47 protein-coding genes and 1 tRNA gene are annotated in these 48,784 nt (G+C 65.6%); 27 read left to right on the top strand and 21 right to left on the bottom strand.

The genetic code is table 11. The features are described from left to right. Positions 1–214: 214 nt before the first annotated feature. Entirely contained in the window at positions 215–478 is a 264-nt protein-coding gene (locus tag F9K20_RS18225; protein WP_291005218.1) for a Pycsar system effector family protein, read from the bottom strand. 232 nt (positions 479–710) lie between these two features. On the opposite strand from F9K20_RS18225, the gene F9K20_RS18220 reads away from it, so the two are divergent. Further along, on the top strand, positions 711–857 hold the full coding sequence (locus F9K20_RS18220) for a hypothetical protein (protein ID WP_291005216.1): 147 nt from the start codon (positions 711–713) through the stop codon (positions 855–857). A 387-nt stretch (positions 858–1,244) separates the two neighbouring features. Here F9K20_RS18220 and F9K20_RS18215 read toward each other — a convergent pair whose 3' ends face one another. The 3 genes from F9K20_RS18215 to F9K20_RS18205 form a co-directional block, all read right to left on the bottom strand. Next, positions 1,245–1,523: a hypothetical protein gene (locus F9K20_RS18215; RefSeq protein WP_291005214.1), complete on the bottom strand. Its 279-nt coding sequence runs from the start codon at positions 1,521–1,523 to the stop codon at positions 1,245–1,247. Between the two features lie 80 nt (positions 1,524–1,603). Further along, the gene (locus F9K20_RS18210; protein ID WP_291005211.1) at positions 1,604–1,876 is read right to left on the bottom strand and encodes a hypothetical protein; all 273 of its coding nucleotides are present in this window, start codon (positions 1,874–1,876) and stop codon (positions 1,604–1,606) included. After that, positions 1,825–2,709 carry an ATP-binding protein gene (locus F9K20_RS18205; RefSeq protein WP_291005208.1) on the bottom strand — a complete coding sequence of 295 codons (885 nt, stop codon included), beginning with the start codon at positions 2,707–2,709 and terminating at the stop codon, positions 1,825–1,827. Before F9K20_RS18205 ends, F9K20_RS18210 begins: the two co-directional genes overlap by 52 nt. 257 nt (positions 2,710–2,966) lie before the next feature. Between F9K20_RS18205 and F9K20_RS18200 the strand changes: the two genes are divergently transcribed. The 4 genes from F9K20_RS18200 to F9K20_RS18185 all read left to right on the top strand — a co-directional run bounded on the left by F9K20_RS18200 (position 2,967) and on the right by F9K20_RS18185 (position 4,995). After that, positions 2,967–3,710 carry a hypothetical protein gene (locus F9K20_RS18200; RefSeq protein ID WP_291005205.1) on the top strand — a complete coding sequence of 248 codons (744 nt, stop codon included), beginning with the start codon at positions 2,967–2,969 and terminating at the stop codon, positions 3,708–3,710. Positions 3,711–3,764: 54 nt separating this feature from the next. After that, positions 3,765–4,112, top strand: coding sequence for a helix-turn-helix domain-containing protein (locus tag F9K20_RS18195; protein WP_291005202.1), 348 nt, complete (start codon positions 3,765–3,767; stop codon positions 4,110–4,112). A 320-nt stretch (positions 4,113–4,432) separates the two neighbouring features. Beyond that, positions 4,433–4,678, top strand: a complete 246-nt coding sequence (locus tag F9K20_RS18190) for a hypothetical protein (protein WP_291005199.1) — start codon at positions 4,433–4,435, stop codon at positions 4,676–4,678. Then, positions 4,675–4,995, top strand: a complete 321-nt coding sequence (locus F9K20_RS18185) for a type II toxin-antitoxin system RelE/ParE family toxin (protein ID WP_291005196.1) — start codon at positions 4,675–4,677, stop codon at positions 4,993–4,995. Before F9K20_RS18190 ends, F9K20_RS18185 begins: the two co-directional genes overlap by 4 nt. A 94-nt stretch (positions 4,996–5,089) precedes the next feature. Here the strand turns inward: F9K20_RS18185 and F9K20_RS18180 are convergent. After that, a tRNA-Thr gene (locus F9K20_RS18180) sits at positions 5,090–5,165 on the bottom strand. A 413-nt stretch (positions 5,166–5,578) separates the two neighbouring features. Between F9K20_RS18180 and F9K20_RS18175 the strand changes: the two genes are divergently transcribed. Together F9K20_RS18175 and F9K20_RS18170 are read left to right on the top strand one after the other, a co-directional pair. Continuing rightward, entirely contained in the window at positions 5,579–6,982 is a 1,404-nt protein-coding gene (locus F9K20_RS18175) for an ATP-binding protein (RefSeq protein ID WP_291005193.1), read from the top strand. Next, entirely contained in the window at positions 6,979–7,629 is a 651-nt protein-coding gene (locus F9K20_RS18170; protein ID WP_291005228.1) for a response regulator transcription factor, read from the top strand. The genes F9K20_RS18175 and F9K20_RS18170 overlap by 4 nt, the downstream gene beginning before the upstream one ends. A 9-nt stretch (positions 7,630–7,638) precedes the next feature. On the opposite strand, the gene F9K20_RS18165 is transcribed toward F9K20_RS18170, so the two are convergent. The 3 genes from F9K20_RS18165 to F9K20_RS18155 all read right to left on the bottom strand — a co-directional run bounded on the left by F9K20_RS18165 (position 7,639) and on the right by F9K20_RS18155 (position 9,177). Then, positions 7,639–8,013, bottom strand: coding sequence for a hypothetical protein (locus F9K20_RS18165; protein ID WP_291005190.1), 375 nt, complete (start codon positions 8,011–8,013; stop codon positions 7,639–7,641). Positions 8,014–8,210: 197 nt separating this feature from the next. Continuing rightward, the gene (locus tag F9K20_RS18160; protein ID WP_291005187.1) at positions 8,211–8,828 is read right to left on the bottom strand and encodes a response regulator transcription factor; all 618 of its coding nucleotides are present in this window, start codon (positions 8,826–8,828) and stop codon (positions 8,211–8,213) included. A 109-nt stretch (positions 8,829–8,937) separates the two neighbouring features. Beyond that, the gene (locus F9K20_RS18155; RefSeq protein WP_291005184.1) at positions 8,938–9,177 is read right to left on the bottom strand and encodes a hypothetical protein; all 240 of its coding nucleotides are present in this window, start codon (positions 9,175–9,177) and stop codon (positions 8,938–8,940) included. Between F9K20_RS18155 and F9K20_RS18150 the strand changes: the two genes are divergently transcribed. Continuing rightward, positions 9,145–10,536 carry a histidine kinase gene (locus tag F9K20_RS18150; protein ID WP_291005180.1) on the top strand — a complete coding sequence of 464 codons (1,392 nt, stop codon included), beginning with the start codon at positions 9,145–9,147 and terminating at the stop codon, positions 10,534–10,536. The two genes, F9K20_RS18155 and F9K20_RS18150, sit on opposite strands and share 33 nt — an antisense overlap. A gap of 114 nt (positions 10,537–10,650) precedes the next feature. Beyond that, positions 10,651–13,014 carry a TonB-dependent receptor gene (locus tag F9K20_RS18145; protein ID WP_291005177.1) on the top strand — a complete coding sequence of 788 codons (2,364 nt, stop codon included), beginning with the start codon at positions 10,651–10,653 and terminating at the stop codon, positions 13,012–13,014. Positions 13,015–13,216: 202 nt separating this feature from the next. Here F9K20_RS18145 and F9K20_RS18140 read toward each other — a convergent pair whose 3' ends face one another. The 7 genes from F9K20_RS18140 to hemC all read right to left on the bottom strand — a co-directional run bounded on the left by F9K20_RS18140 (position 13,217) and on the right by hemC (position 23,904). Beyond that, positions 13,217–14,182: a PQQ-dependent catabolism-associated beta-propeller protein gene (locus F9K20_RS18140; RefSeq protein WP_291005174.1), complete on the bottom strand. Its 966-nt coding sequence runs from the start codon at positions 14,180–14,182 to the stop codon at positions 13,217–13,219. A 125-nt stretch (positions 14,183–14,307) separates the two neighbouring features. Continuing rightward, positions 14,308–16,095, bottom strand: a complete 1,788-nt coding sequence (locus F9K20_RS18135; protein ID WP_291005172.1) for a quinoprotein dehydrogenase-associated putative ABC transporter substrate-binding protein — start codon at positions 16,093–16,095, stop codon at positions 14,308–14,310. A gap of 88 nt (positions 16,096–16,183) precedes the next feature. Then, positions 16,184–18,025 carry a PQQ-dependent dehydrogenase, methanol/ethanol family gene (locus F9K20_RS18130; RefSeq protein ID WP_291005169.1) on the bottom strand — a complete coding sequence of 614 codons (1,842 nt, stop codon included), beginning with the start codon at positions 18,023–18,025 and terminating at the stop codon, positions 16,184–16,186. 669 nt (positions 18,026–18,694) lie between these two features. Beyond that, positions 18,695–20,431, bottom strand: a complete 1,737-nt coding sequence (locus F9K20_RS18125; protein ID WP_291005167.1) for a heme biosynthesis HemY N-terminal domain-containing protein — start codon at positions 20,429–20,431, stop codon at positions 18,695–18,697. A 13-nt stretch (positions 20,432–20,444) separates the two neighbouring features. Next, complete coding sequence (locus tag F9K20_RS18120; protein WP_291005164.1) at positions 20,445–22,157, bottom strand: hypothetical protein; 1,713 nt, start codon at positions 22,155–22,157, stop codon at positions 20,445–20,447. Between the two features lie 83 nt (positions 22,158–22,240). After that, a complete protein-coding gene (locus F9K20_RS18115) occupies positions 22,241–22,978 on the bottom strand; it encodes a uroporphyrinogen-III synthase (RefSeq protein WP_291005161.1) in 738 nt (245 codons plus the stop codon). Then, the gene (gene hemC, locus F9K20_RS18110) at positions 22,978–23,904 is read right to left on the bottom strand and encodes a hydroxymethylbilane synthase (protein WP_291005158.1); all 927 of its coding nucleotides are present in this window, start codon (positions 23,902–23,904) and stop codon (positions 22,978–22,980) included. The genes F9K20_RS18115 and hemC overlap by 1 nt, the downstream gene beginning before the upstream one ends. Before the next feature lie 279 nt (positions 23,905–24,183). Here hemC and tsaD point away from each other — a divergent pair, with 279 nt between their 5' ends. Together tsaD and F9K20_RS18100 are read left to right on the top strand one after the other, a co-directional pair. After that, complete coding sequence (tsaD, locus tag F9K20_RS18105; RefSeq protein WP_291005155.1) at positions 24,184–25,287, top strand: tRNA (adenosine(37)-N6)-threonylcarbamoyltransferase complex transferase subunit TsaD; 1,104 nt, start codon at positions 24,184–24,186, stop codon at positions 25,285–25,287. 52 nt (positions 25,288–25,339) lie between these two features. Continuing rightward, positions 25,340–26,335, top strand: coding sequence for an NAD(P)H-dependent glycerol-3-phosphate dehydrogenase (locus F9K20_RS18100; protein ID WP_291005152.1), 996 nt, complete (start codon positions 25,340–25,342; stop codon positions 26,333–26,335). Positions 26,336–26,341: 6 nt separating this feature from the next. Here F9K20_RS18100 and F9K20_RS18095 read toward each other — a convergent pair whose 3' ends face one another. Next, positions 26,342–28,141, bottom strand: a complete 1,800-nt coding sequence (locus F9K20_RS18095; protein WP_291005149.1) for a hypothetical protein — start codon at positions 28,139–28,141, stop codon at positions 26,342–26,344. 207 nt (positions 28,142–28,348) lie between these two features. Here F9K20_RS18095 and F9K20_RS18090 point away from each other — a divergent pair, with 207 nt between their 5' ends. The 10 genes from F9K20_RS18090 to F9K20_RS18045 all read left to right on the top strand — a co-directional run bounded on the left by F9K20_RS18090 (position 28,349) and on the right by F9K20_RS18045 (position 37,703). After that, positions 28,349–29,854: an NAD(P)/FAD-dependent oxidoreductase gene (locus F9K20_RS18090; protein ID WP_291005147.1), complete on the top strand. Its 1,506-nt coding sequence runs from the start codon at positions 28,349–28,351 to the stop codon at positions 29,852–29,854. A gap of 8 nt (positions 29,855–29,862) precedes the next feature. Continuing rightward, a complete protein-coding gene (locus tag F9K20_RS18085) occupies positions 29,863–30,294 on the top strand; it encodes a GtrA family protein (RefSeq protein WP_291005146.1) in 432 nt (143 codons plus the stop codon). 54 nt (positions 30,295–30,348) lie between these two features. Next, positions 30,349–30,792 (top strand): EVE domain-containing protein, encoded by a 444-nt coding sequence (locus F9K20_RS18080; RefSeq protein WP_291005144.1) that lies wholly within the window; start codon positions 30,349–30,351, stop codon positions 30,790–30,792. Further along, positions 30,789–31,469: a methyltransferase gene (locus F9K20_RS18075; protein WP_291005141.1), complete on the top strand. Its 681-nt coding sequence runs from the start codon at positions 30,789–30,791 to the stop codon at positions 31,467–31,469. The genes F9K20_RS18080 and F9K20_RS18075 overlap by 4 nt, the downstream gene beginning before the upstream one ends. Positions 31,470–31,542: 73 nt before the next feature. Then, positions 31,543–31,962, top strand: coding sequence for a DUF1761 domain-containing protein (locus F9K20_RS18070; RefSeq protein ID WP_291005139.1), 420 nt, complete (start codon positions 31,543–31,545; stop codon positions 31,960–31,962). A gap of 99 nt (positions 31,963–32,061) precedes the next feature. Beyond that, positions 32,062–34,014 carry an acetate--CoA ligase gene (acs, locus tag F9K20_RS18065; protein WP_291005136.1) on the top strand — a complete coding sequence of 651 codons (1,953 nt, stop codon included), beginning with the start codon at positions 32,062–32,064 and terminating at the stop codon, positions 34,012–34,014. Positions 34,015–34,103: 89 nt separating this feature from the next. Then, positions 34,104–34,268, top strand: a complete 165-nt coding sequence (locus F9K20_RS18060; protein ID WP_291005134.1) for a hypothetical protein — start codon at positions 34,104–34,106, stop codon at positions 34,266–34,268. 195 nt (positions 34,269–34,463) lie between these two features. Continuing rightward, positions 34,464–35,312, top strand: coding sequence for an alpha/beta fold hydrolase (locus F9K20_RS18055; protein ID WP_291005132.1), 849 nt, complete (start codon positions 34,464–34,466; stop codon positions 35,310–35,312). Positions 35,313–35,463: 151 nt separating this feature from the next. After that, entirely contained in the window at positions 35,464–36,810 is a 1,347-nt protein-coding gene (locus F9K20_RS18050; protein WP_291005130.1) for an FAD-binding oxidoreductase, read from the top strand. Continuing rightward, complete coding sequence (locus F9K20_RS18045) at positions 36,807–37,703, top strand: SDR family oxidoreductase (protein WP_291005128.1); 897 nt, start codon at positions 36,807–36,809, stop codon at positions 37,701–37,703. Before F9K20_RS18050 ends, F9K20_RS18045 begins: the two co-directional genes overlap by 4 nt. Here F9K20_RS18045 and F9K20_RS18040 read toward each other — a convergent pair. Beyond that, on the bottom strand, positions 37,687–38,397 hold the full coding sequence (locus tag F9K20_RS18040) for an extensin family protein (RefSeq protein WP_291005125.1): 711 nt from the start codon (positions 38,395–38,397) through the stop codon (positions 37,687–37,689). The two genes, F9K20_RS18045 and F9K20_RS18040, sit on opposite strands and share 17 nt — an antisense overlap. 526 nt (positions 38,398–38,923) lie before the next feature. Continuing rightward, positions 38,924–39,124, bottom strand: a complete 201-nt coding sequence (locus F9K20_RS18035; RefSeq protein ID WP_291005122.1) for a DUF1674 domain-containing protein — start codon at positions 39,122–39,124, stop codon at positions 38,924–38,926. An 84-nt stretch (positions 39,125–39,208) separates the two neighbouring features. Between F9K20_RS18035 and htpX the strand changes: the two genes are divergently transcribed. From htpX to F9K20_RS18005, 6 genes are all read left to right on the top strand, one after another. Next, positions 39,209–40,156, top strand: a complete 948-nt coding sequence (gene htpX, locus F9K20_RS18030; protein WP_291005119.1) for a zinc metalloprotease HtpX — start codon at positions 39,209–39,211, stop codon at positions 40,154–40,156. Positions 40,157–40,234: 78 nt separating this feature from the next. Further along, complete coding sequence (rsmB, locus tag F9K20_RS18025; RefSeq protein ID WP_291005225.1) at positions 40,235–41,557, top strand: 16S rRNA (cytosine(967)-C(5))-methyltransferase RsmB; 1,323 nt, start codon at positions 40,235–40,237, stop codon at positions 41,555–41,557. A gap of 145 nt (positions 41,558–41,702) precedes the next feature. Continuing rightward, positions 41,703–43,421 (top strand): heparinase II/III family protein, encoded by a 1,719-nt coding sequence (locus F9K20_RS18020; protein ID WP_291005116.1) that lies wholly within the window; start codon positions 41,703–41,705, stop codon positions 43,419–43,421. Then, entirely contained in the window at positions 43,418–45,004 is a 1,587-nt protein-coding gene (gene purH, locus F9K20_RS18015) for a bifunctional phosphoribosylaminoimidazolecarboxamide formyltransferase/IMP cyclohydrolase (RefSeq protein WP_291005113.1), read from the top strand. The genes F9K20_RS18020 and purH overlap by 4 nt, the downstream gene beginning before the upstream one ends. A 2-nt stretch (positions 45,005–45,006) precedes the next feature. After that, positions 45,007–45,516 carry a GNAT family N-acetyltransferase gene (locus F9K20_RS18010; protein ID WP_291005110.1) on the top strand — a complete coding sequence of 170 codons (510 nt, stop codon included), beginning with the start codon at positions 45,007–45,009 and terminating at the stop codon, positions 45,514–45,516. Between the two features lie 91 nt (positions 45,517–45,607). Next, the gene (locus tag F9K20_RS18005; protein ID WP_291005107.1) at positions 45,608–45,943 is read left to right on the top strand and encodes a hypothetical protein; all 336 of its coding nucleotides are present in this window, start codon (positions 45,608–45,610) and stop codon (positions 45,941–45,943) included. Positions 45,944–45,955: 12 nt separating this feature from the next. Here the strand turns inward: F9K20_RS18005 and F9K20_RS18000 are convergent, their stop codons facing one another. The 3 genes from F9K20_RS18000 to F9K20_RS17990 all read right to left on the bottom strand — a co-directional run. Then, the gene (locus F9K20_RS18000) at positions 45,956–46,459 is read right to left on the bottom strand and encodes a hypothetical protein (RefSeq protein WP_291005105.1); all 504 of its coding nucleotides are present in this window, start codon (positions 46,457–46,459) and stop codon (positions 45,956–45,958) included. Between the two features lie 101 nt (positions 46,460–46,560). Further along, entirely contained in the window at positions 46,561–47,949 is a 1,389-nt protein-coding gene (locus tag F9K20_RS17995; RefSeq protein ID WP_291005102.1) for an MFS transporter, read from the bottom strand. Positions 47,950–48,043: 94 nt separating this feature from the next. After that, positions 48,044–48,784, bottom strand: a 741-nt coding sequence (locus F9K20_RS17990) for a TPM domain-containing protein (protein ID WP_367238401.1), incomplete at its 5' end; no start/stop codon positions are given.

Genomic DNA, 48,784 nt, shown 5'->3' with positions numbered 1-48,784 from the left:
GAATGGCGCTTCAACCACCGCTTCGATCTCGCCGCCATGATCCCCGCCCTCGGCTGCGCCGCCCTCGCCACCCGGCCACAGCCCTACTGGTGGCTCAAGATGGCGGACTATGGTGCGTAATCAGGAGACCAGATAACGTACAACATCAAAGTGACGGACGTCGATACCGGAAGCGTGCTCGCACCGAATGCACAGGTTCCGCTAAGCCATCACGTCAACAGACCTGCCCCAGCATATCGTCGACAAGCCGGTCGAGGTCGCAGCTGCGCATCTCTTTGAGGTAGTTCGCCTCCGTCCGCTTCGCGATCTCTTTGAAATACACGAGCGAATTGTTGCCGCCCTTCAGCTGCGGAAAACTTGCCTGGTACAGGAACCAAATGCTCACACCCAAAGCGAGCACGGCAAGCCCAGAAAAGACCGCCAGATACCACACCGTGGCGTCCTTCGCGGTGGCATTGACGGCGAGCAACGCCAGCATCGCCACGTCTACCGCGAACAGTGCTGATATCTTCGTCTCGGCACGCGGGAAAAATTGAGCACCCGGTCAAGCTGCGCCGACGCCGTTTCGAGAAGTCTTTCTTTTTCCATTTGAGCAGTATAAGCGCGGCCCCCCAAACGACGAAGAACGAATGGCATTATTCACAGGCAGGTCCCCGTCGCCCCCACTCGCCGCTCGTTGCGCGCTTCCGATCTGCGCGTACAATTCCCTCATGGCAAAAAAGACTTCGCTCGACGACATCGCGGGCGATGGAAAGATGCTCGCCGAGCACGGCAAGGAAATCCGCGACCTTATCCGCGAGCGTCGCCCACGTCGTGAAGCACATGGCAACAAAGGACGACATTGCGAATCCACGTAATCTTCGCCGACAGGACGTTCGATGCGCTTCCGATGACATCCGCAAGCTCGGCCCCAGGCAGTGCCTGAAGCGCGGTGACCTTGATCGGCTCAAGCCCGACTACCGGTTGCAGCTCGCCGAGCAAGGGTTCGTCGTCGTCCATCAATCGATGGGCACTTTACTCCCCCGACCACCCCTGACGGCTCGCGACAGGTCACGGCCGCGCGCGACAGACCGCGACCAATCGCGACGTACTGCGGCCGCAAGCGTTGGCGATCGGAAGCTCTTCGTCGGGCGCAGGCTGCCGACTCAAGCTGTGGGATCGACCTTTCTGCTTTAAGGGATTGGGATACGACCACGCTCTTCATCCCCCCAGGATTCCAGTTCAGCGCGGATCGGCAGCTCAACTTAGCTCTTATCACTATCTCGCGAGAGCTCACGCAATAGCCATTGCAGTTCACTCTCTGCCTGGCTGACAAGCTCCGCGTAGGTCAGCATTCGAATGGTGCCACCGTCAGGAACTTGCGGCATCTCCTTTATGCGCTTCCCACCGATCACAATAATGTCGACTGGGCTGATATACGAAAGCAACAGCCCCCTGTAGTCCTCCGCCTGAGCATTGTCCGCCCAGTTGATCGTCTCATGCCAAGGCGGCAGCGACCGCTGCAATATCTCCCGGCTTAGCATCGATAAGAGCCTTGGTGACAACCCAGTAGTCATCCTGCTCAAGGCCCGTAAGCATGAACTCGATGGCTTCTTCCGCGCGCTCATTCGTTGCCGAAGTACAAGTTTACGATCCGAAGCATTTGTTGCTTCGCGTATTCCCTCTTGTGCTCGGGCAGTTCCCTCACTCGAGCCCAGTACTTCTTCATGAACCGGGCATGCGCCGCAGACATTTCCTGCTGATAGACGGCCTTCAGTTGTTCCTTCAGCAATGTCCCTGCGGCGTCGAATACAGCCTGCACGCGACGTTCGCTTTCGTTGAGATCTATCCAGCCGGTGCGGGCCGCTTCGTCTTCAAGCTCGTCCGCATACAGCACGCCAGACAGATGTTGCAACAAGTGCGGGGCACGGTTTCGTCCTGTTCCAAATTGAAGAACCTAGGCCCGCCAACGATTTTGCCTTTCACCTTGATCACGATGCCCTGCATAGCTTTCGGCAACTTTTTCTCAGACACAACGAACTCTGCCTGCACCCCTCCTACGCCGGGAACCGAGAGTGTCTCCACAGCCTTATGGCCGGCGACTTGAAGATGATCCAGGCGGCTGCCGTTCGCCTTGATTGTGAACCGTTCCTCTCGGGCGTAGTCAGGGGCCAACGCGTGTCGAAGCGATTCAGGTGTCGGAAAATTGAGGCTCTGCGCTAGGTGAGTAAGGGTAATTGTCGTTCCTGTTTCTTCAGCGTCGCATGCGGCCGTCTCGATCGGTACCTCTATGCGCGCGATGTCGCCCGGCGTTTCCTCAAGCGCCTTTCGATCAATGCGGAACCTGGCTGCTGCGCCTTTCTGCTTCGTTTCAATTGCCATCACCTCAGCAACAATGATGCCTGCGAACTTGCCGACGCCCTTCCGGCCCTTCACCTCACGGCTCAACGGTGGCGGCGTGCGAGTCCCGCGATCCTTACGGCGATCACGCGCGATGCGCAGATAGTCCTCCCGGACCTGTTTTTCATTCATTCCCTCGCCGTTGTCGGCGATGACAATCTTCGCGTCCGGAGCCATCGCCGTGGGAAGTTGCACCTCAACCGTCACAGCATTTGCGTCCCATGCGTTGTCGACCAGCTCCTTGAGTGCGAGTTCAACGGTGCGGTAGCTTTCGCCCAAGAGGACTGCCAGTCGCGGGCTTACGCCGAAATTCGCCATCTTGCGCCGCATTGAAAACCTCCTAGGAAGCCCCTCTGTTATGACCGCTCCTGAAAGTGGTCTGCTCGCAGAACAATAACCGACAGTACGCTGTTGGAAATCAAAACGTATGATCTTTGCCCTTTCCTCATCTCGAAAAGGAGGCTTCAAACTTCCGGTCTGCGGTCCACAGCAAGCCTTCTATCTGCCCGCAGAGGTCTCCGCCATCCACGCCTTTGCTCATGGGGATAACGACGCGCCTGATCGGCCTCGGTTGCTAAAATGCGGACATGCCAACCGATGAGACCCGTCGCGATGCGTCGCCGCCTGTCGCGACCGGCCGCGACAGCCGCTTCTCGCTGAGCATCGAAGACGCCGCCGATGCGTATGCCCGAGCCGGACATCCGCGTACCCTGCGCTCGATCCAACGCTACTGCGCCAACGGCCACTTGGAATCCATCAAGGTGGCCACGACGCTCGGCGACAAATACTTCATCGACGCCACCTCGCTCACGCGTCACATCGCGCAAATCGACGAGCTGGCGCTCCTCGATGCCCGGACGACAGGTCGCGACCTGTCGCGACAAGTCGCGACTGATGTCGCCGCGCCAATCATGGACGACAGGCCACGACAAGCAGCGACCGGCAGCGACGTGTTGGCGCCGGTCACAGCCATCGACGCGCCCTCGCAACCGCGAACTCCGAGCGACACGCCGCGACCGGTCGCGACAGAAGAACCGGCCGTGTCGCCGCCTGTCGCAGCCAGCCCGACGGACACAGAGGATGTCGCGCGCCTGAAAAGGGAAGTGGAACAGAAGACGACGGAGATCGCGTTTCTGCGCGAACAATCCCAGGATGAGCGCGAGTTCCTGCGCGAGCAGATCGACCGCAAGGATCGCACCATCGACGCCCTGATCGAGCGCGACCGCGAAACCAACTTCCTCGTGCGCGGCCTGCAGGAGATGCTGACGCCTCTGCTGGGTGGCCCGCGCCGTCCGGAACCTGATCGCGGCGCCGATCACCGCGTCGACTAGTAGTGTTGATAACCGCAGGACCCGTCGCCCGCGGCGCTATACTGCTTTCAAGGTATGAACCATATCGGCGATCGACTCGCGAACATCCAGCGCAACATCGAGCTTGTCGGTGCCGACCCGGTAACGCGCCACGGCTTCACGCAAGTTCCCAATTTCATTCTGACCAACAAGGCTCTCTCCGTTGGTGCGAAGCTCGCCTATGCCATGCTGCTGAAGTACGCCTGGCAGGATGACTACTGCTTTCCTGGTCAGTTGAAACTCGCCGCCGACATGGGGGCAGGGGAGCGCAGCGTGCGCACCTATCTCAACGAACTCGAGACGGCAGGGTTTCTCGAAGTGAAGCAGCAGGGCCTCGGCAAGACGAACCTCTACCGGCTGCACCTGACCGTGAAGGGCAAATGACGTTGCCGCGCCTGACCGGCAAATTTTGCCGGTCTGGACCGGCAGTATCGGCCGCTCTGCACCGGCAGTATCGGCCGGTCACTCAATATAAGAATACGCATTTACAAATACACATATCAAAAATATTCGGTCAGGAAATGCGATCTATATATATAGGGAAACAGAAATCCCAAGGAAGTCAAGGGTGGCTTTATTCTAGGGCTTAGTTTAGCCATTTTGTGACGTCATGTCGTAAATCAAAAATTGTGCGACATTTGATTGTGCCTTCGTTCGTGGAGCTCGCCCATTGCGCGTGCTATACTTTTTTTATGAGCACCACAGTGCAGTTGACGCCGGCGCAGGAAGCTTGGCTTGAAGCCCAAGTGGCGGCCGGCCGCCTACCATCGATCGACGATGCCGTGCGCAGCGCCGTCGCCGACCTGATGACGATTGCCAACGATGATCTGGCTTGGGCCAAGCCGTACGTTGACCAGGCGCGCGCCTCGGTGGCACGCGGTGACGTGACCAACGGCGAACTCGTACTTGCCCGTCTTCGGGAGCGGATCGCACACCTTAAGTCAACATGACACGGCTCCTCGTTGCCGCCGAGGCCGAGGGCGATATCGATGACATTCTCGATTATCTCGAGCGCGAGGCAGGTCGCGCCACAGCCGCTGCATACGCCGAACGCTTCGCGGCGGAAATCCAGCGCATTGCCGACTTCCCTGGCCACGCAACCTCCGGGCCGGCGTTAGGTGGCGAAACGCGCGTGGGGCTCGTCTATCCCTATCTACTTATCTACGACTACAGCGCCGCCGATGAGGAGGCGACACTGCTGCGCGTTTTGCACGGCAAGCGCGACATCACCGAGCAACTGATCCGACGCAAGCCCAAGCCCCGTTAGTCGCTCGATGGGAGCCCGCGCGTCGCCGCGCACAGTGGTCATTAGTCGTTGCCTAGGGCATGCCTCAATCACCCGCTATTTCAAGCTAAGTGCTTGGTGCCGCAAGAGGGATTCGAACCCCCGACCCCGTCATTACGAATGACGTGCTCTACCGACTGAGCTATTGCGGCTTTCTTTTGCTGTGCCAAGACCTTAGGTGGTCCAGGCCGCGTGGGCAAGAGCAGCCATACGCCATGGCCGCGCTGCCCTGAGGCAGCCGTAGGAGCGAGCGGAATAGACCAAGTTCGGCGCCCGTTCAAGATGCGCCAAACGTTCGGGGGACCACTGGGAGCCACCTCGAAGCCGCCAGGCCCCGGCCTTCCTGCAGAAGAATCGCCAAGCCGGGTCACGCGCAACATGGGAATGCGCGGCAGCGATGCGCGGGAAATTGTGGATCCGCCGGGGACGTGGATTCACCTGCCCGAGGACGCGCGCGACGCGTAAGCAGGTTGCGTGGACTGCATCGCCACGGGCTCGTATCGCTACGAATTTCAGACACATGCATCGCCAGTGGTGGAACGACCTGCCGGTCCGGTGGCAGTTGATGATCTCGATATCGATCATCAGCCTTGTCGCGGTGCTTCTCTCCGTGGTGCTCGCCGTCTTCGATTCCCGCAGCCGCGTGGAGGCAGAGGTGAACTCGTCGATGGAGTTCGCCCGCCAGCTCGTCAACGACATGGTCAAGCGTTTGGCCAACGGAGGGCAGATCAGCGACCTGCGCAAGACGATGCCGGAGCAGCTCAAGTACGTGCGCCATGCACGCATCCTGGCCACTGACAACCAAGGCAACCTGGTGCAGATCGCGCCCGACGAGCGTGCCGAGCGCAGCCTCTTCGTGCATCCCGAGCGGGCGCCGCGATGGTTTGCCGATCTCGTCGGCCCGAACGTCGGCACGCGCGAAATGCGCGTCATGCTGGGACCCAACCGAATGGGCACCATCCTCATCGTCGGCGAGCCGCGCGATGAGCTCGGCGAGGTGTGGGAGGAGGTCTCGCGGCGGGCCGTGATCTGGCTCGGCATCACGGCGATGATGCTGGTACTCCTATACGTCGTGCTGGGACGGCTGCTCAATCCGTTGGTCGGTCTGGCAAGCGGCATGCAGGAGCTGGAGGACGGCAACTATGGAACGCGGCTGGCGGAGCCGCGCGTGCGCGAGCTGGCGGTCATCGCCTCGCGCTTCAACACCCTGGCGGAGGCCTTGGAGAAGGCGCGCGCCGAGAACAGCCGCCTCTACAAGAACGTCATCGATCTGCAGGAGGACGAGCGGCGTCAGATTGCCAACGAGCTGCACGACGAGGCGGGGCCCTGCCTGTTCGGCATAACGGCCAACGTTTCTTCGGTCGGGCGCCTCGCCGAGCAGGTGCCGGCGGTGCAGGGCGTGCCGATCAAGCAGCGCGTGGAGGAGATCCATACCATCACCGAGCGGCTGAAGACTATAAACCGCGACCTGCTGCGGCGCCTGCGGCCGATCGAGCTCGGACGCATCCCCCTCGAAGAATTGATCGGCAGCCTCGTTGCCGGATTTGGCCGTCGGCATCCGGATGTGACGTTCAGCGTTGCCATTGGTTCCCTTGCGCAGAGTTATGGCGAAGCCGTAGACCTGACGCTGTTCCGCTGCGTGCAGGAGGCGCTGACCAATGCCATGCGGCATGGTGGGGCCACGCGCATGAATATCGACATGCGCGAGGAGCAGGGCGCTTCGAATGGGGTGGGTCGGGCGACGCGCAAGCTGCGTCTCACGATTCACGACAACGGCGCCGGCTTCGCTCCCGGCGCTTCCATGGGAATCGGCATGACCGCCATGCGCGAGCGGGTTGGCGGACTAGGGGGCTCGGCCAGTATCGAAAGCGTGCCGGGCCAAGGCACAACCGTTTCGGTGCTTGTGCCACTCAAGCCGCGCAAGAGCGAGCATGCCGCCGAAGCCGAAGCGATTGAAGGCCACGTCTGATGAAAGTGCTGGTTATCGACGATCATCCGATCGTCATTCAGGGTTGCCGCCGCCTCCTCGAGGACATGGGCGTCGAGGAGATCTTCGTTGCCGCCAGCCTGTCGGAAGGCTTCCGCATCTATCGGCAGAAGCGCCCCGATGTGATCATCGTGGATCTGTCCATGCAGTCGGGCGCGCTCGGCGGCTTGTCGTTCATCCGCCGCCTGCGCGTGCACGACGAGCGCACTCCGGTGCTGGTCCTCAGCATGCACTCCGACCGTATGATCGTCAGCCGCGCGCTGGAGGTCGGCGCCAACGGCTACCTCTTGAAGGACACCTCCTCGGAGGAGTTCGTGAAAGCGTTCCGCCGGGTGCGCGATGGGCTGCCCTATCTCAACCACGAGCTTGCCTCGCAGATCGCCTTCATGGAGGCGCGCGGCGACCGCAATCCCTTGAGCCGCATGACGCTGCGCGAGCTGCAGACGCTGTCGCTCATCGCCGAGGGCAAGCCCTATATCTCCATCGCCGAGGAGCTGCACGTCAGCTACAAGACCGTGGTCAATACTAGCGCGCAGCTCAAGGCCAAGCTCGGCGTGCGCACGCTCCCCGAGCTGATGCGCATCGCCATCCAGCATCTGCCGGCCAACGCCAGCAAGACCGGAATTTAACGCCGGCTGCTAGACCGGCAGCTGCTCTCTCGAGACGCAGCCCCAGCCGGCCAGCAGCCAGCCCTTGCGGTTCTGCTCCAGCCACTTCAGCGCCTCGTTGATATCGGTGTTGTGGCACACCTCGCCGGGCGGCGGCACGAGGTAATGGGTGATCCAGTGCTCCCGGTGCGCGCGATCGCAGTCACCTTCGCGGCAGTACTCGAACTTCAGGACTTGGCCCGGCATGCCGTCGGGTATCCTGATGATGCGTTGGCGGCAGTCATCGCCTGCGCCCATGCATTGCACGACCACATTGGCGCTATCGCCCGAGTGGACGGCGGCAGGCGCCAAGGCGATAAGGGCTAGGGCGAGGAGTGGAGCAGATCGGCGGCGGGTTCGGGCCATGTGGCACCCTTTCAAGCTGAAGCTCAGCCCATCGATTGTGGGCCAGTTCCACCCGGGTGTTCCCGACGATCTTTTCTAATTGCTGAAATGCTATGTCCGAGTCGTGGAAGACTCAAGGATGAAAAAGCGGCAATTTGCGCTCAAATCCGCGCCAGCCACCGAGGGGCCGCTGGTCGTGAATGCAATCTCGCGGATATTCAGACGATCTTCTGCTCGACGGCGATGCGAATGAGCTGCATTGGCGTGCGCGCGCTGAACTTGGTGCGTAGCGAGGCGCAGGTCATGGCCACGGTCTTGTAGGAGACGTTGATGAGGGCGGCGATCTCCGACATGCTCTTGCCCTTGGCGAGCAATCGCAGGACTTCCCTCTCACGTGCCGTGAGCGAGGCGCCGGCCTCGCCGGCACCCACGCGCAAAAAGGCGATCTTCTGGGCCATTTCCGGCGCTAGCGCATGGCCTCCGCGATAGACGGCGCGGATCGCGCTCAAGAAATCTTGCGGGTCGTCGCTCTTGCTGAAGTAGCCGCGCGCACCGCACTCGATCGCCTGGGCGGCGAACATTGAATCGTCGTTCATGCTGAACATCAGGATGCGCGTTCCTGGGTCGCGCGCCACCAGGCGCCGCGCCAGCTCGAAGCCCGAGACGTCGGGCAAGTTGATGTCGATGACCGTCACGTCCGGGTGCTGGGTGGAATGCATCTCCTGGGCGCTGCCCGCATCGCGCGCCTCGAGCATTTCCATGTCGTCGGCCTCGGCCAGAAGCGCCCGGCACCCTGACAGGACGATTGGGTGATCGTCGACGACTAAGACCTTCACGGATTGGCTCGTTTCAGCTTTTGGCATAGAACTATATAACATACCAGGTACGCCCGTTGAAACCGGGAATTTTGTCCGCGCCCGGGCGCTGGAAGGCCATTCGCAGGAGCTATGAATGTCCATTCGTTTTCGGCTCAATGCCCTGTTCATGGCGCTGTTGTCGCTGGCGTTGATTTCCTTCGTGCTGGTGATGTTCGTCAGCGCCGGGCCGCGCATCCATGCGGAAAACGACAGCATCATGCGGCTCGCCACGGAGTTCGTCGAAACGACGATTGAGAGCCTGCAGGGCACCACCGACCCTGGCGAGCGCCTCGAGGTGCTGCTCGATGGCCTCAAGGATCTCCGCCATGTGCGGATCTACCGCGCGGGAGACCGCGAGGCGGCCATCGAGGCCCAGGCCCCGATCGCGGGCGAGGCGCCGGCCTGGCTCAGCCAGCTCGCCGAGCCGGCCGCGGGCGTGGAAATTCCCGTTCGGGTCAACGGACAGGATTTTGGCAACCTCGTCATCGCGCCGCGTGCCGACCACGAGGCGGCCGAGATCTGGGAATCGATCGAAACCATCACGGTTGTCGGCGGCGCACTAGCCGTCGCCACGGTGTTGCTCATGAGCTTGTTGATCGGACATCTCTTGAAGCCGATCCGCACCGTCGGCGACGCGCTGCTGACGCTCGACTCCGGGCGCTACGACGTCGTGGTGCCCGAAGCGGGACCGCCGGAAATCGCCGACATCTGTCGCAAGTTGAACCGCCTCGCAGCGACGCTCGCGGGAACGATCTCCGAGAACCGCCGCCTCGCCGAGCGCATCATCTGCGTGCAGGACGAGGAGCGTAAGGACCTCGCCCGCGAGCTGCACGACGAGCTCGGCCCCTACCTGTTCGCCATTCGGGCGGCGGTCACGGCGCTGAAGGCGGAATTGCAGCGTGGCGGCACCGATCGAGCCAAGCTGCTGAGCACCTGCGACACGATCGTCGAGCGCATGGAGACGATCCAGCGCATGAACCGCGGCGTGCTGCAGAAGCTGCGGCCGATGGGGCTTTCAGAGTTCGGCCTCAAGGCAAAGCTCAAGTCGCTCGTCGCCCTCATGCAGGAGAACCACCTCGACGTAGCGATAAGCCTCGATGTCGATGACGCGCTCCCGGCCTGCGACGAGACGAGCAATCTCACCATCTACCGCGTCGTGCAGGAAGGCGTGACCAACGCCTTTAAACACGCCGATGCGAGCGTCATCGACATCGGCGTGGCACCCAGCGGCAAGCATTTCGGCGCCCATCGCCATCAAGGATGCGTCGCGTCCGGTGATCCGCGTGCGCGTCTCCGACGATGGCAAGGGGCTGCCCGATGCGCTGAAGCCCAGCTACGGCATCGCCGGCATGTCGGAGCGCGTGCGGGCGACGGGCGGCGAGATCAGGTTGACGAACCGTCCCGGCGGAGGCGTGACGCTGGAAGCGTGGATTCCGGTATCTGCTCCCCACGTGCAAGCCGAGGCTTCCGCGCAACAGTCAACTTCGCAGGGCTGAATTTCCATCCAACGTGCGCAACTTCACCTGCGCATTGCCACGCGTGGCAATGCGCAGGTGGGGCGCGGCAATTCTTTTCTCAAACTCTGAGATTCAGCCGGCCCTTTTGCCGCGGTAGCTCTTGCATACGGGAGCCAAGGGGATGGGATTTTCAGAAATCATTCCCGCGTTTCTTGCTCCCGCAGCGTTGAGTAGCCGCCGTTTCCCTGCGGTTTCGGCGGTCGGGGGGAGTAAGAGTAATGCGTCGAGTTCGCGTCACAGCTGCGTCTGCAGCAGCTATGTTTGCCGTTTTGTCCGTTTCCGCCATGGCTCAGGAGCCCCCGACACCGGCTCCACCCGCCGATCAGCTGCCACCCGTCGACGTCATCCAGAAGCAGCCGACGCCGGCGCCTGCCGCCAAGAAGAAATCCGCGGCCAAGAAGAAGCAGGTTTCCCCCACTCCGCAGCCGCCCGCCGCCGTCGCCGCGCCCGCGCCGACGGGCATCACGCGAGATGCCGGCGGCCGCCCTGTCACCAGTGCGGCGCCCGTAACCTCGCCCGTGACGCCCGAGAGCATCTTGCCGAGCAACCTCGAGGGCTTCAGCAGCGCCGCATCTCGCGTGACAAAGGCGCAGCTCGACGAACAGCGGCCGGCCGATACGCACGAGGCCTTCAAGCGCGTGCCGGGCGTCGTCGTCACCAACGACGACGGCTTCGCCCGCCATATCGGCATCGGCATGCGCGGCTCGCCCTTCCGCCGCGGCCGCAAGGTCCTCATTCTCGAGGACGGCCAATCCATCAACATGAGCAGCTACATCGATCCGTCGACGCATTACACGCCGCCGTTAGACCGTGTTGAGAGCATTGAAGTGCTGCGCGGCACGGTGATCAGCCACGGACCGCTGAATAATCACGGCGTCGTCAACTTCCAGAACCTCAATCCGTTCGGTCCCGAGGAAACGGTGATTTCGGCCGCCATCGGCACGACCGAGCATAGCCTCAAGGACTGGAACAACACGCGCCATTTCCACACCAGACAGCATGCCGGCAACGTCGGTGCAGTCTTCTCCTACTCGGGGGCGGAAGCCGCCGGTGCATGGGACAACGAGGTGCTGCGCTACAACGACTTTTATGGCGCTCTGGGATGGAAGGGCGTCGACCAGGATCTTGTCGTGTCTGCCGTCTACTACCGGCAGCGCGACAACTACGACGAAGCCAACCTGGAAATGGAGGATGACGCGCTCGACGACTTGGGTTTCGATTCAGCCGACGAATTCTTCTATGGCCTCAATCACTGCCGCACTTGCTATAACCCAGGGTCCAGCTTCAATACATATAGTGCCGACGTCGTCGTGCTGCAGGCGGCACACAATTACTACCTGGACGCGGATACGACGATCTCGTCGCGACTGTACGGCTTCTATCACAAGCGTGACCGCTACGAGAACGACTTCGAGTTCGAGGATGGCAACAGCATCCCGGGTCCCGTGCCCCCAGACGATGAGTTCGTGATGGAAGGTCGCCGGCGCACCTATACCAAGTGGGGTGCCGAAGTACGCGGCGAGTGGGCTAACCGCCCGTTCATTGCCGGCTTGAAGCAGGACATCCAGGCTGGCATCCGCTACGAACACCAGACGTTCGACAACCGCAACTTCGAGGGAGAGGAAGGCGTGATTTATGGCTGGGGAGATGAGTCGGGCGAGGAAACCATCCTCGACGAGCGCTACCGGTCGGACTCGGTCGCCGCGTTCTTGCAGACGGCGATCCACGTCACCAAGGACTTCTCGGTCATTCCCGGCGTGCGCTTCGAGACGTACGACGTCGAGCGTGTGACGTACGTGAACGAGGATCGCGTGGACTCTGGCGAACTTGATCCGGGCGACTTCCCGCTCCGGGAGTACGTCGATCACGCGCTGGTGCTGCCAGGGATCGCTTTCAGCTACGATGGGTTCTATCGGACTACGCTGTACGGCGGCTATCACCGCGGGCACACGCCCCACGTGGCGCGCGGCGAGTTCTTCCCGCTTCCCGCCGAAACCGGCGACAACTTCCAGGTTGGCTTGCGCACTACCGCTTTCAAAGGTCTGACCTTTGAAGGCGCTCTGTTCCACAGCCGCATCGATAACTATCAGATCAAAGAGGCCTTCACGACCGCCACGGGCAACAACATCTTCGGCAACATAGAGGAGGTGGAGATCAACGGCTTCGAGCTGTACTCGCGCCTCGACAGCCAGCCCTATACCGGTGGCAAGTTCAATCTCTTCGGTGAGGCGACCTATACGTTTGCCGACTCTATCATTGAAAAGGGTGTGGAGGTCGACGAGGACACGGGGGACATCACGGTCGTCAACGGCAATGAGCTTCCCGAGGTGCCGCGCCACTTCGCCAACCTCACGGTAGGCATAGAGGAACGTGGGCTGTGGGACGCCAGCGTGACGTGGAGCTATCGTGGCGATTTCTACACCGACGTGAGCAACACACCGCTCGACGAAGAGGGCGAGGTCGGCCTCGTTCCCGACGTGTGGCTCCTTTCGGCGCGCGCCAACTACCACATCCCGGGCACTGGTGCGACGGTGTTCATCTCCGGCCACAACCTCACGGATGAGTACTACATCACCGACCGCGAGGATGGTGTGAAGCCCGGTATCGGGCGGACCTATTGGGCTGGGTTCAAGTACAAGCTGCAGTAGGACCTACCCCCAGCACTCGCGCAGCTGGCCGCCTCTACCTTCAAGGTAGAGGCGGCCCGTTTGTTAAGTGCGAGTGTTGCGGGTTCGACAGCTCGTCTCGCAGCTTCGATTCGGCATGCGATGCGACATGCGTAAGCAGGGCTGTGGGGGTTCGTAAATGCGGAGCCAGTACGTCGCTGGTGTGCCAATCGCCGCGCCGGTCTCACGGCTTGATGGCGATGCCCCACGGCAGGCGCCCGACCGGCACCGATCGCTCCGCCTTCAAGGTCGCGACGTCGATGATCGTCACGTCGTTGGTAAGGCCGTTGGCCGTATAGAGCTTCGACCCGTCGGGCGACATCTCCATGTGCCAGGGTCGCTGGCCGACGAGGATGTAGTTCGTCACTTCCAGCTTTTCGACATCGATGACGGCAATGCGGTTGGCGCGCCCTAAGGCGACGAATCCGCGCCTGCCGTCCTTGGAGAAACGAATGCCCAGAGGCTGGATGAGCTCGGAGCGCACGCCCTCGATCTCGAAGCCGATCTTCTTGGTCACCTTGAACGTCGTGGCGTCGATAACCGATAGCGTCCCGCCGACCTCGGACGTAACCCAGAAGTGCTTGCCGCCATCTTCGTAAAGCGCGGCGCGCGGGCGCGTATCGACCAGCACGTTGGCGATCAGCTTGAAGGTCGCCGTGTCGATGACATGCGCCATGCTGGTCGATTCCGAGGTGGCGATCGCATGCTTCCCGTCCGGGCTGAAGGCCATGCCTTCCGGCTCGATGCCGACGGGGATCTCGGCCAGCACCTTGCCGTCGACCAACTCGACCACCGACACCATGGCGTCGTCCTCGTTGGCGATGAAGATGCGCCTGCCGCCCGGCTCGACCTCCAGATACTCGGGATCGGCGAGCGTCGGGATGCTGCGCTCCACCTCCAGCTTCGTCGTGTCGATGACGTCGATGGCGTCGTCGTCGCCGGCGCAGACGAGCACCGATTTGAAGTCCGGCGTGACGCGGATGCCGCGCGGGCGCGCCCCGACCTTGATCACCTTCACCGGCTTCATCGTCTCGCTGTCGAGCACGGTGACTGTGTTGTCCTTCTCGTTGCTGATGAACAGCTGCGAAGCGTCGGCGGCATTTGGAAGGAAGAGGGTGGTGATGAACGCTAGGCCGCATGCTTTACGCATTCTGTCTCGTCCAGTCTGTTGAGGAACGCGCCGACGTCCGGTTGGTGTGCTGATCGCGTCGCGGCGAGCTACCCGGCACCGCCGGCCAACAACCGCATCGTGCATTGCGAAGCGCCAAGGCTGCCTCAATTCGGCGGCGGGACGGCGAGCAGCTGCAGGGCGCTGATCGCCACCTCGTTGCGAGCCTCACGTGCAACATCCAGCGCCGTCTTGCCAAGGTTATTTTTGATCGCCGGATTGGCACCTTTGGAAAGCAAAAGGCCGATCATGGGAGCGTTGTTGTGCCCAGCGGCAACCATCAGCGCCGTCACCCCGGCCGCCGATTTCGCATTCACGTCCGCTCCGCGCTCGATCAACTCCTCGGCGATGTCGATGGGCGTCGGACCGGCGGCGAGGTGAACCGCGCGCGCCTGCGGGCTGAGCTGGGAGGCAACGAGCATCAGCGGAGTGATTTTCTGCTTGCCATTGGTCGCGTTCACCTTGGCGCCTGCCCTGATGAGGGCGCGGGCCGCAAACAGCTGGTCGTCGCCGATCGCAACCTCTAGGGGCGTGTACCCTTGCCGGGTTTCCTTCTCGATATCCGCGCCTTTGGCGATCAGCGCCTCGATGGAGGGGACGTGGTTGCGATTGACGGCATGGACGAGCGGGGTGACGCCGTCATTGTCTGGCAGATTGGGGTTCGCTCCATGCTCGAGCAGCAGCTGCACGAGATCGGAGTTGCGGCTGCGCGCCGCCGTATGCAGGGGCGCATACCCCTGATCGTTGAGCTTGTTGACGTCGGCGCCCCTGCCGAGCAGAAGCTTGGTCCTCTTCGTATCGAACGCGAGTACCGCGTTGTTGAGCTCGGCATCGATGTCGGCGCCGTTGGCCAGCCACTCCTCGAGCCGCTTTTGCGACACGATCTGGTCAGCCGAGGCAGCTTCTGTGGCCGGTCGCTGGGTCGCGGATTTGAGGTAGCGCTCCTCGTATTTCTTGGTCACCGCCTTGTCGTAGGAGCCGTGCGAGGGAATGTCCCCCGTCACCACGCAGTCGCTGCACTGGACGAGCGGCACGCCGTAATCGTCGAGGATGCGCGCGATTTCGTCCTTCTTCGCCATCAGGGCGTTGTCGAGCATGAACTTGAGCACGACATCCGTGTTCTGCACGCCGATCGCGAGATTGAACTCGAGCGGCACCTCGTCCTCCATCAGGTTGACCGGCTGCAGGGTGATGGGCGCGCCCCTCGCTTTGCTGACCCAGCCGGCAAACGGACCCCAGAGGCCGACGACGTCGAGCCGCGTGTCGAGCAGCTGCTCGACCTGGCGCCAGGGCTGATTCTCCGGTCGCAGGTCGGCGTCCGAGGTGACGATGGCGATGGAATCGAGGTTCTTGATGCCGTATCGGGCCAGCACCATGCGGATGGCGGAATGCTGGTAGGTGCCGATCTTGAGCTTCTTCAGGCGCGGATCGTCGAGGCTCTTGAAGTCGTAGTGCCGGTCGCTGAGGTAGGCGAGCACGTAGGTCGAGCGGTAGATCGGGATGGTGGTGAGGACCGAGGCGGAGTCGGCCGGCATGTCGAGAAGGATGTCGCACTCGTTGTTGGCGAATGTCTCGCGCGTCAGGCCGCGCTCGAGGTACGGGCGCCAGAAGTAGCTCACTTCGGCTCCCATCTGTTGCGCGACGGCTTCGATGATCTTGTTCTGGAATCCCTGGCGCTGATTGTCGGAGAGCGGCATGTTGCCGGGATCGGCGCAGACGGACAGCCGCGAGACCTTGCGACGCTTGGCGGCCTGTTTCGCCGCCGCGATCTCCGCCGGCGTAAGCTGCTCGTAGGGCGTGGAAAGGCTGTACTCCTTGCGCTCGGCGGCGCTGGCGCACTGGGCCGCGATGCCGGCGAGGATGATGGCGGCAAGGGGGATGACGCACTTCTGCATGGGATGCGACTTACCGATGGCCGGAGGACGAAAGGCGCCCGATGTCGCAAGGACATCGGACGCCAGCTTTGTGCAGGTTTAGATCGGCTTACTCACCAATACGGAAGGTGTAGAGCATGCCGGCCTGCGGGATCTTGTCGAGACCCGTGGCTTTGGCCATCGCCGTTGCACCGATGGCGCCGAACTTGTCGTCCATGTCGAGACCGGCGGTGACGGGGATGCCGATCCAGCCGCCGAGACCGGCGAAGATCGACACGTACTGCTTGCCCTTGACCTTGTAGGTGATCGGGTTGCCGATGATGCCCGAGCCGAGCCGCTGCTGCCAGAGAACCTTGCCTGACTTGCGGTCGACGGCGCGGAAGTCACCGTTGTTCGAGCCGTAGAACACGACGCCGCCATCGGTAACCATGGTGCCGCCCCAGTTCGGATACGGATCCGGGATCTCCCAGTCGGCCTTGCCGGTCAGCACGTCGAACTTCTTCAGCTTGCCTGCGATGCCTGGCTTCTCCGGATACATGTACACGTTGGCAAACACGTAGACCGTGCCCTGCTGCGTGTGCGTGCGCTCCTGAGGCTCGTCCTCCATGCACCAGTTGTTGGTGGGGCAGTAGAACTTATTGGGCTCCTTGGGATCGACCGAGCACGGCTGCTGATCCTTGCCGCCCATGGCGGAGGGGCAGGCGGGCGTGTTGCGGCCAACCTCGAACGGCGAATGCTCGCGAACCTTGATGGGGCGACCGGTCTTCAGGTCGACCTTCTCGGCCCAATCAACCGTTACGAACTTGCTGGCGCGCAGAAGCGTGCCGTTCGTGCGGTCGAGAACGTAGGCGAAGCCGTTGCGATCGAAGTGGGTGAGCGCCTTGACCTTCTTACCGTCGATGTCCATGTCGGTAAGAATGTTCTCGTTGACTCCGTCGTAGTCCCACTGGTCGAACGGCGTCATCTGATAAGCCCAGGCGACCTCACCGGTATCGACCTTGCGGGCGAAGATGGTCATCGACCACTTGTTGTCCCACTTGCCGGTGTTGCACTCGTCGTGAGTCTTGTCGCCGCAGCGATAGCTGGGGCTCCAGTGGCCAGGGTTGCCGGTGGACCAAAACACGAGCTTCAGCTCAGGATCGTAGCTGCCCCAGGCCCAGTAGGAGCCGCCGCCGATTTTCCATTCGCCGCCGTTCGTATCAGGATAGCTGGTGACACCGATGTCCTTGCCGGCCGTGCCGAAGTGCGGGTTGGCCTTGTTGGTCTCCGGCGTCAGGCACACGTCAGCGTCGGGACCGGTCGAATGGCAGTTCCACACGACCTTGCCGGTCTCGATGTCGTACGCCGTCAGGCGGCCGCGGGCCGCGAACTCGTCGCCGCCGAAGCCGGCGATGACCAGGTTCTCGGCGATAAGCGTCGGACCGGTGATGGTCTCGCCCTTCTCCGGGTACGCATGCTTGACGACCCACACCTCTTTGCCGGTGGAGGCATCGAGCGCGATCACGTAGCCGTCGAGCGTGTGGTAGATGACCTTGTTCTTGGCGTAGTTCACACCGCGATGGACGGTGTCGCAGCAGGCGCGCGGCACAGCCGATTCATCGCGATCGGTCTTCTTGACGTAATTCCACACCTGCACCGGATTGTCCGGATCGGTGAGGTCGAGTGCCTGCACGATGTTGCACTGGGCCATGTTTGGGCAGCCCGACGAGAAGTACATCATCGGCTTGCCGTCGTGCTCGACGACGACAGGCTGGCCCTCGTGGCCGCGCAAGGCGCCGGTCGACTGCGACCAGACATACTTGAGCTTGCCGATGTTCTCCGTGGAGATGTCCTTGAGGTTGCTGTGACGGGTCAACTTGTTGTCGCGACCCGGTGCCGGCCACCAATCAGGGTTCTGCGCCCGCTTGTCGATTTCCTCGGATGCCGTTTCGGCGATCACGGGATTTGCCATTCCCACTGCACCGGCTAGCAACAGGCCAGATAGCAGGAGAACCGAACTACGTATCATGTTGGTTTCCTCTCCTCTTTGCAGACATGCCACGTCCCCTCCCGGCCCCGGCTATTCGAGCCGGGACGCAGATTTCAGGGCTTCCGATTCTTTCGATCGTCGTCGGGTGGAGCCGGCTTGGCCGGCACGCGGCGACAAGAGCGAAGCGAAAGCTCGTTCTCCTTTGCCATTAAGGAACAGCGCGGCTGGGCACCCGGAGACCCAATGGAGGAAGCGCATCCGCAGCGCCCATCCGCGTAGTCGTGGCGCGAGCACGGTAGGAAAGTGGATGCAATCGAACTAGCGGCAGTCTTCCTAAGGACGTAACAAAGTTTCACGTCCTGGAGCCGGGGTTTTCCCGGCGAGGCGAGCGCCGGTTATTTCGAGAAAGTGATCGCGAACCAACTGGAATTGGTCGCTCGGGATCAAATGCGGCGCGAAATTGCGCTCGCAGTTTGCGCGTAATTCGGGGCTGATCGCCAAGTCGAGCGCCAATCTGCCATCACAGAATTATGATGATGTTGCAGCGTTCGTCGGGAAAGAGTCCCGCCCCGCGTTGCGCAATGTTGCTCATGTTAATCGTGAAGTGTGCGCGCCCGCGTGGTGGCGTTCGCGCGGGACGCTGGGCGCTCATCAGGCGCGCTGCGGGCGTAGCGGCAGCTCGACGTCCTCCGATTCGCTCGGCTCGGTGCCGGGATCGTCGGGGGCGTGCGGCGGCACGAAAATATGCGCTTCGCTGGGTGCCGGCTTCTTGCGGCGTCCTTGTCCCGCCGTCGCTTCCGCGGGCTGCGCACGTTGCGGCAGCGCCGCGGGCGTCGATCCGACGGCGCGCTTGCTGGGGGCCGTCGCCGGAACGGCACCCCCATCCCGGATGGTGCTCTGCTTCGCCACCGCTTCCTTGGGCGGCTCGACGGCCGCCTTCCTCGCTTCGACGTGCTCCGTCACTGGTGCCGGCTCCGGCTTGAGCGCACGGGCGGGCGCCTCGGCCACTGGTTTTGGCTCCTCGAGCGGCTCGGCGGCGGGACGCATGCCGAGCGCCACCAGCTCTTCGAGCTGGCTCGCCAGAACGTCGCCCTCGCTCTTCTCCACCGCCTCGACCGGCACCCGCCACTGAAACGCATCGAGCAGGCCCGATACCGGCGAAACGGGCATCCACCGGTCGGCAACGAAGCCGTCGGCGGTCCATGCCGGATCGCGCGGCGCGTTGACGGCGCGAGCGAGCCATTCGCGCACGCGGCCCTTGTCGGCGTGCTGCTCGCCCTCGATGCGCGCCATGAGCGTGGCGACGCGCTGCGTCATGCGCGAGGGGATGAGCGGCTCCAAGGCGGCGCGCGCCTCGTCGAATTGGCGCGCTTCGATGGCCGCGGTGGCGACGGCGACGGGGCCTTCGAGTGAGTTGGGGCTGAGCGCCGCCAGCTGACGCACGCGGTCGAGGCGATCGCGCGGGCTGTCGCCGATGCGCGCGTAAGCATAGGCCGTAGCGAGGTCGGGATGCGGCGCCCGGCTCCAGGTCCGCTGCAAAATCTTGGCGGCGCGGGGCGTATTGCCGCGCGAGGCGAGCAGGCGCCCGGCAATGGCGGCGGCGGGAACAAGGTCGGGTGCCAGGCCGTGCGCCTCCATGGCAAGCGTCAGCGCGCGCTCCGGGTCGCCCTCCTCGGCGGCCTGCGCCTGCGCAGTGAGCAGTACGGCGCGACGGCGCTCGGCCTGCGCGCGCTCGATGTGTCCATTCTTGCGGGCGACGGCGACTGTTTCTAGGGCGCCCGGCCAGTCGCCGTCGCGGCACTGCAGGTCGAACAGCGCATCCACCGCCCAGGCAAGCTTCGGATTTAGGGATACGGCGCGCTCGGCGAAGTGGCGCGCCGCTTCCGTCTCATGCTCGCGCTGGGCTTCGAGGAACAGACCGCGCAGGCCGAGCTGCTCGGTGTCGGGGGAAGCCAGCATGGCTTCGAAGATGCGGCGTGCCGTGGTGCGGTCGCCGGTGAGCTGCGCCGCCTGCGCGCGCAACAGATGCGTCAGCGGCTCGTTGGGCAGCGACTTGCGCGCCTGAATGGCGGCGCGCATGGCCGCCGCCTTGTCGCCGGCGCCGAGCGCGATCATGCCGCTCGACAGGGCGTCGATGCCGAGCTTCTGGCGGCGCTTGCTCAACACGTTGCCCATGGCTGCGGGGCTGTACCAAATGTTGCGCACGATCGACCAGCCGAGGAGTGCGAGCGCGACGAACGCCACCAAGAGGACGATGGCGCGGAAGACGCTGGTCTCGATCTGATAGCCCTGCCACTGCACCACGAGCTCGCCGGGTCGGTCGGCGAGCCAGGCGAGCCCCGCCGCGATGAGGGCGATGGCGATCAGGAATGCGATAAGACGCAACATGCCGGGGTGATCTCTACTGTGCGGCGTTGTCTTTGGCGTCCGCTGGCGCGGCCGCGAGCGATGCCTTGAGCTGCGTCTCGACCGAGGCGAGGGCACGGTCGACGGCGTCGCGCGCCTGCACCTTGGCGAGGAAGTCCTGCGCAGCATCCTGGGCGGGGGCGGGCAGCGATTTCGCCTGCTCGAGCGTGTCCGCGAGGCGATCCTCGTTGAGCGCTGTCTCCATGCGGGCGACGACCGCCTCGATGCTCTTGTCGTCGGCCGCATGGCTCGTCTTGCGCACGCGCACCACGGACTTGGCGCCAGCGAGCAGGCGATCGACGATCGAGGCTCCAGCAGGCTGCTCCTCGGAGTCTATGATCTTGAAAGCGATCGGCTTGAACTCCTGTCGCAGCTCGGTGGATGTCGGCACGCCGTCGAGGGCGAAGCGCTCGAGCGGCGCCAGATCGACGATATTGCCGGCGACCTTTTGCGCCTGCGCCAGCTCGGGCGCGTAGGCTTTGCCGCGATCGATGGCGCGCTTCAGGTTGGCGAGCTCGAGCGAGAGCACGATGCGTTCGGCGGTCGTCCGCCGGTCGCCTTCACTCTTGATGACGCTCTGAACGTCCTGCTGCAGCGCCGCCAGCTTGCTATTGACGGGCCCCACGGCCGAGGAGACATCCTCCGGCTTGGCGAAGGCGGCAAGCCGCGTATCGAGATCCGCTTTCAGGCGTTTGAGGTCCTCTTGCGTCGTCTTCAGCGCGGCCGCCGCCCGATCGCTGTCGGTCTTCAGCGCAGTGAGGCCGGTCGACATCTCGGCGGTTTCCGCCTTGAGGGTCGAAAGCTCGCGGTCCATGCGCTGGGTGCCCGAGCGCGCCGCTTGCCCGGCTTCCGTTGCCGCGGCAAGCCGCGTGTCGATTTCCTGCGCGAGGTTCTTGCGCAGAGCGTCGAGCTGGTTCGCCATCGTCGATTCGAGATCGGCGAGCTTGCCGGTGATGGCGGCCAGCTGCGGCACGCGCCCGCTCTGCGGATCACGCTCGGCGGCCGACGACATCAGCGTCAGCTGCTCCTCGAGCTTGGTGATGCGCTCGGCCATTTGCGTGTCGGCGCCCTGCGTGCGCAGCCTGTCGTTGACGGCCGTCAGTCCTTTGTCGAGGTCGGCTTGCTTCTTGCTGACCCCGTCGATGTTGGCGTCGAGCTGCTCGATCTTGCCCAACTTGGCTTCGGCGGCGGCGAGGCGCGCGGCAATGTCCGACGGGATGGCGCGCTGCCCGCGCCCGGCCTCGATGGCGCCGAGCCGCTGCTCGATCAAGGCGAGGCTCTCCGGTCGGTCGGAAGTCTCGAGGCCAAGCTGCGAGGCCAGGATGTCCGCCGCCAGCAAGGCGACGATGCCGCCCGCCAGGCCGGCGGCGACGTGGGTGAAAAAGCCGCCGTAGCCGCGCGGGGCAGCGCGCGGCGGAGCAGAGGCCGACGGGGGGGGCGCGCCTGCGGGTTGCTTACCACCCTTGGGGGCGCCGGCGGCGGCGGCCCCACCGCTCGATGCCGGGCCGGCGAAAGCCGGTCCGCTGGCCGAGGTCGCCGCTGCCTTTGCTTTGGCGGATGTCTCGGCAACTTCCGGCTTGTCCTTGGCCGAAGATGGAGGCGTCACCTCGGTAGCCTTGAGGTCGAGGGTCGCGTGCGGGCGGCTTCCCGCCTGAGCCGAGGCGGAACCCGCAGACTTCTTGTCGGGCTCGTTCTTGTTCGCAGTCATGTGTGCAAATACCTCGCTGCGGACTTGGTCGCGCTCCAGGCCCTCGTTGGGGTGAAGCTCTAGCACGCGGGTCGGACGCTAACCTACACTCCTGACCTAAGCGTTGCTACTCGGGTAACGGCGGCCAGCATGGCCGCGGAATCAGGGCTCTCGGCGACTTCAACTCGCGCCGGGGCTAGAGGTTCGACCGCTGCCGCCACGGCTGCCGAAAGGCAGAGCAGCGCGAGCTTCTGGGCGGCCTTCTGCAGCCCCTCAGCGGCGATCAGGCGGGCGAAGATCGACCCGGTTCGCGGCGACATCAAGATGACGGCGTCGATGGCTCCCCGCGCCAGAAGGTCTCGCGTCAGAGGCTGGAAGGCGGTGGCGGCGACGGCGTGATAGGAGACAATTTCGTGCAGCTCGATACCATGCTCCCGCAGCGCCCCACGCAGATCGAACGCCACCTCCTCGCCGCGCACGTGTGCAAGCGGCCCTTTCAGCTCGCCTGCCGTCTGCATGATGGTCGGCACCAGGTCAGCAGCCGAGCCGGTTCCCGCGATCACGCGGGCAAATCCCAGCTCGTGGGCGATTTGCGTTGTGCCGGGGCCGACGGCGATGAGCGGCAGCTTCCTCGCCTTGTCGATGGCGGGGCTCTTGGCGAGCGTCCGCAAGGCATTGCGGCTGGTGGCGATCAGGCCGGCAACCTCGTCGACGGCGTTGGCGGCGACCGGCAGCGGGTAGATGCGCAGCAACGGCTCGACCGTCACCGTATGGCCGAGCGCTTCGAGCTGCTTGCGGAGGGCGGCAGCGTCGGACTCGGGGCGTGTGACGAGGACATGCATCAGACTGCCGCGAAAAAATCGGGTCCGGCGCGCTCGAGAACCTCGGCGGCCACTTGCTCGCCAAGTGCCACCGCGACCTCCGGGTTTCCGGTTCGCTCACCTTCATATGCTCGCGTGCCGTCGGTGGCGAGAATTTGGCCACGCAGGCGCAGCTTGCCGCCATGCAACTCGGCGTGGCCGGCAATGGGCGTGCGGCATGAGCCCTCGAGCTGCGCCAGATAGGCGCGCTCGGCGGCGACGCACTGTGCGGTCGGCGCATCGTTGAGCGGCGCCAGGAGGCGCGCCGCCGCCGCATCGTTGAGGCGGATTTCGATCCCGATGGCGCCCTGGGCTACGGCCGGCAGCATCGCCTCGGTGCTCATTACGTTCGTGACGTGCTGCGCCAGCCCGAGCCGATTGAGCCCGGCGCAGGCGAGGAACGTCGCGTCGGCGACGCCCTCCGCGAGCTTGCGCAGCCGCGTCTCGACGTTGCCGCGGAACGGCACGACGCGCAGATCGGGCCGTAGCCGCAACGCCTGCGCCTGGCGGCGCGGCGAGGAGGTGCCGATCACCGCGCCGGAGGGGAGCTTCTCGAATGAGGCATATTTGACGCTGACGAAGGCATCGCGCGGGTCCTCGCGGGGCAGGATGGCGGCAATGCCGAGCCCGGCGGGTATCTGCGCCGGCATGTCCTTCATCGAGTGCACGGCAAGGTCGATGGCGCCGCTGAACAGCGCCTCCTCGAGCTCCTTGGTGAATAGGCCCTTGCCACCGGCCTCGATAAGGGGCCGGTCGGTAACCCGGTCGCCGGTCGTCTTGATGATGACGAGCTCGCACTGCTCTGCCGGAAGGCCATGCGCGGCGGCGAGGCGCGCTGCCACCTGACGCGCCTGGGCGAGGGCCAGGGGCGAGCCCCGCGTTCCAATGCGGATTTTGCCAGCTTGCAAGCCGTTCTCTCCGGGTGCTAGTGCCCTGATCGCGAAATTCGTCTCGGTGTGCCGCGAGGTTGCAACGAATTTCGCGATCTGAAGGGCACTAGCCAAGTTCAAGTTGATGAACCCAGTGTGATTCAGATCGAGAAGTCCGCCGCACGACCCTGCCCAATGCGATATAGCGGACTTCTCGATCATCACACTAGGCGACGGGCCTCGGTATTGGCCTCTATGCGGCGCCATCTATGCCCCTGCGGCCCCGGGAACGCAAACGCGAGATCGCCCAGCCAACGCATGGCAAACGCAGAGCAAACGAACGGCAAGCCGAGCCTCGTATTGGGCCTCGAGACGAGCTGCGACGAGACGGCGGCGGCGGTGGTGCTGCGTGAGCCGGGTGGCACCGGCCGCATTCTTTCGAACATCGTTCGCACCCAGTGGGAGCAGCATCGGCCGTACGGCGGCGTGGTGCCGGAGATTGCCGCCCGCGCGCACGTCGAATGCCTCGATCTCATGGTGCGCGACGCCATGCGCGAGGCGGACGCGGGCTTCGGCGACCTGGATGCTGTTGCCGCTACGGCGGGCCCGGGACTTATCGGCGGCCTCATCGTCGGGGTGATAACCGGCAAGGCCATCGCGCTGGCCCGCGACCTGCCGTTCATCGCCGTGCATCACCTCGAGGCGCACGCGCTCACTGTCGGGCTGACCGAGGGCGTGCAGCCTCCTTATCTTCTGCTGCTGGTCTCGGGCGGGCACACGCAGCTCCTGATCGTGCACGGCGTCGGCGCCTATGAGCGCCTTGGCACGACCATCGACGACGCGCTGGGGGAAGCCTTCGACAAGACGGCGAAGCTGCTCGGCCTCGGCTTCCCCGGCGGTCCCGCGGTTGAGAAAGCTGCACGCCGCGGTAATGCGCAGCGCTTCGAGCTGCCGCGCCCGATGGTCGGGCGCGAGGAGCCGCACTTTTCCTTCGCCGGATTGAAGACGGCGGTACGGCGCACAGCGGAGAAGCTCAGCCCGCTGTCCGAGCAGGATGTCTGCGACATCGCCGCGTCCTTTGAGGCGGCAGTCACCGAATCGGTGGCGGACCGCTGCGCGCGCGCGATGGACGTCACCGTCGCGCGCCTTGGACGCCTGGCGCCGCTGCGCTTCGTCGTGGCGGGGGGCGTTGCCGCCAACGCGCGGCTGCGGGCGAGCCTGCTGACGCTGGCCGAGCTGCGCGGCTTCTCCTTTCACGTGCCGCCGGTCAGCCTGTGCGGTGACAATGCGGCGATGATCGCTTGGGCGGGTGCCGAGCGTCTGGCGCTGGGTTTAACCGATCCGCTCGATGCACCCGTACGCCCGCGCTGGCCGCTCGATGCCAACGCGGCCCCGGCCATCGGCGCCGGCGTGAAGGCATGACGGCCGCGCCCATGCTAGACATCGGGGGCAAGATGAGCTGCGGGGGGCTTGCGTGAACATCGACAGCGTGGGGATCATCGGCGGCGGTGCGTGGGGGACCGCTCTGGCGCAGGCCATGCGGCGGGCGGGCCGCGACGTCGTGCTGTGGGCGCGCGAAGCCGACGTGGTGGCGGCGATCAATGGGCGCCATGTCAACGAAGCATTCCTGCCCGGCGTGACGCTCGACAAAGCGGTGCTGGCGACAGGCAAGCTGGCGGACGCAGCCAAGTGCGATGCAGTTTTGTTCGTTGCCCCGGCGCAGTATGTGCGCCCGGTGGCGCGTGAGCTGCGGCCGTCGCTGCGCGCCGGGCAGCCTGTCGTGATGTGCGCCAAGGGCATCGAGCAGGCGACGGGGCAGATGATGGGCGATGTTCTCGCCGCCGAGCTGCCGGCGATCACGCGGGCCGTGCTGTCGGGCCCCAGCTTTGCCGCCGATGTCGCGCGCGGGCTTCCCGCGGCCCTGACCATCGCCTGTGCCGACGAAGCGGTCGGGCGCCTGCTCGCCGAGCGTCTCGGCAGCTCGACGTTCCGCCTCTACTGGACCAACGACCTCGTCGGCGTCGAGCTCGGCGGCGCGGTGAAGAACGTGCTCGCCATTGCCGCCGGCATCGTCGATGGCCAGGGCCTTGGGGCGAGCGCCCACGCCGCCCTCGTCACGCGTGGCTTTGCCGAGATGCGCCGCCTCGGCAAGGCGCTGGGGGCGCGGCCCGAAACGCTGATCGGGCTGTCCGGGCTCGGCGATCTCATCCTCACCTGCGGCAGCCCGCAGTCGCGTAACATGTCGCTCGGCCGCGCGCTGGGGCGCGGGGAGACCCTTGCGCAGGCGCTGGCCGGTAAGCTGGCCGTGACCGAGGGTGTCTATACGGCGGCGGCCGTGCGGCGCATCGCTGAGGAAAAAGGTGTCGACATGCCCATCTGCACCGCGGTGTGCGACGTCATCGACGGGCGCGCCAGCGTGATGGATGCTATCGGGCAGCTCATGCAGCGGCCGTTGAAGGCGGAGGACTGAGCGCGCCTACTCGACGACGCGCCACACCCTGAGCGGCGTCGATCCTGATAGCGCCACTGGCGCGAGGTAGGGCGGTGGCTTGTCGGCCAGCAGCAGCGATAGGAGCGCATCGGGCGCACTGCCGCCTTTGGGGCGCGTCGAATCGAGGCCCGGGCAGGCGATGACATAGCGCGCGCCGGCTCCGCGCAGCAGGGCCTCGGCCTCATCGGGTGGCGCGTGCAGGATCCGGTGCGCCGCCATGATCGCGGGGCCGAGCCGGTGGTAGGGGGCCGACAGTGCATCGAGGCGCGTCAGCGCAACGAGGTAAGGCCCGAGGTTGACATCGGCCACGGCGAGCCCCGCCGGCAAATCGGCGAGCGGGCGGATGGCGGCGCTGGCCGCGCAATCCTGCGTCTTCTTTAGCGCCGTCTCGGCGCGGCCTTTGGGTGCCTCGCCCGTAAAGGTGAGCCATGCCGCGGTGCCGACCACGAGCAGGACGCCGGCGGCAATGACCGCAACTGTGCGGCGGTCGAGCGGCCTGGGGTCGGGCGCCTCGGAGGGTCGGGTCAGCCACACGGCCACCAAGGGCACCGCCAGGGTCGTCGCATAGGGGAGCAGCTTCACCTGCCAGCAGCTCAGCAGGATGGCGACGATCAAGATCAGGAGATCGAAGCGTACGGTGTCGCCCCGCTCACGGCGGATCAGCTTCACGCCGCCATAAACGCCGATGATGAAATAGAGGCTGGCGGTGACGGCGAGCAGCCGCGCGTCGCGGCCGGCCGAGAAAAGGCTCTGCGTTTCCAGTACGCGGTCGAGCCAGAGCGGGAACAGCGCGCGGTCGACCTGCCCGAACGGTCCGGCGAGGCAGGCGGGCTCTGCCCACCCGTATACGAGAAGGCCGACGCCTGCGGTGGCGGCGAGCAACGCAAGTTTTGCCACTAGTGACAACCGATCCTCGAATGCCTGCACTGCGCACACGCCAGCAGCGGCGATTGCCGCCAGCATCACGAGGTTCATCGACAGGGAATCGCAGTGCTCGACAAAGAAGTTGTCGGGCGCCGTCGTCATGGCGAGCGCAATCGCCGGCGCCGCGGCGAAGGTGACGGCCGCGCGCGACGGACCGAGCAGCGAGCGGCCCGGCAGCAGGGCGAACAGGACGGACGCCCCGATGCTGGCAACGGTCAGTGCCAGCGACTCATAGCCGATGGCGACGCCGAGGCCGAGGAATATCCCCGCACTCCACCCTGCCTCGGGATCGTCGAGGCTGCGCGCCAGCCGCAGGATTCCGATCGTCGCGCATAGGATCATCGCGTTGTGATGATCGATACGCCCGGGCACGAACTGCACGATGTCGGTGATGCACGTGACAGCGAGCGCGATGGCCAGCAGCGCTGCCCAGGCCCCGCCGCGGATATCGGTTTCGCGGCCGAGCAGATAGAGGAAGGCAAGCAGCAGCGTGAGCGGCCAAACGATGCGCAGCGTCAGCTCCGCCGCTGCCTGCGGCATCACCAGGTCGAACGCCGTCAGCAGCGCCGCGAGCGGCAGATCGATCAGCCGCGACCAGTGCGACTGCAGCGGTTCGGCGCCGCCAAAGCGCGGCAGCGTGTTGTCGAACCAGGACCTGCCGTCGATGAGCTCGCGCACCTCGATGAGGCGCATCGCATCGTCCGTATCGCCGAGCGATGCCGATAGGCGCGTCGGCTGCAGAAAGAAGAACGCGGCGGCAAGCGCGGCGACGCCGACCATGCACCAGATCAGGAGCCGCGCCCCTCCCAGCCGCGCCGGCGCCGAGCTGGCATCCTTGTACTCGCCCGCGACAGCGGCCATTGGCTTTACCTTTTGTGCACCCTACCCGCACATTAGCCGTCTCCGCTTGCAAGCCCGTAAATCGCTGAGAATGCCGCAGGAAGGCCAATTCCTCGGCAATTAGCGAAATTGTTTGTTCAGCGTTCATCCCTAGCGTCCCAGCGAAGCGCGGGGGCGTTCCCGCGGCGCGCGCGTATCGGCGCGTCTCGGGCCTCAGGGGAGTAGTGCGTGGAACACTCGGACGTATTCGTCATCGGCGCCGGGCCGGCCGGCCTGACGGCGGCCTACCTGCTCACCAAGGCCGGCGTGTCGACGCGCGTCATCGAGGCCGACCCCACCTACGTCGGCGGCATCAGCCGCACAGTGAACTACAACGGCTTCCTGTTCGACATCGGCGGCCATCGCTTCTTCTCCAAGTCGAAGGAGGTCGTCGACCTGTGGCACGAGCTGCTGCCCGATGACATCATCCAGCGTCCGCGCCTGTCGCGCATCTACTACGACGGCAGCCACTACTCCTATCCGCTGAAGGCATTCGAGGCGCTGCGCAATCTCGGCATCATCGAGAGCGCCCTGTGCGTTGCCTCGTTCGCCTACAAGAAGGCCTTCCCGCACGCCGACCCGCAGACCTTCCGTCAGTGGGTGTCGAACCAATTCGGCGAGCGCCTGTTCTCCATCTTCTTCAAGACCTACACCGAGAAGGTGTGGGGCATGAGCTGCGACGAGATATCTGCCGACTGGGCTGCGCAGCGCATCAAGGGACTCGACCTGTGGAGCGCCATTCGCGACGGCGTGCGCCGCTCGTTCGGCAAGCGCGCAGCGCCGCAGCCGGGCGAGGCGGTCATCAAGACGCTGATTGAGAGCTTCGAATACCCGCGCAAGGGCCCGGGCATGATGTGGGAGGCGGCCGCCGCCAAGGTGACGGCGCAGGGCGGCGACATCCTCATGGGCCACCGCCTGGAGAAGATGTCGTGGGACGCCAAGAAGGGCTTGTGGACCATCGTCGTCGAGGGCCCGGAAGGCGCCCGCATGTTCACGGCGCGCCACGTCATCTCCTCGGCGCCCATCCGCGAGCTGATGGGGAGCATCACGCCGCGCCCCGTGTCGGCCGACGATGCGGAGAGGCTGCGCTACCGCGACTTCATCACCGTAGCGCTCATCGTCGACAAACCCGATCTCTTCCCCGACAACTGGATCTACATCCACGATCCCAACGTGCGCGTCGGGCGCGTGCAAAATTTCCGCTCCTGGTCGCCGGAGATGGTGCCCGACGAGAAGCTTTCCTGCCTCGGGCTCGAGTACTTCTGCTTCGAGGGCGACGGGCTGTGGAATGCGCCCGACGCGGAACTGATCGCGCTCGCCAAGCGCGAGCTGGCGCACATCGGCCTCGCCCGGCAAGACGAGGTGAAGGACGGCTGCGTGGTGCGCCAGAAGAAGGCATATCCCGTCTACGACGACGCCTACCGCGCGCACGTCGACGCCATTCGCGATGACATCGCCCTGCATTACCCGACGCTGCACCTCGTCGGGCGCAACGGCATGCACAAGTACAACAACCAGGATCACGCCATGATGACGGCCATGCTCACCGTCCGCAACATCCTGGCCGGCGAGCAGCTCTATGACGTGTGGGGCGTCAACGAGGACGCCGAGTACCACGAGGCGGGGCGCGGCGGCGAGCAGGCGGCGCTGGCCAGCATCCGCCAGGTGCCGCAGCGCGTACGACCCGCCGCATGAAGCCGACCATGCCATCGTTGCGCCCGTCCTGGCCGGCTTTCGCCGAGCCGTTGCTGCGCCACGACATGCTGCCGCAGCTATTGCGCTACGCCTTCGTCAGCGGCTTGGCGCTGACGCTCGACTTCTCGGTGTTCCTCGGTCTCAACGGCCTCATCGGGCATCCGACTTTTTCCGGCGTGTGCGGTTACGCTGCCGGCATCGTCCTGCACTACGTCCTGTCGCGCCGCTTCGTCTTCGACGTGCGGCGCTCGCCCAAGGCGGCCCATCGGCTGTTCGTCGAGTTCGTGGCCAGCGGCATCGTCGGTCTCTTGGCGACGGCCGGGGTCATCGCGCTGGCGACGGGATTGTTTGGCGTCGCGCCTGTCGCGGCCAAGCTGCTGGCGGCGGCAGCCAGCTTCATCGGCGTGTTCCTCATCCGCCGCACCGTCGTCTTCGCTTGACAGGCGCGCTCTGGTGCGCGAGGCGGAGTTGATCGATCGAGCGGAAAGCGCACGATGCCCGCCTATTGGCTGATGAAATCGGAACCCGACGTTTTCTCGTGGGAGATGCTCAAGGCCCGCGGCAAGAAAGGCGAGGTGTGGGACGGGGTGCGCAACTTTCAGGCGCGCAACAACATGAAGGCCATGCAGCTCGGCGATCTCGCCTTCTTCTACCACTCCAACATCGGCAAAGAGATCGTCGGCATCATGGAAGTGGCGGCGCTCGCTCGCCCTGATCCGAAGGACGATACGGGCGTCTGGAAGTGCGTGGATATGCGCGCCGTTGAGCCGCTCCCGCGCTCCGTGCCGCTTACCGAGATCAAGGACAATCCGAAGCTCGCCAAGATGGTCCTGGTCAACAACTCGCGGCTGTCGGTGCAGCCGGTCACGGCAGCCGAATGGGCAGAGGTCTGCCGCATGGGTGGTTTCAAGGCCTCGACCAAGAAGTCGAAGCCATGAGCGTGCAGCCCGTCCGGCAGGATGCAGTCGCCCCCAGTTCGGCCGAGACCTTCATCAGCGCCAACACACGCGTGCTCGCCCCGCCGCTGGTGCCGGAAATCCTTTTGCATCTGGCCGAGGAGTCGCTGCCCATCTGGCAGAAGACCGAGGAGGAGCTGGGCGAGATGAACGTGCCGCCGCCGTACTGGGCGTTCGCCTGGGCCGGAGGGCAGGCCTTGGCGCGCTACATGCTCGACAATCCAGCGCTGCTAGCCGGCAAGAATGTGCTCGATCTCGGCTCGGGCTCCGGATTGACGGCGATCGCAGCCATGAAGGCGGGCGCCATGAGCGTGCTCGCCTCCGACATCGACCGCATGGCACTCGCCGCCATTCGGCTCAATGCCGCGCTCAACGGCGTCGAGGTGGCGACGACGGCCGACGATCTCCTCGCACAGCCGCCGCAGGCGTTCGATGTCGTCCTCGTCGGCGATCTGTTCTATGAGTGCGGACTCGCCGAGCTCGTGCTGCGCTACATCCAGGCGGCAGTGGCGTGGGGGGCGTTAGTGCTCGTTGGCGATCCTCAGCGCAACTATTTCCCGAAGGGACGCTTTATGTCGGCGGCCGAGTACCGCGTGCCGGTGACCCGCGAGCTGGAGGACGCCGAGATCAAGCGCACCTGCGTTTGGCGCCTCGGTTAGCAGCCCCGGGCCAGCGGACACTGCGCGGCTCGTCTGCTATTGTTGCGCCTTAGAGAATCGATGGAGCGATGCGATGCAGTTCGCCGGCCTTAATGGCTATGCCGTCGTGCTCGCGGCCGTCCTTGCCTTCATGTTCGGCTGGGTATGGTACGGCATGCTGTTCTCCGATGCCTGGCTGGCCGCGGTGGGAAAGTCGCGCGAGGAGGTTAAGGGCGAGGCGCCCAGCCCGACGCCGTTCATCATCAGCTTTATCGGCCTCATCATCATGGGCTTGGTCCTCGCCGTCCTCCTCGGCTACCTGGGCCCCGGCCAGGTTACCGCCGGCAACGGTGTCATCGCCGGTGCCTTGGCGTGGCTCGGCTTCGTCATCACCACCATGACCGTCAACAACGTGTTCCGCAGCGCCAAGCCCGCACTCACCCTCATCGACGGCGGCCATTGGCTAGGCGTGCTACTGCTGCAAGGCGCGGTTATCGGCTGGGTCGGCGTTTGACGCCGCTCAAGCGGGGTATCCGCCCAAGTACCAAATTGCCCTCGCCAATCCGCGCCTTCATAATGGCGCCAACGATGAATTACTCGTGGGAGAACGCCAATGTCGGGGAAACTGTACCCGGTGCCGGACGGAAAATGGCGCGAGCACGCCTGGATCGACGAGAAGGCCTACAAGGCTCTCTATGAGCGCTCCGTCTCCGATCCGCAGGGATTCTGGGGCGAGATCGGCCGCCGCATCGACTGGATCAAGCCCTTTACCAAGGTGAAGAACACCTCGTTCGATCCCCACCGCGTGTCGATCAACTGGTTCGAGGACGGCACGCTCAACGTCTCTGCCAACTGCATCGACCGGCACCTGGCAACCCGCGGCGATCAGGTGGCGATCATCTGGGAGGGCGACGACCCGACGCACGAGGAGCAGATCACCTACCGGCAGTTGCACGAGCGGGTGTGCAAGTTCGCCAACGTGCTCAAGGCCCACGGCGTCAAGAAGGGCGACCGCGTCACCATTTATCTGCCGATGGTCCCCGAGACTACTTACGCCATGCTTGCCTGTGCGCGCATCGGTGCCATTCATTCGGTGGTGTTCGGCGGCTTCTCGCCCGAGAGCCTCGCCGGCCGCATCGAGGATGCCAGCTCAAAATTCATCATCACCGCCGACGAAGGGGTGCGCGGCGGCAAGTTCGTTCCCCTGAAGAAGAACACCGACGACGCGCTCGCCAAGGCGGGCAAAGGCGGCGAGACCGTGCTCGTCGTGCGCCGCACCGGACGCCCCGTGCCGTGGACGCCGGGGCGCGATCTGTGGCTGCACGAGGAGCTCGAGAAGGTCTCCGCCGATTGCCCGCCGGTCGAGGTCAACGCAGAAGATCCGCTGTTCATCCTCTATACGTCGGGCTCCACCGGCACGCCGAAGGGCGTGCTGCACACCTCGGGCGGCTATCTCGTCTTTGCCGCCGCGACGCACCAATACGTTTTCGACTACCACGACGGCGATGTCTACTGGTGCACGGCCGACGTCGGCTGGGTGACGGGCCACAGCTACATCGTCTATGGGCCGCTGGCCAACGGCGCCACCACGCTGATGTTCGAAGGGGTACCGAACTACCCCACCATGTCGCGTTTCTGGAATGTTGTCGACAAGTGGAAGGTGAACATCTTCTACACGGCGCCGACGGCAATCCGCGCGCTGATGGGCGCTGGCGACGACTTCGTCAAAAACAGCGATCGCTCCTCGCTGCGGCTGCTCGGCACCGTCGGCGAGCCAATCAATCCGGAAGCCTGGGAGTGGTACTATAACGTCGTCGGCGAGGGGCGCTGCCCTATCGTCGACACGTGGTGGCAGACGGAGACCGGCGGCATCTTGATCACCCCGCTGCCGGGCGCCACGGCGCTGAAACCGGGGTCGGCGACGCGGCCGTTCTTCGGCGTGCAGCCGGCGCTGGTCGACGACAAGGGCGCCACGCTCGAAGGCGAGGCGACGGGTAATCTGGTCATCCTCGACAGCTGGCCGGGCCAGGCGCGCACCGTCTATGGCGACCACGAGCGCTTCGTGCAGACGTATTTCTCGACCTACCCGGGCACCTATTTCACCGGCGACGGCTGCCGCCGCGACGAGGACGGCTACTACTGGATCACCGGCCGCGTCGACGACGTGATCAACGTGTCGGGCCACCGGCTCGGGACGGCGGAGGTCGAAAGCGCCCTCGTCTCGCACCCCAAAGTCGCCGAGGCGGCCGTCGTCGGCTACCCGCACAATCTCAAGGGCCAGGGCATCTACTGCTACGTGACGCTGATTGCCGGCGAGCCGTGGAGCGATGATCTCGTCAAGGAGCTCACCGCGCACGTCAGGAAGGAAATCGGCCCCATCGCCTCACCGGACCTCATCCAGTTCGCGCCCGGGCTGCCGAAGACGCGCTCGGGCAAGATCATGCGCCGCATCCTGCGCAAGATCGCCGAGGACGAGTTCTCCAACCTTGGAGACATCTCGACGTTGGCCGATCCGGCCGTGGTGCAGGACCTGATCGACAACCGGCGGAACCGGCGGGCGAGCTGAGGCAAGGTCACGCGGGGAACAGCGCGGCCGATGTGACTACTCTATGCGCGAGCTGCAGTTCTTTCGTCAGCCAGGCTAGGAGCAGTCACGTGGAACACATCGTCAACGTCGCCATGGACGTCGATACCTTGAAGCAACTCGACAACCTGCGCCGGGCGCACCCCAACGTGCCCTCGCGCGTGGAGGTCATCCGCCGTCTCATCTGGGAAGCGCACGCCAAGATCGCCGCCCAAACCCAGAGCATGGCCGGCTGATCGCCGGCCCTGCCAAAAAAAGGGCGTCCGCCAGAGCATGGCGGCGCCCTTTTTTCAGAGATAATTATAAGTAATTCCAGTCGCTTATTGCATTCGCGCCAGAGTTTTTGATCGCCGCTTTCCTTGTCCCGCGCGGAACAGCGTCCAGTCCCTCCCAACCGTAGCCTGTCTCCATCGAACAACGGAGACAGAGCCATGACCGCCGCGACTGAGACGAACGCCAAGGACCAGGGCCTCCGCATTGCCGGTGGCAAGGTCGGTGTTCTGTTGCTGCACGGCCTGTGCGGCACCCCTGCCGAGATGCGCTTCGTGGCCATGGGCCTCGCCCGCGCCGGCTACACGGTGCACGCTCCCCAGCTCGCCGGCCATGGTGACGAGAACTCGGGCCGCTGGCAGGACTGGTATCTCTCCGCCCGCGAGGCCCTCGTCGAGCTGCGCAAGGAATGCGACACGGTGATCGTCGGCGGCCTGTGCATGGGCGCCATCCTCGGCCTGCACCTCGCCGCCCGCAACCCCGGCAAAGTGCAGGGCGTGTCGCTGTTCTCGCCGACGCTGTGGATCAACGGCTGGGCGATGCCGTGGACGATGCGCCTGTTCAAGCTGGTGCGCTCGCGCTGGATTGCCGGCCTGATGACGTTCCCGGATGCCGAGTCGCTCGGCATCAAGTGCCCGCGCGTGCGCCAGTTCGTGCAGCAGGCGCTGACCAGCGAGGGCTCCGAGTACGGCCGCGCCGGCGTCCCGGCCACCATGGTTCTCGAGCACCGCCGCATGGTCGATGCGGCGATGAAGCTCCTGCACCGTGTGAAGCAGCCGACGCTGATCGTCCACTCGCAGGAGGACGACTACGCCGACCTCAATAACGCCGTCTACCTGAAGGACGAGCTGGCCGGTAAGGTCGACATGGTGGTGCTGAATGACAGCTACCACATGGTGACGCTCGACAAGCAGCGCCAGGTGGTCGTCGATCGCACCCGCGACTTCGTCGCCCGCATCGTCGAAGAAGTCCGTCACATCGCTGCCCCGGCCCTACCGGTCGCTGCCTAAGGCGCAATAGCTACAGGGTCGCGCGTCGGTCCATTTAGACGCGCGGCCCAGTAATCGCTCCAGCATCCATTGTGCTACTAGTTGTGCCGCGCCCCCGACGGCGCGGCCCCGATCCGCCCGACCCTGTCAACCGAAACCCGCGAGCGATGGAATGACCGCTGAGCCGCACGCGCGCGTGGACAATTACTGGGACGCCAGCAAGAAGCCGCGCGTCGTCTCGCCCCCGCTCATCGGCGACGCCGCCGTGGACGTCGCCATCATCGGCGCCGGCTATACGGGGCTGTCGACCGCCTTTCATTTGAAAGCCGCCGAGCCCTCGCTCGAGATCGCCGTGCTCGAGAGCGAGACCGTCGGCTTCGGCGCCAGTGGTCGCAACGCCGGCTTCGTCATGACGCTGTTCGGGGCCTCCGTCGGCATGATGAAGGCGCTGCACGGCGGCGCCAGGGTGCGCGAGGCGCACGATTACATGGTGCGCTCCATCGCCGGCCTCGAAGCGATGCTCGCCGAGCACAAGCTCGACTGCGACTACGAGCGCTCAGGCTTTCTGAAAGTGGCGACCTCGCCGCGCTATGTCGCGCGCATTCGCGATGAGATCGCGTTGTTCGAGGAGCTGGGCATCGAAGGCTACCGCTGGCTCAATATCGGCGAGCTGGCCGGGCGCGTGCGCTCGCCGACCTTTCTCGGCGGCTGCCTGGAGCCCGGCTGCGGCCTCATCAACCCGCGCAAGTGGGTCGATGCGCTCGCCGGTTTGGCGCTCGGCAAAGGCGTGCGGCTCTACGAGCAGACACGCGTCAACAAGGTGCGGCGCGAGGGCGGGAAGTTTCACCTGTCGACCGACAACGGCACGGTGACCGCCGACAAGTTGGTCTTCGCCAGCAACGGCTATACGCACCTCATTCCCGGCATGCGCTCGAAGCAGTTGCCGGCTTTCGTGTTCATCGTCGTCAGCGAGCCGCTCACCGCCGAGCAGCGCGCCGCCATCGGCTGGGCCGGCCGCGAGGGCATCGAGGACGGCCGCAACTTCATGCACTTCTATCGGCTGACGCCCGACAACCGCATCCTCATGGGGGGCGGCCCGGGTTTCGTGCCCTTCGCGGGCCGCATGCACCATGACGCCTATCCGGCGGCGTGGCAGCACCTGGAAGAGTTCATCGGCACGACCTTCCCGGCGCTGCGCGGCATCCGCATTGCGCATCGCTGGGGCGGGGCGTTCTCCGTCACCGCCAACTCGACGCCGCAGATCGGGACGCTGCACGGTGGCGCCGCCGCCTACTCCGTCGGCTGCACCGGGCACGGCGTGGCAATGACGCACATGAACGGGCGCATCCTGCGCGATCTCGTTCTCGGACGGTCGAGCGATCTGACCGATCTTTGGTTCGTCAACCGTCGCTCGCTGCCGCTGCCGCCGGAGCCGTTCTCGTCGCTCGGCGCCAAGGCGGTGACCGTGGCGATGGCGCTCGATGATTGGTGGTGCGCCAGGGGGGCGAAGCCGACATGACGACGATCAAGAGGATCGCCATGATCGGCGCTACCGGCATGCTCGGCATCCCGGTCGCGATCGCGCTCATGGAGGCGGGCTTCGAGGTGACAGCGCTGGCGCGCAATCCCGCGCAGGCGCGCCGCGCACTACCCGCGGCAATCGCCGTGATGCAGGCGGACGTTCGCGACGAGGAGGGCTTGCGTGCGGGCCTGCGCGGACAACATGGGCTTTACCTCAATCTCTCCGTGGCGGCGAGCGAGCGCAAGGGCGACTTCCACACCGAGGCGCAGGGATTGCAGCACATTCTCGCCGCGGCCCGGGAGGCGGGGACCGCGCGCATCGCCTACCTGTCGGCCCTCGTGCACGATGCGCCGGACAGCCGCTGGTGGGTTCTCAGCGTGTGGCGAAGCGCGCTGGCGCGCATCAAAGCGTCGGGCATCCCCTATACAATCTTCTATCCGACCAACTTCATGGAGACGCTCGCCGAGCGCCACAACGCTGGCAGCCTGTTCGTAATGCTCGGGCGCGGGCATCACCGCAACTATTGGATTGCCGGCAGTGACTTCGGGCGGCAGGTCGCTAAGGCGTTCGCGCTGCCGCAGGCGGAGAACCGCGAGTACTTCGTCCAAGGGCCGGAGCCCATGACCTACGACGGTGCGGCGGTGCGCTATGCGCGCGCCCTGCATAAATCTCCGCTCGTCGTTCGTGTCCCGTTGCCGCTGGCGCGTCTCGGCGGCCTGTTCTCGCGCCAGCTCGACTTCAATGCTCGCATCATGCAGACGGTGCTGCGCTACCCCGAGGAGTTCAAGGCCGGCGAGACGTGGGACCAGCTCGGAAAGCCGACGATCACGATCGAGCAATTCGCCGAGCTGCGGGGGGCGCCCGCGACGGCCCCTACTGGCAGCGCGTGAGGATGCCGCGGTCGAGGTGCAGATGGTCCTTGTGCGCGGCGTTGAACTGCGGGCCGATGGCGACGCGGAAGTAGCCACAGGCGCGCATGTGCGCCTCGCGCAGGAACCGCCCCTCGGGGCTGTCGGCCTTGTAGTCCTTGGTGATGCTGATCTGCTTGCCGTTGGCGAGCCGGAAGGCACCGATGTCGACGGCGTTGGCGAGCGAGTGCTGGCTGCGCATGTTCATCCAGCGCTTGTTGCCGATGATGTTGCGGCAGGAGTAGGTGCCCATGTCCTGCATCCAGGCGACGCGGCTGCCGAACATTTCCACGGCGAGGGGCTGCACTTGGTATTCGATCCATAGCGCGAGGGCGGTGGCCGCCTCGCAGGTGAGCTGCTCGAGGCCGATCTGGGCGCCGCCGACCTCGGCGACGCGCACCGCATTCGTCCAGCCGCAGCCGTTCGGCTGCACTTTGTCGGCGATGGGCGTCGCGACGATGTGCGGCGCAAGCAGTACGGCGCGGCACTGCTCCGGATCGCGGCGTAGGGCGGCGAGGCGGAAATCGACGAACCACGTCGGCGGGTCGGCGAGCGAAATCGTCGCCAACGGTGAGTAGCGCTGCGGCACCAGCCCCAACCAGAAGGCGCCGAAGACGATGACGAGCAGCAGCAGCGCAAGCAACGCGCGCAGAAAGTTCCGGCCGCTTCGGCGCATAGGTGGTGGGTCCCAAGTTCTGTCGATCTTCAGTATAGGCTCCCGCGCAGCGCGCCAAGCGCGCGCGACCGGCCGAGGCTGCGGAAGTCTCTGACCGTGGCCGCGCCGTCACCGCGCCGATTTATCCCCGCGCGCGCCGCTGCGCATAAAATCCCGCGCCAGCCCAACTCGAAGACCCGGGGTGCAGACGTGCGCTGGCGGACCTGCAGGGGATGGGCCGGCACGGATGCACCGGGGCCGTAAGCGTAGCCCCATGATCTACTGTCGCCGACGCGAAAATGTCGGTGGGCCCCGGGCGTCCGTGCGAAGCATGGCTCCGCCATGACGATGCAATCCGGGGAAGACGGTGGTCGGGACTTCGTGCCTGGGTGGGGCGGCGATGGCTGCATCCAACCAAACGAGTATGAGGGCCAGGACCGCCCCGCTCCCCGTGTCTATCACCCCGGGCTTTCCCGGCGCGGGGCAATGCAGCGCGCCCTTGACCCCTCCCCCACTCGGGGAGAGGTAGTGAAGGTGCACGGGGCTCTCAGAAATCCGAGGCGATGCCGCCCTTTTCCCAGTCGCCGTAGCGGGCCGGGTCGGGCCCATCGCGGCCGCCCACCTCAGGCTCGGGCCGCTTGCCACCAGCCGCCCCGGCCCGGCGCGCCTCTGCCTCGGCCAGAGCGCGCTCGGCTGCCGGCGTTAAAGGACGCTTATCCGTCTCGGACTTATCTGCCTTAGATTGCATGCCAAAAAGACCGGGGCTGGCGGTTGCCTGACGTGCTCTCCATATAGCACCTCATTACCGCTTCGACATGGAGCTGCGACAAGAATGAACTACGTCAAGACGGCCATGCTGCTCGCGGTGCTGACCGCGATCTTTGTCGCTCTGGGCGCGCTGGTGGGCGGGCAAACGGGCATGCTCGTTGCCTTCATTTTTGCCGTCGGCCTGAACTTCTTCAGCTACTGGAACTCCGACAAGATGGTGCTGCGCATGTATGGCGCGCACGAGGTCGACGAGCGCTCGGCGCCCGAATACTACGGCATCGTGCGCGAGCTGGCGCAGCGCGCCGGGCTACCGATGCCGCGCGTCTATGTCATGGACAGCCCGCAGCCGAACGCATTTGCGACCGGCCGCAACCCCTCGCACGCCGCCGTGTGCGCCTCGACCGGCCTCTTGCAGGCGCTGAGCCGCGACGAGATCGCTGGCGTCATGGCGCACGAGCTGGCGCACATCAAGAACCACGACACGCTCACCATGACCATCGCCGCCGCCATCGGCGGCGCCATCTCCATGCTCGCCCAGTACATGCAGTTCGGCATGCTGTTCGGCGGCAGTCGCGACGACCGCAGCGGCCTCGGCGTCATCGGCTCGCTGGTGGCGATCATCATTGCGCCGCTCGCCGCCATGCTGGTGCAGATGGCCATCAGCCGCTCGCGCGAGTACGTCGCCGACCGCATGGGTGCGCAGATCTCCGGCCGACCGCTGTGGCTTGCCTCGGCGCTGGCCAAGATCCAGAACTATGCGCACCGCATCCCCAACGAGGAGGCCGAGGCGGCGCCGGCCACCGCGCACATGTTCATCATCAATCCGCTCACCGGGCAGGGCATGGACAACTTGTTCTCCACCCACCCCAATACCGAGAACCGCATCGCCGCCCTCGAGGCGCTGGCACGCGAGATGGGACAGACAGGCGGGCCGCGCGAAGAGGCCCTCGACTCGGACACTGGCCCGTGGTCGGCCGGCTCGCGCAGTGCTTCCGGCGGCCCCTGGGGTTGATGCAAGGTGGTGAAAGAGGACGCGTCCAGCTCCCACAAGCCCCACAAACCGCGTCGGGTACCACCCCAGCATCATAAGCTGCCGCGTGCTGCACCCCCCGCGGGCCTGCCGGCTCGCGAAGCCGCCGTCCGCTTGCTGGTCGCGGTGCTGAGCGAGGGCCATTCGCTCGACGCGGCGGTGGCCAAGGAGTTTCAGCAAAGCGCACTCGAGCCGCGTGATCGGGCTCTCGCGCGCCTCATCGCGGCCACCGTGCTGCGCCGATTAGGTGAGCTCGAATTCGTGCTCAACAGCTATCTCGAAAGGCCGTTGCCCAAGCGCCAGGGTGCGCTGTGGCAGATCCTGCTGTCGGGCGCTGCGCAGCTGTTGTTTCTCGAGACGCCGCCGCACGCCGCCGTGGGCCTCGCGGTCGAGCAGGCGCGCCGCGATCGGCATGCGGCGCACTACGACAAGCTCGTCAATGCTCTCTTGCGCCGGCTAGCGCGCGAAGGCGCCGCAGCCCTGCAGGCCAGCGACGCAGTGGCACTGAACATCCCGGCTTGGCTGCTGCAGCGATGGGGCGAGGCCTACGGTGCCGAGGCGGCACGGCACATCGCGGCGGCTTCGTTGGCCGAGGCGCCGCTCGACATCAGCGTCAAGGAAGCGCCAGAGGCGTGGGCCGCGCGCCTCGGCGGCGCGGTGCTGCCCACGGGGTCGGTGCGGCTCGCGGCCGGCGGCCGCATCGAGGATTTGCCCGGCTATGCCGAGGGAGTCTGGTGGGTGCAGGATGCGGCCGCCGCGCTACCGGTGCGGTTGCTCGGCCCCGTCGCGGGCAAGTCCGTTGTCGATCTGTGCGCGGCCCCGGGGGGCAAGACGGCGCAGCTTGCCGCAGCCGGTGCCGACGTTACCGCCGTCGACCTCTCGGGTGCACGCCTGAAGCGCCTTGCCGCCAACCTCGAACGCTTGCACCTCGCGGCGCAGTTGGTCGAGGCCGACGCGGCGACGTGGTCACCCGGACGCACGTTCGACGCGGTGCTGCTCGATGCGCCGTGCACGGCGACGGGCACGATCCGCCGCCATCCCGACATCCTGCGCTTGAAGCGTCCCGATGACGCCGCGGCGCTCGCCGATATCCAATCCCGCCTGCTCGACAACGCTGCCGGCCTCGTCGCGCCCGGCGGAACGCTTCTCTACTGCACGTGCTCATTGGAGCCGGAGGAAGGCGCGCGGCAGATCGAGCGTTTTCTCGCGCACGATCGGCGCTTCGCCCGCTCCCCCATTGCCGCCGGCGTATGTGGGATCGCCGCGGAATGGCTGACGCCGCACGGCGAGCTGCGCACGCTCCCCTGCCATCTCCCCGGCGAGCGGCCGGAGCTGTCCGGCATGGACGGCTTTTACGCCGCCCGGCTCACGCGAATCGGCTGATTCGCCGCATACGACTATCTGCGCACAGGCGCGCGCTGGCCCAGCCTTGTGTTGGCCGGTTGGCGGGGGTAGTCCGGACCCATGGTGTGGTGCACGGCACATCACCGCTCGCTCTCGGATGGACAGATCGTTGCGGGGGGTTCGCATGGCAGAACTGACGCTCAAGGAACGACTGCGCAAAGCGGCACTCACCGTCGAGACCGGCAAGCGATCGGCGATCGCCAGTGCCATGGCTGGCCCGCTGAAGCGCTGGACCGAGCCCAAGACGCCCGTCGATCATATGCTCATCGTCCCGCAGGATCTGCGCACCGCCGACCCGAGCTTCTGGGACGAACTGGAGCACGACCAGTTCGGACTCGCCGGCAGCATCGTCCTCTTGCGTGGACGCTCGCCGTTCGAGATCGATGCGCCCAATGCCACCTGGGCACGGGAGCTGCATGGCTTCGGCTGGCTGCGCAATCTCGCTGCAGTGGACACCGACGAGGCACGCGACACCGGGCGCCGGCTGGCCCTCGAGTGGACGATCCGCTTCGGCAACGAGCGCCACGGCCTCCCCGCCGAGCCGGCCGTTGCCGCGCGACGGCTCATCTCCTGGCTTTCGCACGCGAACCTGCTGCTGGAGGACGCCGACCGGGATACGTACGGGGCGATCACCGCCAGTCTCGGGCGCCAGTATGCGCAGCTCTCGGGGTCGTGGCGCGAGGCGCCCGCGGGCTACCCGCGGCTGCTGGCGCTTGTCGCGCTCGCTTTCGCGGCGCTGTCGCTCGCCGGGCATGACCGCCAGCTCCGTGATATCGAAGCGAACCTCGCCGCCGAGCTCGGCTGGCAGGTGCTCCCCGACGGCGGACACGTGACGCGCAATCCGGCGCTGCTGGTGGAGCTGCTGCTCGACCTGCTGCCGCTCAGCCAATGCTTTACGGCGCGCGATCGCAGCCTGCCGGACCAGTTGGGGGAAGCGATCGAGCGCATGCTGCCGATGCTGCGCTATTTGCGCCTCGGCGACGGCATGCTGGCGCGATTCAACGGCGTATCGGGCGTTCTCGCGGCCGGCCTTGCCACCGCCATCGCCTATGACGACGGCTCGTTGGCGCCGCTGCGCGAGGCGCGCGCTTCGGGCTACGCGCGGCTACAGCGCGGCGACACCGTCATCGTCGCCGACGTCGGTAGGCCGCCGCCCCTCGCCCTGTCGGCGGGCGCGCAGGCCGGATGCCTGGCGTTCGAGATGAGCGCCGGCAAAGAGCTGCTGTTCGTCAACGGCGGCGTGCCGGGAGCGGCGGCCGCCGACTGGTATCCGGCCGCGCGCGCCACCGCCAGCCACAACACGCTGACGTTGGCGGAAAAGTCATCCTCGCGGCTGATCGTGCATCGCAAGTTGGAGGCGATGATGGGCGCCCCGCCGATTCGTTACCCGGGTCGCGTGGAGTGGCGCCTCGAGGAGCGCGCGGGCGAGGTCGCTCTGGAGGCCAATCACGACGGGTATCGGCGCCGCCACGAGCTCGTCCACAGTCGGCGGCTGCGGCTTGCGGCCGACGGCCTGCGGCTTATCGGCTGCGATCGACTGGACGGGATGAGCACCAAGGTACGGTTGCGCGCCGACTTGCCGTTTGCCATTCACTTTCACCTCATGCCGGGCGTGAGCTGCGGGCTGAACGCTGGGCACAGCGAGGCTACGATCACGCTCGCCGACGGCCAGCGCTGGCGCTTTGGCGCGCACGGCGCCGCGCTCAGCATCGAGGAAAGCGCCTACTTTGCGGAGAGCTCCGGCCCCCGGCCGGCGCTGCAGATCGTGCTGCGCGGCGTAACTTTCGGCGAAACCGAGGTAAACTGGATGGCCGAGCGCCTGGCGGAAGGAAAGATGGAATGACGAGCGCTCCGCGCATTCGCCGCGCACTCCTGTCGGTGTCGGACAAGACCGGCCTCATTGCCTTTGCGCGCGCACTGGCCGAAATGGGCGTCGAGCTGATTTCGACCGGCGGCACCGCCGCGGCGCTGCGTGCCGAAGGCCTCGCCGTCAAGGATGTCTCCGAGATCACCGGCTTTCCCGAAATGCTCGATGGCCGCGTGAAGACTCTGCACCCGCGCATACACGGCGGTCTTCTGGCCGTGCGCGGCGATGCGCGGCACGAGGCGCAGGCGGCCGAGCACGGCATCGCGCCGATCGACCTGCTGGTCGTCAATCTCTACCCCTTCGAGGCAACTGTCGCGCAGGGCGCCGTCTACGACGACTGCATCGAGAACATCGACATCGGCGGGCCGGCTCTGATCCGCGGTGCGGCGAAGAACCATGCCGGCGTGGCGGTGGTCGTCGAGCCGGCGGACTACGACGGCATCCTGGAAGCTATGCGGGCCAATAACGGCGCAACGCCGCTGGCGCTGCGCAAGCGTCTGGCGGCCAAAGCCTATGCCCGCACCGCGGCCTACGACGCCGCGATCAGCAATTGGTTTGCCGCCACGCTCGGCGAGGAAATGCCCGAGTGGCGCACGTTTGGTGGCCGCCTCAAGTTCCCCCTGCGCTACGGCGAGAACCCGCACCAGCGCGCCGCCTTCTACGCCTCGGGTGACGCGCGCCCCGGCGTGGCGAGTGCCGTGCAGCACCAGGGCAAGGAGCTGTCCTACAACAACCTCAACGACACGGACGCGGCGCTGGAGCTCGTCGCCGAGCTCGGTCCGGCCAAGCCCGCCGTCGCTATCATCAAGCACGCCAACCCATGCGGCGTCGCCACCGGCGCCAGCCTTAAGGACGCCTATCTCAAGGCTCTGCGCTGCGATTCGGTCAGTGCCTTCGGCGGCATCGTGGCGCTCAACGGCACCATCGACGTGGCGGCTGCCGAGGAGATCACCAAGATCTTTACCGAGGTCGTCATCGCGCCCGACGCCACGCCAGAGGCGAAGAGTATTTTCGCGGCGAAGAAGAACCTGCGGCTGCTGACCACCGGCGGCTTGCCGGACCCGCGCGCACCGGGCGTCATCGTGCGCTCGCTGGCCGGCGGCCTGCTCGTGCAGTCGCGCGATGATGGTGTGATCACGGCGGCGAACCTGAAAGTCGTCACCAAGCGTCAGCCGACGGAGGCCGAGCTCGCCGACCTCATCTTCGCCTTTCGGGTGGCCAAGCACGTCAAGTCCAACGCCATCGTCTACGCCAAGGACGGCGCTACGGTGGGGATCGGCGCCGGGCAGATGAGCCGCGTCGATTCGGCCCGTATCGCGGCGCTGAAGGCCGCCGATGCGGCCGCGGCGATGGGCGCCAAGGAGCCTCTGACGTGCGGCTCGGTGGTCGCCTCGGACGCCTTCTTCCCATTCGCGGACGGGTTGCTCGCCACCGCCGAGGCGGGGGCGACCGCCGTCATTCAGCCGGGCGGCTCGATGCGCGATGACGAGGTGATCGCCGCCGCCGACGCCAAGGGGCTGGCGATGGTCTTTACTGGCATGCGCCATTTCCGGCATTGACCATGCCCGGCGATGGCGAGGTCGTCCGTCTGCGGCCGGCGCGGCGCGCCGATTGGGATCTGATCCGCAGCTGGCTGGCGCGCGCCGACATCGAGGCCTGGTGGGGTCCGCGCGCCGCGACCGAGGCCGAGGTCAATATCGCCCTCAACTCCGGGCATGCGCTGTGCCGCATCATCGAGGCCGGCGGCGTCCCGGTCGGCTATGCGCACGCCGTCGATGCCACGATGTGGGGCGATGAGCTGCCGCAGGACCTGGCCCCGGGGACATGGGACCTCGACCTGTTCATCGCCTCCGAGGAGCATCGCGGGCAGGGCGTAGGGCAGGCCGCCCTGGCACAACTCAAGGACGAAGTATTCGGCACCACCCTGGCGACGGCGGTGTGCGTCTTTCCGTCGATCCGCAACGAGCGGGCGGTGCGCGCCTACGAGAAGGCCGGATTCCGTTGGAAACGCATCTGGAACGACCCGCACATGGGGCCGTCCTGGTTCATGCTCGCCGAGCGCCCGCGCTAGCTGGCATGCCGCACTACACTTTATTGTCGTTTTGCTGCAAAGGCCGTAAGGTAGGCGTCGATCATCCAGTGTGTTGGGGGGGACCATTGCCGTGAACACCGTCGTCCGAGCCATAATCTTCATCGTCATTCTGGCCGCCATCGTGGCCGGCATCGTCTACGTCTATACGCCACTGCCTGAGACCGCCGCGCCGCCCGCGGCCGAGACGACGGCTCCGGCACCCGCTGAGCCTGCACCGGCTCCTGCAGAACCCGCGCCAGCACCGGCCGCCGAGACGGCGCCTGCACCGGCTCCCGAGACGCCGCCCGCCGCCGAGCCGATGGCACCGGCGGAGCCGATGGCGCCGGCCGAGACGCCGGCTGAAGCACCGCCTGCGGAGACGCCTCCGGCTGAAACGCCGCCGGCCGAGACGCCTCCGTCACCGTGAGGCGCTAGGCTATCAGTGCCACTTCTGTGTTTCGGGCTGGGGCTCGCGCTTATCGCGCGGGCCCTCGTCTTTTGGAGCGGGCGAGGCGTCCGTCGACTTCTCCGGCTTGTTGAGCTCGTTGGCGGCGTCCTTCGCCTTGTCGAGCACCTCCGACGTCGCCTGCTTGGCCTTGTCGAGCACCTCGCGCGCGGCCTCGGCCGCCTTGTCGAGCAGCTTCGTCGCCTCGTGCGCCTCGTCGAGGGCCTTCTCGCTCGCCTCCTTGCCCTTGTCGATGCCGGCGCCGGCATTCTCCTTGGCGCGGTCGATTGCCTTCAGGATCGCCTCCTTGGCAGCCTCGATGGCGGCGTTGGTCGCCTCCTTGGCGTCATCGATGACCTCGCCTGCCGTCCGCGGCGGCGGCGCCGGAGGCTCGGGCTCCTCGATGGCCGGGGTATCGGCGGCCGCCGTGGCTTTCTCCTCGGCCAGGGCGGCTGCGGGCAGCAGCAACGCTGCCAACAGGGGGAGAATGCGGTTCATCGGAAATCACTCCTTTCGTGACCCGAGCAAATTTCATGGCCCCGAGCAAAGCACACTTTGCTCCCTGCACCGCATGAAATCCTGGTTAGACTCGGGTGCCGCTAGGCCTCCCGAGCCGGTGCCCGGACGGGGAGCATGAGGACAATGCCGGCGACGAGGAACAGCAAGATGGCCGACATGCCGAGGCGCTGGCTGTGCGTTGCCGCGGTAACCAAGGCGACGAGCAGCGGGGCGAGGAACGCCGTAACCTTTCCGGAAAAAGCGAAAAGCCCGAAATACTGCGTGATCTTGTCAGGCGGTGCGAGGCGCGCCAGCAGCGAGCGGCTGGAGGCTTGCACCGGCGCCGAGACGATGCCGACGATGACGGCGAAGGCGAGGAAGACGCGCTCCCCAATCGATGAGAACGGCGCCGAGCCAGGAGCCTTAGGCTCAACATCCATGAAATACAACACATGCCCGGCATCGACGGAGAGGATGCCGAAGGCGGCAACGATCAGGATCAGGAGTGCTGCGACGATGACGAATTTGGCGCTGATCCAATCATCGATCCAGCCACCGATCAGCGCGCCGAACGCGCCAACGAGAGTAAGGATGATGCCGAACAGGCCGAGCTCGAGCGGTCCCCAGCCGAACACCGAGGCGCCGTAGATGCCGCCGAAGGTGAAGATCGCGGTGAGGCCGTCCGTGTAGATCATGCGGGCGGCGAGAAACAGCAGCATGTCGCGGTTGTGCGGCAGCGAGCGGATGGTGTCCCACAGCTCGGCCGTGGCCGGCCTTCCATCGTGCATACGCTTCTGACCGATGTCCGGCACGAACAAGAAGAATGGAATCATGAAGACGAGGTACCAGACGGCCGACAGCGGCCCGACGATGCGGTCGCCTTCGCGGCTCGCCGTGTCGAGCGCGAATAGGGGCGAGAAGCCGAGCAGTGTCTCACCGGTGTCGCCGACGGGCACGATCAGTCCGGCCACGAGGAACAGGCTAGCCAGTCCGCCGAAGTAGCCGCACGCCCAGCCGGCGCCCGACAGGCGGCCGAGCTCGCCCTGCGGCACGAGGCTGGGCATGAAGGCATTGGTGAAGACGGCGGTATATTCCGCGGAGACCGTGGCGCAGACGAAGGCGAGGAGGACGAGATAGATCGTCGCCGGCGGCGCCGACGGCGTGGCGATCCATAGCGATGTCATGGCCACGGCCAGGATAACCGAGAACAGGGCGATCCACGGCTTGCGATGCCCGCGCCCATCGGCGAAGGCGCCGAGGAACGGACTGCCGACGGCGATCAATATGCCAGCGACGGCGGCGCCAAAGCCCCACATCGACTGGCCCTTCGGCCCATTGCCGACCACGACATTGGCGAAGTACGGGGCGAACAGAAAGGTCAGGATCAGCGTGTAGAACGGCTGCACCGACCAGTCGAACAGCATCCACGAGATGCGCGCGCTGAGCGGCGCGCGCTCCACCGGAGCGGCGTATTGAGCGGACGTAGCCATTTCCACGGTAGCTTCCCCATGCTCGATCCCCGGCGCCCGCCCATATAGCACGGAAAAATGGCCGTGCTTGCGACGCCTCACCGCCCGCTCCACCCTAGGGCAGGATGATCAAGTGGTCCGGCAGCTCGCTTGTATCCTGGGTGCCGGGCGGGAAGTGCTGGGCCAGCACGGCGCCAATGGCTGCGATGGCCGCCACGAAACCATCGGGCGCCTTGCCCTTGCCAATGGCGTCGGTCAGGTCGTCGATGATGCGCTTCCACGTACCGGCAGGTACGCGTGCATCGATCGCCTTGTCGGCAACGATCTCGGCGTGGTGCTCGGCCACCGAGATGAACAGCAGCACGCCGGTGCGGCCGGTGGTCGTGTGCAGGTTCTGGACGAGAAACTGCTCGATGGCGCGGCGGTGCGCGTGCAGGCGCTTGATGGCCATGGGGACCAGCGTGGTGCGGATCGGCACCGGCATCAGCGCCGCCGTGACGGCCGCGAAGACCGCTAGCTGTATGAGGTAGATTGGCACCAGCCCGAGCTGGGTGAAGAAGATCAGCGGCCACGGCACGAAGAGGGCAACGATCGCCCCGACGAGCGGGGGCACGTAGTGGTAGCCGTCACTTTGCGCGGCGACGACGACGACGATCTCGCCCGACGTCCGCCGTTCCGCGTCGGTGATCGCCGCGGAGATGCGCTGCTCGTCCCCGGCCGAGAACAGGCTCATGCGAATGTCTCCCGAGCTTGCATGCGGTCCCTCCGCATCACCAGCTTCCCGACGAGCCGCCGCCGCCAAAATCGCCGCCGCCGCCCGACCATCCGCCGCCGCCGTTGCCACCCGACCATCCCC

Source organism: Hyphomicrobium sp. (genome assembly GCF_009026145.1).
In the GTDB taxonomy this organism is placed as follows: Bacteria; Pseudomonadota; Alphaproteobacteria; order Rhizobiales; family Hyphomicrobiaceae; genus Hyphomicrobium_A.
This window is presented reverse-complemented; position numbering and strand designations above follow the sequence as displayed.

Excerpts from the sequence above, each read along its gene's own strand:
- F9K20_RS18225 (WP_291005218.1), bottom strand. The coding sequence starts at position 478 with ATGCTGGCGTTGCTCGCCGTCAATGCCACCGCGAAGGACGCCACGGTG.
- F9K20_RS18220 (WP_291005216.1), top strand. The coding sequence starts at position 711 with ATGGCAAAAAAGACTTCGCTCGACGACATCGCGGGCGATGGAAAGATG.
- F9K20_RS18215 (WP_291005214.1), bottom strand. The coding sequence starts at position 1,523 with ATGCTAAGCCGGGAGATATTGCAGCGGTCGCTGCCGCCTTGGCATGAG.
- F9K20_RS18205 (WP_291005208.1), bottom strand. The coding sequence starts at position 2,709 with ATGCGGCGCAAGATGGCGAATTTCGGCGTAAGCCCGCGACTGGCAGTC.
- F9K20_RS18200 (WP_291005205.1), top strand. The coding sequence starts at position 2,967 with ATGCCAACCGATGAGACCCGTCGCGATGCGTCGCCGCCTGTCGCGACC.
- F9K20_RS18195 (WP_291005202.1), top strand. The coding sequence starts at position 3,765 with ATGAACCATATCGGCGATCGACTCGCGAACATCCAGCGCAACATCGAG.
- F9K20_RS18185 (WP_291005196.1), top strand. The coding sequence starts at position 4,675 with ATGACACGGCTCCTCGTTGCCGCCGAGGCCGAGGGCGATATCGATGAC.
- F9K20_RS18175 (WP_291005193.1), top strand. The coding sequence starts at position 5,579 with ATGATCTCGATATCGATCATCAGCCTTGTCGCGGTGCTTCTCTCCGTG.
- F9K20_RS18165 (WP_291005190.1), bottom strand. The coding sequence starts at position 8,013 with ATGGCCCGAACCCGCCGCCGATCTGCTCCACTCCTCGCCCTAGCCCTT.
- F9K20_RS18155 (WP_291005184.1), bottom strand. The coding sequence starts at position 9,177 with ATGGCGGAGATCCTTGAGGCCATCGAGCAGCACCTCGAGGCGCTCGCC.
- F9K20_RS18145 (WP_291005177.1), top strand. The coding sequence starts at position 10,651 with ATGGCTCAGGAGCCCCCGACACCGGCTCCACCCGCCGATCAGCTGCCA.
- F9K20_RS18140 (WP_291005174.1), bottom strand. The coding sequence starts at position 14,182 with ATGCGTAAAGCATGCGGCCTAGCGTTCATCACCACCCTCTTCCTTCCA.
- F9K20_RS18135 (WP_291005172.1), bottom strand. The coding sequence starts at position 16,095 with ATGCAGAAGTGCGTCATCCCCCTTGCCGCCATCATCCTCGCCGGCATC.
- F9K20_RS18130 (WP_291005169.1), bottom strand. The coding sequence starts at position 18,025 with ATGGCAAATCCCGTGATCGCCGAAACGGCATCCGAGGAAATCGACAAG.
- F9K20_RS18125 (WP_291005167.1), bottom strand. The coding sequence starts at position 20,431 with ATGTTGCGTCTTATCGCATTCCTGATCGCCATCGCCCTCATCGCGGCG.
- F9K20_RS18120 (WP_291005164.1), bottom strand. The coding sequence starts at position 22,157 with ATGACTGCGAACAAGAACGAGCCCGACAAGAAGTCTGCGGGTTCCGCC.
- F9K20_RS18115 (WP_291005161.1), bottom strand. The coding sequence starts at position 22,978 with ATGCATGTCCTCGTCACACGCCCCGAGTCCGACGCTGCCGCCCTCCGC.
- tsaD (WP_291005155.1), top strand. The coding sequence starts at position 24,184 with ATGGCAAACGCAGAGCAAACGAACGGCAAGCCGAGCCTCGTATTGGGC.
- F9K20_RS18095 (WP_291005149.1), bottom strand. The coding sequence starts at position 28,141 with ATGGCCGCTGTCGCGGGCGAGTACAAGGATGCCAGCTCGGCGCCGGCG.
- F9K20_RS18085 (WP_291005146.1), top strand. The coding sequence starts at position 29,863 with ATGCCATCGTTGCGCCCGTCCTGGCCGGCTTTCGCCGAGCCGTTGCTG.
- F9K20_RS18080 (WP_291005144.1), top strand. The coding sequence starts at position 30,349 with ATGCCCGCCTATTGGCTGATGAAATCGGAACCCGACGTTTTCTCGTGG.
- F9K20_RS18075 (WP_291005141.1), top strand. The coding sequence starts at position 30,789 with ATGAGCGTGCAGCCCGTCCGGCAGGATGCAGTCGCCCCCAGTTCGGCC.
- F9K20_RS18070 (WP_291005139.1), top strand. The coding sequence starts at position 31,543 with ATGCAGTTCGCCGGCCTTAATGGCTATGCCGTCGTGCTCGCGGCCGTC.
- acs (WP_291005136.1), top strand. The coding sequence starts at position 32,062 with ATGTCGGGGAAACTGTACCCGGTGCCGGACGGAAAATGGCGCGAGCAC.
- F9K20_RS18055 (WP_291005132.1), top strand. The coding sequence starts at position 34,464 with ATGACCGCCGCGACTGAGACGAACGCCAAGGACCAGGGCCTCCGCATT.
- F9K20_RS18050 (WP_291005130.1), top strand. The coding sequence starts at position 35,464 with ATGACCGCTGAGCCGCACGCGCGCGTGGACAATTACTGGGACGCCAGC.
- F9K20_RS18045 (WP_291005128.1), top strand. The coding sequence starts at position 36,807 with ATGACGACGATCAAGAGGATCGCCATGATCGGCGCTACCGGCATGCTC.
- F9K20_RS18040 (WP_291005125.1), bottom strand. The coding sequence starts at position 38,397 with ATGCGCCGAAGCGGCCGGAACTTTCTGCGCGCGTTGCTTGCGCTGCTG.
- F9K20_RS18035 (WP_291005122.1), bottom strand. The coding sequence starts at position 39,124 with ATGCAATCTAAGGCAGATAAGTCCGAGACGGATAAGCGTCCTTTAACG.
- htpX (WP_291005119.1), top strand. The coding sequence starts at position 39,209 with ATGAACTACGTCAAGACGGCCATGCTGCTCGCGGTGCTGACCGCGATC.
- F9K20_RS18020 (WP_291005116.1), top strand. The coding sequence starts at position 41,703 with ATGGCAGAACTGACGCTCAAGGAACGACTGCGCAAAGCGGCACTCACC.
- purH (WP_291005113.1), top strand. The coding sequence starts at position 43,418 with ATGACGAGCGCTCCGCGCATTCGCCGCGCACTCCTGTCGGTGTCGGAC.
- F9K20_RS18010 (WP_291005110.1), top strand. The coding sequence starts at position 45,007 with ATGCCCGGCGATGGCGAGGTCGTCCGTCTGCGGCCGGCGCGGCGCGCC.
- F9K20_RS18000 (WP_291005105.1), bottom strand. The coding sequence starts at position 46,459 with ATGAACCGCATTCTCCCCCTGTTGGCAGCGTTGCTGCTGCCCGCAGCC.
- F9K20_RS17995 (WP_291005102.1), bottom strand. The coding sequence starts at position 47,949 with ATGGCTACGTCCGCTCAATACGCCGCTCCGGTGGAGCGCGCGCCGCTC.